38 protein-coding genes and 2 pseudogenes are annotated in these 49,079 nt (G+C 72.3%); 15 read left to right on the top strand and 25 right to left on the bottom strand.

Features of this window, described 5'->3' with window-relative positions; translation table 11 throughout:
* Positions 1–312: 312 nt before the first annotated feature.
* A complete protein-coding gene (locus ACY0I8_RS04240) occupies positions 313–2,427 on the bottom strand; it encodes a lytic transglycosylase domain-containing protein (RefSeq protein WP_461393720.1) in 2,115 nt (704 codons plus the stop codon).
* 54 nt (positions 2,428–2,481) lie between these two features.
* Here ACY0I8_RS04240 and ACY0I8_RS04235 point away from each other — a divergent pair, with 54 nt between their 5' ends.
* A complete protein-coding gene (locus ACY0I8_RS04235) occupies positions 2,482–3,669 on the top strand; it encodes a nickel pincer cofactor-dependent isomerase, group 22 (RefSeq protein ID WP_461393719.1) in 1,188 nt (395 codons plus the stop codon).
* A 218-nt stretch (positions 3,670–3,887) separates the two neighbouring features.
* Here the strand turns inward: ACY0I8_RS04235 and tgt are convergent, their stop codons facing one another.
* The gene (gene tgt, locus ACY0I8_RS04230) at positions 3,888–5,036 is read right to left on the bottom strand and encodes a tRNA guanosine(34) transglycosylase Tgt (RefSeq protein WP_461393718.1); all 1,149 of its coding nucleotides are present in this window, start codon (positions 5,034–5,036) and stop codon (positions 3,888–3,890) included.
* Positions 5,033–6,529 (bottom strand): sigma 54-interacting transcriptional regulator, encoded by a 1,497-nt coding sequence (locus ACY0I8_RS04225; RefSeq protein ID WP_461393717.1) that lies wholly within the window; start codon positions 6,527–6,529, stop codon positions 5,033–5,035. The genes tgt and ACY0I8_RS04225 overlap by 4 nt, the downstream gene beginning before the upstream one ends.
* Before the next feature lie 219 nt (positions 6,530–6,748).
* Here ACY0I8_RS04225 and ACY0I8_RS04220 point away from each other — a divergent pair, with 219 nt between their 5' ends.
* The 8 genes and pseudogenes from ACY0I8_RS04220 (at position 6,749) to ACY0I8_RS04185 (ending at position 14,758) form a co-directional block, all read left to right on the top strand.
* Entirely contained in the window at positions 6,749–7,870 is a 1,122-nt protein-coding gene (locus tag ACY0I8_RS04220) for an ABC transporter substrate-binding protein (RefSeq protein WP_461393716.1), read from the top strand.
* Between the two features lie 213 nt (positions 7,871–8,083).
* On the top strand, positions 8,084–8,980 hold the full coding sequence (locus tag ACY0I8_RS04215) for a branched-chain amino acid ABC transporter permease (protein ID WP_461393723.1): 897 nt from the start codon (positions 8,084–8,086) through the stop codon (positions 8,978–8,980).
* A 10-nt stretch (positions 8,981–8,990) separates the two neighbouring features.
* Positions 8,991–10,103, top strand: a complete 1,113-nt coding sequence (locus ACY0I8_RS04210) for a branched-chain amino acid ABC transporter permease (RefSeq protein WP_461393715.1) — start codon at positions 8,991–8,993, stop codon at positions 10,101–10,103.
* Positions 10,104–10,109: 6 nt separating this feature from the next.
* Positions 10,110–10,334 (top strand): annotated as a pseudogene (locus tag ACY0I8_RS04205) (ATP-binding cassette domain-containing protein); the annotation flags it as partial.
* A 414-nt stretch (positions 10,335–10,748) separates the two neighbouring features.
* Positions 10,749–11,309, top strand: a pseudogene (locus ACY0I8_RS04200) (ABC transporter ATP-binding protein); the annotation flags it as partial.
* A 10-nt stretch (positions 11,310–11,319) separates the two neighbouring features.
* On the top strand, positions 11,320–12,027 hold the full coding sequence (locus tag ACY0I8_RS04195; RefSeq protein ID WP_461393722.1) for an ABC transporter ATP-binding protein: 708 nt from the start codon (positions 11,320–11,322) through the stop codon (positions 12,025–12,027).
* A 171-nt stretch (positions 12,028–12,198) separates the two neighbouring features.
* A complete protein-coding gene (locus ACY0I8_RS04190) occupies positions 12,199–12,648 on the top strand; it encodes a universal stress protein (protein ID WP_461393714.1) in 450 nt (149 codons plus the stop codon).
* 22 nt (positions 12,649–12,670) lie between these two features.
* Complete coding sequence (locus ACY0I8_RS04185) at positions 12,671–14,758, top strand: hybrid sensor histidine kinase/response regulator (protein ID WP_461393713.1); 2,088 nt, start codon at positions 12,671–12,673, stop codon at positions 14,756–14,758.
* On the opposite strand, the gene ACY0I8_RS04180 is transcribed toward ACY0I8_RS04185, so the two are convergent.
* Complete coding sequence (locus ACY0I8_RS04180; protein WP_461393712.1) at positions 14,739–15,005, bottom strand: hypothetical protein; 267 nt, start codon at positions 15,003–15,005, stop codon at positions 14,739–14,741. The genes ACY0I8_RS04185 and ACY0I8_RS04180 overlap by 20 nt on opposite strands.
* Before the next feature lie 100 nt (positions 15,006–15,105).
* Between ACY0I8_RS04180 and ACY0I8_RS04175 the strand changes: the two genes are divergently transcribed.
* Positions 15,106–15,717, top strand: a complete 612-nt coding sequence (locus ACY0I8_RS04175) for an NUDIX hydrolase (RefSeq protein WP_461393711.1) — start codon at positions 15,106–15,108, stop codon at positions 15,715–15,717.
* A 34-nt stretch (positions 15,718–15,751) separates the two neighbouring features.
* Entirely contained in the window at positions 15,752–16,615 is an 864-nt protein-coding gene (gene dapF, locus ACY0I8_RS04170; RefSeq protein WP_461393721.1) for a diaminopimelate epimerase, read from the top strand.
* A gap of 280 nt (positions 16,616–16,895) precedes the next feature.
* Here the strand turns inward: dapF and ACY0I8_RS04165 are convergent, their stop codons facing one another.
* Complete coding sequence (locus tag ACY0I8_RS04165; protein WP_461393710.1) at positions 16,896–18,218, bottom strand: M48 family metalloprotease; 1,323 nt, start codon at positions 18,216–18,218, stop codon at positions 16,896–16,898.
* Here ACY0I8_RS04165 and ACY0I8_RS04160 point away from each other — a divergent pair.
* The 3 genes from ACY0I8_RS04160 to ACY0I8_RS04150 all read left to right on the top strand — a co-directional run bounded on the left by ACY0I8_RS04160 (position 18,206) and on the right by ACY0I8_RS04150 (position 22,105).
* Entirely contained in the window at positions 18,206–18,781 is a 576-nt protein-coding gene (locus ACY0I8_RS04160) for a hypothetical protein (protein ID WP_461393709.1), read from the top strand. The two genes, ACY0I8_RS04165 and ACY0I8_RS04160, sit on opposite strands and share 13 nt — an antisense overlap.
* 13 nt (positions 18,782–18,794) lie before the next feature.
* Positions 18,795–21,398 carry an NAD(P)-dependent malic enzyme gene (locus ACY0I8_RS04155; protein ID WP_461393708.1) on the top strand — a complete coding sequence of 868 codons (2,604 nt, stop codon included), beginning with the start codon at positions 18,795–18,797 and terminating at the stop codon, positions 21,396–21,398.
* 101 nt (positions 21,399–21,499) lie between these two features.
* Positions 21,500–22,105: a hypothetical protein gene (locus ACY0I8_RS04150; RefSeq protein WP_461393707.1), complete on the top strand. Its 606-nt coding sequence runs from the start codon at positions 21,500–21,502 to the stop codon at positions 22,103–22,105.
* 87 nt (positions 22,106–22,192) lie between these two features.
* Here ACY0I8_RS04150 and ACY0I8_RS04145 read toward each other — a convergent pair whose 3' ends face one another.
* From ACY0I8_RS04145 to ACY0I8_RS04120, 6 genes are all read right to left on the bottom strand, one after another.
* A complete protein-coding gene (locus ACY0I8_RS04145; protein ID WP_461393706.1) occupies positions 22,193–23,236 on the bottom strand; it encodes a transglutaminase-like domain-containing protein in 1,044 nt (347 codons plus the stop codon).
* A 367-nt stretch (positions 23,237–23,603) separates the two neighbouring features.
* Positions 23,604–24,227, bottom strand: coding sequence for a hypothetical protein (locus ACY0I8_RS04140; protein WP_461393705.1), 624 nt, complete (start codon positions 24,225–24,227; stop codon positions 23,604–23,606).
* Positions 24,228–24,233: 6 nt separating this feature from the next.
* Entirely contained in the window at positions 24,234–25,238 is a 1,005-nt protein-coding gene (locus ACY0I8_RS04135; RefSeq protein WP_461393704.1) for a carboxypeptidase-like regulatory domain-containing protein, read from the bottom strand.
* Between the two features lie 296 nt (positions 25,239–25,534).
* On the bottom strand, positions 25,535–29,098 hold the full coding sequence (gene recB / locus ACY0I8_RS04130) for an exodeoxyribonuclease V subunit beta (protein WP_461393703.1): 3,564 nt from the start codon (positions 29,096–29,098) through the stop codon (positions 25,535–25,537).
* Between the two features lie 363 nt (positions 29,099–29,461).
* Positions 29,462–32,683, bottom strand: a complete 3,222-nt coding sequence (gene recC, locus ACY0I8_RS04125; RefSeq protein WP_461393702.1) for an exodeoxyribonuclease V subunit gamma — start codon at positions 32,681–32,683, stop codon at positions 29,462–29,464.
* Positions 32,680–32,940, bottom strand: coding sequence for a putative signal transducing protein (locus ACY0I8_RS04120; protein ID WP_461393701.1), 261 nt, complete (start codon positions 32,938–32,940; stop codon positions 32,680–32,682). The genes recC and ACY0I8_RS04120 overlap by 4 nt, the downstream gene beginning before the upstream one ends.
* Before the next feature lie 81 nt (positions 32,941–33,021).
* On the opposite strand from ACY0I8_RS04120, the gene ACY0I8_RS04115 reads away from it, so the two are divergent.
* On the top strand, positions 33,022–33,444 hold the full coding sequence (locus ACY0I8_RS04115; protein ID WP_461393700.1) for a hypothetical protein: 423 nt from the start codon (positions 33,022–33,024) through the stop codon (positions 33,442–33,444).
* Positions 33,445–33,597: 153 nt separating this feature from the next.
* Here ACY0I8_RS04115 and argC read toward each other — a convergent pair whose 3' ends face one another.
* The 14 genes from argC to bamA form a co-directional block, all read right to left on the bottom strand.
* A complete protein-coding gene (gene argC, locus ACY0I8_RS04110) occupies positions 33,598–34,629 on the bottom strand; it encodes an N-acetyl-gamma-glutamyl-phosphate reductase (protein WP_461393699.1) in 1,032 nt (343 codons plus the stop codon).
* 57 nt (positions 34,630–34,686) lie between these two features.
* On the bottom strand, positions 34,687–35,895 hold the full coding sequence (locus ACY0I8_RS04105; protein WP_461393698.1) for a M20 metallopeptidase family protein: 1,209 nt from the start codon (positions 35,893–35,895) through the stop codon (positions 34,687–34,689).
* Positions 35,892–36,341: a PaaI family thioesterase gene (locus ACY0I8_RS04100; protein WP_461393697.1), complete on the bottom strand. Its 450-nt coding sequence runs from the start codon at positions 36,339–36,341 to the stop codon at positions 35,892–35,894. The genes ACY0I8_RS04105 and ACY0I8_RS04100 overlap by 4 nt, the downstream gene beginning before the upstream one ends.
* A gap of 93 nt (positions 36,342–36,434) precedes the next feature.
* Positions 36,435–37,556 (bottom strand): tetraacyldisaccharide 4'-kinase, encoded by a 1,122-nt coding sequence (lpxK, locus tag ACY0I8_RS04095; RefSeq protein WP_461393696.1) that lies wholly within the window; start codon positions 37,554–37,556, stop codon positions 36,435–36,437.
* 374 nt (positions 37,557–37,930) lie between these two features.
* On the bottom strand, positions 37,931–39,244 hold the full coding sequence (locus tag ACY0I8_RS04090) for a 3-deoxy-D-manno-octulosonic acid transferase (RefSeq protein ID WP_461393695.1): 1,314 nt from the start codon (positions 39,242–39,244) through the stop codon (positions 37,931–37,933).
* A complete protein-coding gene (locus ACY0I8_RS04085) occupies positions 39,241–39,885 on the bottom strand; it encodes a lysophospholipid acyltransferase family protein (protein ID WP_461393694.1) in 645 nt (214 codons plus the stop codon). Before ACY0I8_RS04085 ends, ACY0I8_RS04090 begins: the two co-directional genes overlap by 4 nt.
* On the bottom strand, positions 39,882–41,672 hold the full coding sequence (locus tag ACY0I8_RS04080; RefSeq protein WP_461393693.1) for an ABC transporter ATP-binding protein: 1,791 nt from the start codon (positions 41,670–41,672) through the stop codon (positions 39,882–39,884). The genes ACY0I8_RS04085 and ACY0I8_RS04080 overlap by 4 nt, the downstream gene beginning before the upstream one ends.
* On the bottom strand, positions 41,669–42,757 hold the full coding sequence (gene lpxB, locus ACY0I8_RS04075; protein WP_461393692.1) for a lipid-A-disaccharide synthase: 1,089 nt from the start codon (positions 42,755–42,757) through the stop codon (positions 41,669–41,671). The genes ACY0I8_RS04080 and lpxB overlap by 4 nt, the downstream gene beginning before the upstream one ends.
* Positions 42,747–43,553 carry an LpxI family protein gene (locus ACY0I8_RS04070; RefSeq protein ID WP_461393691.1) on the bottom strand — a complete coding sequence of 269 codons (807 nt, stop codon included), beginning with the start codon at positions 43,551–43,553 and terminating at the stop codon, positions 42,747–42,749. Before ACY0I8_RS04070 ends, lpxB begins: the two co-directional genes overlap by 11 nt.
* Positions 43,550–44,326 (bottom strand): acyl-ACP--UDP-N-acetylglucosamine O-acyltransferase, encoded by a 777-nt coding sequence (gene lpxA / locus ACY0I8_RS04065; RefSeq protein WP_461393690.1) that lies wholly within the window; start codon positions 44,324–44,326, stop codon positions 43,550–43,552. Before lpxA ends, ACY0I8_RS04070 begins: the two co-directional genes overlap by 4 nt.
* Before the next feature lie 244 nt (positions 44,327–44,570).
* Complete coding sequence (gene fabZ / locus ACY0I8_RS04060; protein ID WP_459942457.1) at positions 44,571–45,014, bottom strand: 3-hydroxyacyl-ACP dehydratase FabZ; 444 nt, start codon at positions 45,012–45,014, stop codon at positions 44,571–44,573.
* 42 nt (positions 45,015–45,056) lie between these two features.
* On the bottom strand, positions 45,057–46,091 hold the full coding sequence (lpxD, locus tag ACY0I8_RS04055; protein WP_461393689.1) for a UDP-3-O-(3-hydroxymyristoyl)glucosamine N-acyltransferase: 1,035 nt from the start codon (positions 46,089–46,091) through the stop codon (positions 45,057–45,059).
* 16 nt (positions 46,092–46,107) lie between these two features.
* The gene (locus tag ACY0I8_RS04050; protein WP_461393688.1) at positions 46,108–46,638 is read right to left on the bottom strand and encodes an OmpH/Skp family outer membrane protein; all 531 of its coding nucleotides are present in this window, start codon (positions 46,636–46,638) and stop codon (positions 46,108–46,110) included.
* Between the two features lie 165 nt (positions 46,639–46,803).
* On the bottom strand, positions 46,804–49,053 hold the full coding sequence (gene bamA / locus ACY0I8_RS04045) for an outer membrane protein assembly factor BamA (RefSeq protein WP_461393687.1): 2,250 nt from the start codon (positions 49,051–49,053) through the stop codon (positions 46,804–46,806).
* Between the last annotated feature and the right edge of the window lie 26 nt (positions 49,054–49,079).

The raw sequence follows: 49,079 nt of genomic DNA, 5'->3' as shown, positions 1-49,079 counted from the left end.
GGGGCCTGGATCACCATGCGGTGCACCGTGGGTGCCAGGGTCTGCTTTTCCACGATGGTAAACAAGCCTCTTCCTCCCGCCGAAAAACACGGCTTCTGCCAGGGTTGCGAAAGTTCCCGCGCGCACATATAGAAGACCGCCCCCTCCGGTGTCAACCCGGGTCGGAAAACGTACCCCAGAAGACAGACTTCAGACCCGGACGGCACCTCGGCCGAACCCTCCCGTGGGCGGAGAACGGCGCCACGCCCCGTCCGGGTGACACCGAAGCCCCGCGGCCGACCGACGCCCGGGGATCGAGGTCGGCGACCGGGCTCAGGGCGACGGCCCGCCCGATGAGATCTGGGGCCTGCCCAGAAGCGCCCGTTCCGGGTCCAACCGGTCGTAGGCGTCCAGGGCCGTGAGAACCTTTTTCACGTAGCGCCGGGTCTCCCGGTACGGGATCGACTCCACGAACACATCCAGGGGCTCCCCGGCCCACCGCTTCCGCCAGCGCTCCACGGCCGCGGCGCCCGCGTTATAGGCGGCCACCGCCGCCACCAGGTCGCCCCCGAACCGGTCCAGGAGGTCCCGGAGATGACGGGCCCCGAACCGGAGCGCCAGGGCCGGGTCGAAGAGGTCTTCGGGCTCGAAGGGGTCCACCCCGAGCCGCCGGGCCACGACCCCGGCGGTGGAGGGGATGAACTGGGTGAGTCCCCGGGCCTCCCAAGGGGAATAGGCCTTGGGGTCGAAATGGCTCTCGGTGTGGGCCAGGGCCAGGAGGAGGTGGGGGTGGATCCCGGCCTCGGCCGCGGCCCCGGCCGCCTCCTCCGGAAACGCCACCGGAAACGCGAGGCCCTCGGCCGACAGGGGGTCCGGCTCCCCCGTGGGGGGCCAGTCGGCCCAACCGCGGGAGGCGGCCCGGACCGCCCCGGCGTAGTCCCCGGCCCAGTAGCGCAGCCGGGCCGCCGCCTCGCCCCGGGCCGGGGCCCTCGCAAGGAGGCGCCGGGCGGCTTCGTCGAGTCCGAGGCGCAGGTACATGCCCGGCCGGCCGGCGGCCTGCAGGTCCTCCAGGGCCGGGGGCCAGTAGGGCAGGGCGCCCGACACCGGGCGTCGGGGATCGGGGAGGGCCCAGCCTTCCGGGCTCCCCGTGTCCTCCCAGTGGGCGGCGAGAAGGGCATAGTACCCCAGGGGGTGCTCGTCGACGAGGATTTTTCGCGCGGCCGCGGCTGCCGGCCCGTCGCCGGCCGCTTCCAGGGCCCGGGCCTGCCAGTACAGGCCCCGGGCCCGCTGCCACCCGGGGGCCGCCCCCCGGGCCGAGGCCGCGAACGCCCGGGCCGCCTCGTCGAACCGGCCCTGGCGGAACGCATCCCAGCCCAGGTTGAACCGGGCGTCCCGGGCCTCGGCGCTCCCGGGGTAGGCCGCGAGCAGCCGGCCCCGGGCCCGGGCGGCCTCGTCCCACAGGCGGCGGCCCTCGAACACCCGGTAGGCCTGATAGAGATAGAGGGGCGCCCGGCGGCTCCGGGGGTACCGCTCGGCGAGCCGCACCAGGTCCGGGGCCCCCTCGTCGCCCCGGTCCAGACCGAACAGACATCGCGCCCGGTAGAACCGGGCCTCCTCCTCGGTCCTGGGATCCCGGGCCGCCCGGCCCAGCGGCTCCAGGGCCTCGTCATACCGCCGCAGGAAGTAGAGCGCCTTCCCCAGGGTCAGGTCCAGCTCGGGCTCGATCCGGCTCCCCGGGATGAGCCGGCGGCGGAGCTCCCTTAGGGTGGCCACGGCCTCGTCCCGCCGGCCCCGATCGAGCAACAGCGTTCCTCGGGCGAAGATCCGCTCCCCGGCCACCGGCTTGAACGGATCGCCCCGGCCGGCCGCGGCAAGGACCGGCTCGGCCTGCCGGCTCTCGGGCCGGTGGGCGAACTCGACCCACAGCCGCTCGGCCACCCGGAGGGCTTCCGCCCGCCGCCCGGCGGAGCCGAGCGCGGCGAGCTGCCCCACGAGGGCCCGTACCTCCCAATCCTCGTCGGGGGCCACCTCCTCTAGGCGCGCGTAGTGCGCTGCCGCCTCCGCGTGGCGGCCCTCCGCCGCGGCCGCCTCGGCGAGGAACGCCAAGGCCTCGGGGAGAAACGGGCTCGGGGGGCTCGCCTCGGCCACCGCCCTCCAGTGGGGCGCCCCCTCGTCCGGCGGGAGGAGTCGTCCGAGGGCCGCGTGGGCGGCGTCGGCCGGCTCGAACCCCGCAGCCAGGAGTTCCCGGTAGATCGCCACGGCCGCCCCGGGATCCCCCGCCTCCAGGCCCCGGGCCTCCCGGAACCGGGCCTCCGCGGCAGAAGCCGTGGGGAACCGCTCCCACACGGCCGCCCGGGCGACAATTGCCGCCGCCCACGTTACAATGGCGACCAGCAGGAAGCGGGCCGCGAGCCGCGCGGGGCCGCTTCGTTGCATCCGACCGTTCACGCTGCCTCCTCGGGCCGGGGACCGGCCCGGTCCGGGGTGGGGAGGGAACCCGCCATGTGCCCGACCTCGCCCGGCCCCATCCGCTGGATCCCGGTTCGACAGGACCTGCCTTCCCCCCGCCTTCCCGACCCCGCGGCGGCGCTCCGGCACGCGCTCGAATGCGCCCCCCGGCCGCCCCGGGGCCGTGTCGCCGTTCCCGTGGGAAGCCGGCACATCCCCGGCCTCCCGGAGCTGGTGCGGGAACTGGTGGGGTGGCTCCGGGCCGAAGGCGCCGACCCGTTTGTGGTGCCCGCCATGGGAACCCACGGGGGCGGCACCCCGGCCGGGCAGAGGGACACCCTTGCACGGCTGGGGATCACCGAGGAGACCGTCGGGGCGCCGGTGGTCTCCGGCGGCGAGGTGGTGCGCCTGGGCGAGGCCGCGCCGGGCCTTCCGGTGTGGTGCGACCGGGCCGCGGCCGAGGCCGCGGCCGTGGTGCCCTTGCACCGGGTCAAGCCCCACACCGCGTTCCGAGGGGTTCTCGAAAGCGGGCCCACGAAGCTTCTGGCCGTGGGGCTCGGGAAGGCCGAGAGCGCCCGGGCGGTGCACCGGTACGGCCCGGCCGACGCCCTGCCCCAGGTCCTTTCGTTCTGGCTCGCCTCGGGGCGGCTCCCCTTCGGGATCGGGCTCGTGCCCAACGGCCGGGGCGAGGTGGCCCACCTGGAGCTCCTGGAGCCCCGGACCTGGCTCGATGCCGAGCACCGGCTCCTGGAGCGGGCCCGGGAGTTCATGCCCCGGCTTCCCTGGGACGACCTCGATCTGCTGGTCGTGGACCGGATCGGCAAGGACGTCTCGGGTACCGGCATGGATCTCCACGTGATCGGGCTCGAGCGGCGGTTTCCCGGATGCGGGGCCACGCCCCGCGTCCGCAGGGTCGTGGCCCTCGAGCTCACGCCGGCCTCCGGCGGGAACGCCAACGGCGTGGGCTACGCCGACGTGGTCACCCGCCGGCTCGCCGACGCGATAGACTGGGGCGCCACCTACGCCAACGCCCGGGCCACCGGGTTTCTCGAGGCCGCCCGGCTGCCCTACGTGGCCGCCGACGCGGACGAGGCCGTCACCGTGGCCCTCGACGCGCTCGGGTCCGATGCCGAAACCGTCCGGGCGGTGCGGATCCCCGACACCGGCCATCTGGAGCGGTTCTGGGTCAGCCCCGTCCTCGCCGGCGAACTTCCCCCGGGTGTCCACAGGGACTGTGGATAACCTGTGGATGGGCCTGTGGACGACCCGCCAGAACCCCGTGGTTTCGGCCCCTCCTCCGGGGTGCACTCTTTTTGTGCGACCCCGAAGAAAATTACAGAAAACAAAATCTTTTCAGAATGTTACAACCAGGACGAGCCCGGGGGGCCGGCACGACCGAACCCCGTCGGCGCCGAACCCGCCGGTCGGCCTGGAAGTTTTCCACATGCCCCCGCCGATGCCTAGCCGTCCGAACCTCCCGGCCGTTTCCGCCGGTCGAGGTAGTCCGCGTAGAACGCCCGCTTGAAGGAAACAAATCGGTCCTCCAGAATCGCCTCCCGGGCCCGGGCCATGAGTTGGGTGTAGAAGAAGATGTTGTGCACCGTGGCCAGGGCCTTCCCCAGGGGCTCGTCCACCGCGAACAGGTGGTGGAGGTACGCCCGGGAGAACCGCTGGCAGGTGGGGCACCCGCAGGAGGTGTCCACCGGGTAGCGGTCCTTGCGGTACTGGGGCCGCTGGATCCGCATCTTCCCGGTCCAGGTGAACAGGGTCCCCCCGCGGGCGAACCGGGCCGGGATGATGCAGTCGAACATGTCCATGCCCCGCTCCACGGCCTCGAGGATGTCCTCGGGCTTTCCCACCCCCATGAGGTACCGGGGCTTGTCCTCCGGCAGGAACGGCTCCGACATCTCCACGGCCCGCTTCATGAGCTCGTGGCCCTCCCCCACGCTCACCCCACCCACCGCGTACCCCGGAAAGTCCATCGCCGCGAGGGCCCGGGCGCACCTCTCCCGCAGGTCGGGATACACGGAGCCCTGGACGATGCCGAAGAGCGCCTGCTCCCCCGGCCGGCGATGGGCCTCGAGGGAGCGCCGGGCCCAGCGCAGGGTCCGCTCCACCGACGCGGCGGCGTAGGCGTGCTCGGCCGGGAAGGGGATGCATTCGTCGAAGGCCATGATGATGTCGGCCCCCAGATCGTTCTGGGTGCGGATCGACTCCTCCGGGGTCAGGAGCAGGGTCTGGCTCCCCTCCTTGTCCAGGGGAAACCGCACCCCCTCCTCCTCGATGACCCTACCGGGCAGGCTGAACACCTGGAACCCCCCGGAGTCGGTGAGGATCGGGCCCGACCACCCCATGAACCCGTGGAGTCCCCCGCACCGGCGCACCACGGCCGGCCCCGGCTGGAGCAGGAGGTGGTAGGTGTTGGCGAGCACGATCCGGCCGCCGGCCCGGGCCACGAACTCCGGGTCCACAATCTTCACCGCCGCCTGCGTGCCCACGGGCATGAACACCGGGGTCTCCACCGCGCCGTGGGGGGTGAGGAGCACCCCCGCCCGGGCCCGGGTCCCGCGGTCCCGGTGCACGAGTTCGTATCGGACGGGTTGGCTCACGTTCGGTTCATCCGGTCGAGTTTGGCGTAGAGGGTGTTCCGGTTGATTCCCAGAAGTTCGGCCGCCCGGATCCGAACCCCCCCGGCCCGGTTCAACGCCCGGGCCACGGCGATCCGGTCGAGGCGGTCCACCAGCGCCCGGTACACCCCCTCCGGGGGCGGCCGGTCCAGGAGCTCCTCCACCCACCGGCCGAGCACCTCCTCGGCGCTTCCCGCCGGCACGGCGTCCCGGCCCGGCCCGTCCACGTGTTCGGCACCGACCTCGCCCCCGCCGGCCCGGGCCGCGGCCTCCCGCACCACCCCCTCGAGCTCTGCCACGTTCCCCGGCCAGGCCCGGCTCCGCAGGGCGGCCTCGGCCTCCTCGGAGAACCGGGCCCCCGGGCCCGCCACCCGCGCCAGAAGGGCCCGGGCCAGGGGCACCACATCGGCCTTGGCCTCGGCGAGCGACGGCAGATGGATCGGCAGGGCGGCCAGCCGGCGATACAGATCGTCGCGAAACGCCCCCCGCCGCACGGCCTCGGCGAGTTCCGGCCCGGCCGAGGCCACGACCCGCGGATTGCCGGCTCGCAGGAGCCGGAGGAGCACGGCCTGGAGGTCGGCCGGCAGGCTCTCCACATCCTTGAGATACAGGGTGCCGCCCGCGGCCTGCTCGGCGGCCCCGCCGGGCCCGAACAGGGCCCGCTCCAGGTCCCCGGGCTCCCTTCTAGCGCAGGGGACCTCCACGAACGGACCCGGAAGGGCGGAGGCGGCATGGATCGCGCGGGCCACGAATCCCCGGCCCGTGCCGGGTGCGCCTGTGATCAAGGCGGGGGAACGGCCCCGGGCCGCGAACCTCACCTGGTCCCACACGGCAGCCCGGGCCGGGCTCTCGCCCACCCAGGCCGGGGGGCCGTAGCGCTCCTGGAACGCCTCCCGGAGCCGCCGGTTCTCCTCCTCCAGGGCCCGCCGGTCGCTCCGCAGCCGCTGCTGGGTTCGCACGGCCTGGGCCACCAACGCCGCCACCACCTGGAGCACCCGCAGATCGTCCTCGAGCTCGTCCCCGACGGCGGGCAGCCGGTCGGCCGAGAGCACCCCCACGGTTTCGCCGGCCACCTTGACCGGCACGCACAAGAACGCCACCCGGGAGCGGTCGAGCCCGGCCCGGGCCCCCGTGCGGTCGAGGAACAACGGTTCCGCCCCGATGCTCGGGATCACCATCGGCTCGCCCCGTTCGAGCACCCGCCCCATGACCCCCTCGCCCACCCGGTATCGGCCCCGCCGGATCTCGGCCGGGGTGAGCCCGTGGGCCACCTCGATCACGAGTTCCCCGGTGCCCGGCTCCACGAGCGCCAGTGTGCCCCGCTGCATGCCGAGCTCCTCGGCCAGGATCCGGAGCACGGGTTCCACGGCCTCGGTGAGTTCCAGCGACGCACCCACGGCCTGGCTGATCCGGTACAGGGCCCGGAGCTCCTTGACGGTGCGGGGCAGGGGGCGGGGTGTCGCGGACTCGGTCATGGGCGGCCTCGGGGCGGTAGGGGAAGGGATCCGAGTATAGGAGGCGCCAGCCGGGGGGTCAAAACCCCGGCCGGTTTGGCCTCCCCAAAACCAAATCCCACGGTTTCACACCCCGTTTTAGGTTCTTGACACCCCTAGGGTCCTTCACTAAGATGCGCGCCACCCCGGATCTGGGCCGGGGGGCGGACCGTTTCGTTTTGCCAAAAAGGAGGTCGACCCATGCGTAAGAAGCTTCTTCTCACCGCGGCGGTGGCGTGCCTGGTCGGATCGGCGGCCTGGGCCGCCGACACCATCAAGATCCCCGTGGCCTCGCCGTTCACCGGGCCCCTGGCCTCCTTCGGCGAGGGGGTAAAGAACGGCGCCCTGCTCAAGGCCGAGGAGATCAACGCCGCCGGCGGCATCAACGGCAAGAAGGTGGAGATCCTCCTGGAAGACGAGCTGTGCGACCCCAAGGAGGCCGCCAACGTGGCCACCAAGCTCGCCGGCGACAAGGAGATCGCGATCGTGGTGGGGCACCTGTGCTCCTCGGCGAGCCTCGCGGCCGCGCCCATCTACAAGGACGCGAAGCTCCCGGCCATCTCGCCGGCCTCCACCAACCCGAACCTGTGTAAGTCGAGCCCCTACTATTTCCGGAATGTGTACAAAGACGACTTCCAGGGCGCGTTCCTGGCCCGGTACGTGGACGAGGCCCTGGGCTGGAAGAAGATCGCCATCTTCTACGAGACCAACGACTACTCGATCGGCTTGAAGGACGCCTTCGTGGCCGAGGCCAAGAAGCGGGGCATCCAGATCGTGGGCACCGAGGCCTACACCTCCGACACCACCGACTTCACGCCCCAGCTCTCCAAGTTCAAGATGATGAAACCCGACGCCATCTTCATCCCCGGCTACGCCCCCCAGGGCACCCTGATCGTGAGCCAGGCCGCCAAGCTCGGCATGAAGGTGGGCTTCTTCGGCGCCGACGGCCTCGATGACGACGTGATGCTCAAGAACCCCGACGCTGAGGGGCTCTTCGTGACCACGCCGTTCCTGCCCGACGCGGCCGGCCCCGAGGCCCAGGGCTTCATCAAGGCGTACAAGGAGAAGTACGGGATCGAGCCCAACTGGTTCGCGGCCAACACCTACGACGCCGTGGGCCTGGCGGCCGAGGCCATCGCCAAGGTGGGCCTCGACCGGGAGAAGATCCGGGACTACCTGGCGAGCCTGAACTCCCCCGAGAAGGCCTATAAGGGCGTGACCGGCGCCACCTATTTCGACGAGAACGGCGACTGCCTCAAGTCGGCTTTCATCAAGGAGATCCGGGGCGGCAAGTGGGTGAGCGCCAAGAAGCAGATCCAGTAAGCCCGATCTGAGTCGGGGCGATCCGGGAACAGGTAGGCGGGGAGCCTACCTGTTCCCGCGTTTGGGCCCCGCGTTTTCGGGCGGGGTGGGTCTTTCAGTCTCCCACCCGCCCCGATCGGAACCACCGGAACCCCCATCGGGGTTCCCCCTGACCCGCTTGGCTGCGAGGCGGCCGAGGAGGACCCGGCGGTGGACTGGCAAAACCTGTTCGACATGTCGTCGCTCTTCCTGCAGCAGCTCGTGAACGGGCTCACGGTGGGCGGGGTGTACGCCCTGATCGCCGTGGGGTACACCATGGTGTACGGGGTGATCGAGCTCATCAACTTCGCCCACGGCGAGATCTACATGTTCGGGGCGTTCATCGCCTACCATCTGGTCACGGTGTACAAGGTGCCGTTCTTCGTCGCGGGCCTCGTGGCCGTGGCCACCTGCGCGGTGATCGGGATCCTCCTGGACATCGTCGCCTACCGCCCCCTGCGCAACGCCCCCCGCCTTGCAGCGCTGATCACGGCCATCGGGATGAGCATCTTTTTCCAGAACGTCGCCCTCATCAAATGGGGCGCCATGATCAAGAGCTACCCGCTCGAGGCGCTGCCCGCGTTCTTCTCGGACGTGGCGGTGCAGATCGGCGACGTGCAGGTCACCTGGCTCCAGGTGTTCATCCTGGCCACGACCCTGGTGCTCATGTATACCCTGCACACCATCATCCACCGCACCAAGGTGGGCACGGCCATGCGGGCCATCGCCCAGGACAAGCGCGCCGCGGCGCTCATGGGCATCAACGTGAACCGGGTGATCTCGTTCACCTTTGCCCTGGGCTCGTCGCTGGGGGCCGTGGCCGGGATCCTGGTGGGGGTGTTCTACAACGCGATCTGGCCCACCATGGGCTACATCGCCGGCATCAAGGCCTTTGCCGCCGCGGTGCTCGGGGGGATCGGGTCGGTTCCGGGGGCGATGCTCGGCGGGGTGGTGCTGGGGGTGGCCGAGGTGTTCGGGGCGGGCTACCTCTCGTCCCAGTACCGCGACGGCATCGCCTACGCCGTGATGATCCTGGTGATCGTGTTCAAACCCTCGGGCCTTCTCGGCAAGGCCATGATCCAGAAGGTGTGAGGAGGGCACCATGGGCAACGGCATGCGCCTTCGGGCCTATCTGGAAGATCATCCCCGGGCCACCGTGGCCGGGATCCTCCTGTTCGCCCTGGTGCTCCCCTGGTTGCCCCTGGGCGAGGCCTCGGGGTACGTGACCCGGGTTGCGACGCTGACCATGGTGTACATGGGCCTCGCGCTGGGGCTCAACATCGTGCCCGGGTTCACGGGGCTCCTGGACCTGGGGTACGTGGGGTTTTACGGCATCGGCGCCTACACGGCCGGGCTCCTCACCATCCACTACGGGCTCTCCTACTGGGTGATTCTTCCCCTCGCAGCATTGAACGGCGCCCTGTGGGGCATCCTGCTGGGGGCCCCGACCCTCAGGCTCACCGGCGACTACTTCGCCATTGTGACCTTCGGGTTTGCCGAACTCGTGGGGCTCGTGATCCGAAACGAGCTGTGGCTCACCCGGGGCCCCATGGGCATCCCCGGCATCGCCGCCCCCTCGATCTTCGGCCACGTCCTGAGCAAGGAGTGGGAGTTCTTCTACCTGATGCTCGTGCTCCTCGCCTTTGTGGTGATCCTGGTCCGGCGGGTCGAGGACTCCCGGCTGGGCCGAGCCTGGTTCGCGATCCGGGAGGACGAGATCGCGGCCGAGGCCTGCGGCGTGAACATCATCCGGTACAAGATCCTCGCCTTCGCGGTGAGCGCGGCCATCGGCGCCCTGGTGGGGTCGTTCTACGCTCGGTGGTTCCGGTTCATCCACCCCGACATGTTCAAGTTTTGGGAGTCGATCCTGGTGCTGTGTCTGGTCGTGCTCGGGGGCATGGGATCGGTCGTGGGGGTGATGCTGGGGGCCCTCGTGATGATCCCCATGACCGAGATCCTCCGGGTGGGCCTGGGCGCCTTCGTGGACTGGGCCGGACGGGCCGAAATCACCTGGATCAGCCCCGATCTCGTGAACGCCCGGTACCTCATCTTCGGCCTCATCCTCGTGCTCATGATGCGGTTCCGGCCCGAGGGACTCTTCCCCGAGGTCCGGGTCCGGGGCGAGATGCACCCCGGCTCCGACAAGGAGCGGGAGGCCGAGGACGAGAGCTTCTACGAGGTCGCCACCGACCACGACAAGAACTCCCTGGGGTAGCCGACGATGATTCTCGAAGCCAAGGGTGTGACCAAGGTGTTCGGGGGCCTGACCGCGGTTTCCGACGTGGACGTCTCGGTGGGCGAGGGGGAGATCGTGGGCCTGATCGGGCCGAACGGCGCCGGAAAGACCACGCTTTTTAACTGCCTGACGGGGGTGACCCGGCCCACCAAGGGGACGATCCTCTTCCGGGGCACCGACATCGTACCGCCGGTGGAGGAGTCGGCCCGGCACACCGTGGAGCGGGCGAGCGCGCTCACCCTTCTGCTTTCGCTTCTCTGGATCCCGGTGTTCGCTTCGGCCGTGCTACCCCACGTGTTCTTCCAGGTGGAGACCTTCCTGGCCGTGTTCGGGCTGGGGGTACTGCGGGCCTACACGGCCCGGCGCATGCGCACCGGTATCGAGTGGACCCGGGGACTCACCTTCCTCTTTGCGGGCATCGACTTCTGCACAGGCCTGTGGTGGCTCACCCGGCTTGGCCACTACGGTGACCTTCGGTTTTTCCCGGTGCCCGAAGCGTTCCAGTTCATGCCCCTCAAGCCCGTGCTCGCGGCGGCCTCGGTGGTGTACCTGGGGTACGCCCCCTGGATCGTCGTGACGCTCCTTCGGCCGAAGGTCCGGGCCGTGTTCGGCATCTTCATGCGGCCCGACACCGTGAACGTGCTGGGCATGGCCCGCACGTTCCAGAACATCCGGCTCTTCGGGAACCTGTCGGTGATCGACAACGTGAAGATCGGGCTCCACGGCCGCACCCGGGTGGGATTCCTCGGCGCGGCCCTCCGGACCCGGGCGTTCAAGAAAGAAGAGGCCGAGATCACCCGCAAGGCGCTGGAGGCCCTGCGGTTTGTCGGCCTGGAACACCGGGCCGGGACCTTGGCCCGGAACCTCCCCTACGGCGAGCAGCGGCTCCTGGAGATCGCCCGGGCCATGGCGAGCGAACCCGCGCTGCTCCTGCTGGACGAACCCGCCGCGGGCATGAACCCCCAGGAGACCGCGAGCCTCGTCCATCTGATCGACCGGATCCGTAAGCAGGGCATTGCGATCCTGGTGATCGAACACGACATGAAGGTCATCATGCGCATCTGCGACCGGATCGTGGTGCTCGACCATGGCGTCAAGATCGCCGAGGGCACCCCGGCCGAGATCCGCACGAACCCCAAGGTCATCGAGGCCTACCTGGGACGGGAGGCCGCCGCCCATGCCTAACGCCCAGCCGATGCTCAAGCTCGAGAACGTCCACACCTATTACGGCAACATCCACGCCCTCAAAGGGGTGAGCTTCGAACTCCAGGAGGGCCAGATCGGCTGCCTGATCGGTGCCAACGGGGCCGGCAAATCCACCACGCTCATGACCATCTCGGGGATCGAGCGCTGCCGGGAAGGCACGATCGAGTTCCTGGGCAAACCCATCCACCGCACGCCGCCCGACGAGATCGTGCGCATGGGGATCTGCCAGGTACCCGAGGGCCGCCGGATCTTCCCCCGGCTCACGGTGCGGGAGAACCTGCTGCTGGGGGCGTACATCCGCAAGGACAAGGCGGGCATCCAAAAGGACCTGGACCGGGTGTTGGGCTATTTTCCCCGGCTCGCCGAACGGCTCAACCAGGACGGGGGCACCCTATCGGGCGGCGAGCAGCAGATGCTCGCCATCGGGCGGGCGCTCATGAGCCGGCCCCGGCTGCTCCTCCTGGACGAACCGAGCCTGGGGCTCGCCCCGCTTGTGGTGGAGACAATCTTCGAGATCATCGCCGAGATCGCCAAGGAGAAGATCACCGTGCTCCTGGTGGAGCAAAACGCCAACGCCGCCCTTCAGCTCGCCGATTACGGCTGGGTGCTGGAGACCGGCCGGATCGTGCTCCAGGACGAGGCCAAGGCGCTGCTCGCGAACCCCAAGGTCCGAGAGGCCTATCTGGGGGAGGGATAGGGGCTCGCTTGCCCCGCCCGCGGGGCGTTGTCCGCGCGCCGCGCCGCCGCGCCCTTCGGGGCGCGGCGTTTCTGTGCCCGCGCCGTGCTCGCCGGGCGGCCGGATGCGTGGTAGATTCGGCGATACCGATAGGCCTCCGTGCCGTTTCACCCCATCGATGGGAGGAGTGTCATGAGCGCAAGCCCGATCCGTCAGATCCTGGTGGCCGTGGACCTTTCCGACGACGGCTCGAGCGTGTGCACCTTCGCCAAGACCCTCGCCACCACCATCGGGGCCGACCTCACCGCGCTGTACGTGGTGGAGTCGCTCCCCGAGGGGCTGATGGGGCTCGATCTCCCGGCCCTCCGGTCCGAGGATGCCGTTCCCGAGCTTGAGCAGGAGGCGCTGCGGGTCCTCCGGGATCACGCGCTGACGAACCTGGGGGAGGGGGTGGGGCTCCACGTCACCGCCGGGGACCCGGCCGAGGAGATCCTCCGGGTGGCCTCGGAGCGCAACGCCGACCTCGTGGTCCTGGGGAACCACGGCCGCAGGGGGCTCGCCCGGGCCCTCTACGGCTCCACGGTGCAGCGGGTGGTCGAGGCGGCCCGGTTCCCGGTACTGGCCGTCCCCCTGCCCGCCTGACCCCCCAGCCGACCCGAGCACCGTGGGAGTTCCGGACCCGCTCTCCCTCTGGCCCGACCCCGAGCGGCTCGCCGAGGATCCGGCCGCCGAACTGGGCCGGCTCGCCCATCTCACCGGGGCAGCCGCCGCGGCCCTCTGGCACGCCGAGCGACCGGCCGCATGTCTGGCCTGGCCGGAAGGGGCGGTCGCGCTCTGCGATTGGCTCGGGGCGGACACCCCCGCCCCTCCTCCGCCGTTCGGCGCCGCACGGCGGATCCCCCTGCCCGGCGAACCGGCCCGGCTCGGGCTCTTCTGGAAGGCCGACGCGCCGTCCCCCCTCCCCGGCCTGGACGGGGCCGCGGCCCGGCTCGGGCCGGCCCTGCGGCTGGCCCGCCGGTGCCGGGAGGTGGCGGAGCTGGAGGCCCGGTACCGCCGGATCTTCCACGAGATCCCGGTGTCGATCTGGGAGGAGGACTTCTCGGCCCTGAAGGAGGAGCTCGACCGGCTCAAGGCCAAGGGGGTCACCGACGTCGAGGCGCACCTCGCGGCCCACCCCGAGTTCGCCGTGCGGGCGGCCCGGTTGGTCCGGATCCTGGACGTCAACGACTACACCCTGCGGCTGTTTCGGGCCCGCTCGCGGGAGGAACTCCTCGGTTCGCTGGACAAGATCTTCACCCCCGAGTCGTTCCCGGTGTTCGCCAAGGAGGTGGCGGCCCTCGCCCGGGGCGAGCGGTTTTTCGAGTGCGAGGGGCAAAACCGCACCGTGGACGGCGAGCCCCTCGAGGTGCTCATGCGGGTGGAGTTCCCCCCGGAGAAATCCGACCTCTCCCGGGTCACCGTGAGCATCACCGACATCACCCGGCGCAAGCGGGCCGAGGAGGCGCTCCGCCAGGCCCGGGAGGAGCTGGAGGCCCGGGTCCAGGCCCGCACGGCCGAACTGGAGGAGGCGAAGCGGCGGCTCGAGGAGGACATCCAAGCCCGGGAGCGGGCCGAGGCCGAGCGGGAGCGGTTCCGGAAGGAACTCGAGCGAAGCCGCCTCTTCGAGGCCGTGGGGCAACTCGCGGGCGGGGTAGCCCACGATTTCAACAACCTCCTCGGAAGCATCCTGGGGTGCCTCTACGGGCTGCGGCTGCGGCTGGAGGGCGATCCCGAGGCCCTGGCCGAGCTCGACCGGATCCGGGACCTGTGCAAGCAGGGCGGGGAGCTCACCCGGCAACTCCTGGCCATCGCCCGGCGCCAGGGCGGCCGGGACGAGGCGGTGGCCGTGGGCCGGCTCGTCCAGGAGGCCGCCGCGCTCCTCCAGCGGACCGTGCCCCGCACCATCCGGCTCGCCCTGGAGGTGGAGCCGGACCTTCCGTCGGTGCGGGGCGACCGGTCGCTCCTAACCGCCGCGCTCCTGAACCTCGGCGTGAACGCCCGGGACGCCATGCCCCGGGGCGGGGAGATCCGCCTCGGGGCCCGGCCGACGGGGGACGGGTGGGTCCGGATCTGGGTGGAGGATACCGGGGTGGGCATTCCCCCCGACGTCCAGGACCGGGTGTTCGAGCCGTTCTTCACCACGAAGCCCGTGGGCCAGGGCACGGGGCTCGGGCTCTCCATGGTGTACGCCACCGTGACCGAGGCCGGGGGGCGGGTGTCGCTCCGGTCCGAGCCGGGCCGGGGCACTCGGATCGAGCTCGCGCTGCCGGCCGTGGAGGCGCCGGGCCGTCCGGCGGCCGCGGGGGACCGTCGGCCGTCGTCCCACCCCCTGTGCTCGGCCACGGTGCTCGTGGTGGAGGACGAACCCCCGGTGGCCCGATTGGTGGAACGCGCGCTCCAAGGTGCAGGGTACCGGACCCGCTGGGCCCGGGACGGCATCGAGGGGCTCGAGGCCGTGCGGGACCTGGGGGCCGACCTGGGGGCGGTGCTCCTCGACCTCGTGCTCCCCCGGACCGACGGAAGCGCCGTGTACCGGGTGCTCCGGGAGCTCGCCCCCGAGGTCCCCGTGCTCTTCATCACGGGCCGAGAAGACCTCGCCCGCAACCTGGCCCCTGGAGTTCCCGTGCTCTCGAAGCCCTTCGATGGGGCGGACGTATTGGCGGCGGTCTCCGAAGTCCTGGCCGGGCCCCCGTTCACCAGATGCGGCTCTTGATCTTCCCGAACGGTTTGAGCAGGAAATCCACCAGGGCTTTCTCGTAGTACCCCCGGGGCCAGAGGTCTTGGGATACCCGCTCCTCGTAGTGACGCCGGCCTTCCGCAATGGCCGACTCCATGATCTCGAAGAGCCGGTCCTCCACGATTCCCCGTTCCACTTCGCTTTTGTGGTAGGCGGCCAGGTCGCTTACAATCGTCCGAGCGAGTCGCCGGGCCTCTTCCTCGTCGCGGATCGGTTCGTCCATGCTCTCCATCCCCGGTGGGCCGAAGGCCGCTTTTTCAGCCATGGCGCGACGATAGCACCCGCTCCTTACGCCCGGCAAGCGCAGGCTCCGAGGAGGAAACGTGACCACGCTGGATGAGGTGGCCGAGCGCCTTTCCCGGTACCGCCCCCCGTCGGGAAGAACCGTGGCCCCGGTGCGGGCCGCGGTGGCCCTGTGTCTGCAGGAGCGCCCGGAGGGACTCGAGGTGCTGTTCATCGAGCGGGCCCGGTGCGACGGGGACCCCTGGTCCGGGCATCTGGCATTCCCGGGCGGGCGGATCGACCCAGGCGACGCCGACCCCCGGGCCGCGGCCGAGCGGGAGACCCTGGAGGAGGTGGGGCTCGACCTCGCCCGGGCGCGCTACCTCGGCACCCTGGGCTCCCACCACGCCGAGCGGCTCCCGGTGGTGGTGTCGTGCTTCGTGTATGGCCTCGGCGGGGACCCCGTGCTGCGCCCCAACCACGAGGTGGCCTCCGCATTCTGGGTTCCCCTGGCCCACCTCGTGGACCCGGCACGGCACCTGGTGAAAACGTTCCGGTTCGGGGGCAAAGACTGGGCCCACCCGGCCATCCAACTCCTGGGGCCCGGCCGGCCGGTACTCTGGGGCATCACCTACCGGCTCGTGGAGCGGTTCTGCCGGGCCATGGGCCTGGCGTTTCCCGCCGCCCGATCCGAAGGCGCCGCGGCGCCCTGAACCGGCGTTGGCCCCGAGGAGGAATCCGGTGGAGATCCCCTTCGTTAAGATGCACGGGCTCGGAAACGACTTCGTGGTGGTGGACTGCCGCGACACCGACTGGGGGGACTGGTCGCACCTGGCCCCGGCCCTGGCCCACCGCCGGTTCGGGGTGGGCTGCGACCAGGTGCTCCTGGTGCGGCGCTCGGACCGGGCCGATCTGCGGATGGACATCTACAACGCCGACGGCTCCCGGGCCGAGATGTGCGGCAACGGCATCCGGTGCTTCGCCCGGTACGCGCGCGACCGCCTGGGCTGGCGCGGCGAACGCCTTCAAGTCGAGACGCTGGCGGGGGTGGTGGTGCCCCGGTTCGTGGGCGAGCTCGTCGAGGTGGACATGGGGGAGCCCGCGTTCGACCCAGCCCGGATCCCCGTGGAGGCCGAGGCGCCGGTGCGGGAGGCGCCGCTGCCCATGGACGGGCCCGACGTCAAGGTGACCTGCGTGTCCATGGGAAACCCCCACGCCGTGGTGTTCGTGGACGACGCGAAAACCTACCCGGTGGAAGAGATGGGCCCCCGGATCGAACGCCATCCATGGTTCCCCCGCCGCACCAACGTGGAGTTTGTTGAGGTGCTCGGGCCCGACCGGATCCGGATGCGGGTGTGGGAGCGCGGGGCCGGGGTGACCCTGGCCTGCGGCACGGGGGCCTCGGCCGCGGCCGTGGCGGCCCACTGGACCGGACGGACCGGCCCGGAGGTCACGGTGGCCATGGACGGCGGGGAACTCGAGATCCGCTGGGACCGCGCCTCGGGTCGGGTGTTCATGACCGGCCCGGCCGTCGAGGTGTTCGAGGGCGTTTACCTCGCAACTTCCCGCTCGGACGCTGGGAGGCTGGGAAGCTATTCCTCCGGCGGCTAAATAGAGACGGTCGGGGGCATGGGGCCTGCTGGAGCGCCGGGCGTGGCTCCTACAGTGGCCGGATGCCGCACTCACGCACGGCCGGAAGCAGGCCCCATGCCCTCGCGGTCTCCTTGCGCGCCTGTATTGGCGTCGGGTTAATAGGACGCCAAAAGCCTTTGTGATTCCAGCGCCAGCGAGTGTCCCAGCCTGTGGGAGCGGCTTTCAAGCCGCGACACGATCCCTTCGGGCCTTGGGCCCGGATCGCGGCGGGGCGAACCCCTTGCAGGCCCCGCCCGCCTCACCCCCTCGTCCGGATGTATCCCCACTCCGAGAGCCGGCGAAAACAGTACTCCGCCATCGGCCCCTTGCGGACCTTCTGGAGGACGGCGGCGTACTCCTTGGCCGCGGCCTCCCGGTTTCCCTGGGCCTCGTAGTTCCGGCCCCGGAAGAACGCCACCGTGGGCTGCCCCGGCACGAGCTTTTCGGCGGCGGCCAGGTGCTCCAGGCTCCTGCCGTGCCGGCCCGCCTCGAAGGCCAGCACGCCGGCCGTGAACCGCGCCCGGAAGAGCTTCGGGGCCAGGGTGGCCGCCCGTTCGGCCGACCGGAGGGCCTCGTCGAGCTTTTCGGCCTTGGCCTCGGCGGCCGCCCGGAGTGCCCAGATCAGGGCGTGCCCCGGCGCCAGCTCGGTGGCCTCCCGCAGCAGACGGAGGGCCTCGTCCACCTTTCCCTTGGCCAGGGCCTTTCGGCCCTCGTCCATTTTGGCGTAGGCCGGAGCGACCTTCCGAAGACCCGCCGTGGCCTTCCGGAACGGCTCGGCCCGAAGCCGCTCCGGGGTCTTGAGTCGCGCCGGCTGCAGCTCGGCCATCTCCCGGGCCCGGGCCAGGCGCTCCGAGGTCAGGGGATGGCTCAGGAAGAGCGACTCCACGGCCGAAGGCTCCCGGTCGTGGCTCGCCTTCAGGATCTCCATCACCTGGACCATGCCCTCGGGGTTGTAGCCGGCCGCCGTCATGTACTCCATGCCGAGCTCGTCCGCCTGGCGCTCCTGGTCGCGGCTATACTTCATGAGCACCAGGTTCGTGGCCAAAAGTCCCCCCTGCGCGAGGAGCTCGCCGCCCTGGACCCGGGCGGTTTCCAGGGCCACGAGCCCGACGGTGGTCAAGACGCCCGCGAGCACCTGCCGGGTGTAGCCCGCGGCCTGGTGGCGGGCCGCCACGTGTCCGATCTCGTGGCCCAGCACAGCCGCGAGCTGCGCCTCGTTCTCCATGCGCGTCAAAAGCCCCCGGGTGATCGAGATCTTCCCCCCGGGCAGGGCGTAGGCGTTGATCTCGGAGGCGTTCACCACGTTGAACTCGTAGGGAAGCCCCGGCCGGTGGCTCAGGGCCGCGAGCCTTCGGCCGACCTGGGCCACGTAGGCCTGGAGGGCCGGATCGGGAAACTCCCCCTCGGAGATCTGGGTGTAGACCGGATACGCCTCCTCGCCCATGCGCAGCTCCTGCTCCTCGCCCATGAGCACGAACTCCTGGCGCCCGGTCACCGGGTTGACGGCGCACCCGGCGAGGAGGAGCATGAGTGCGGCGCCGAACCCCAGAGCTCCCCCAAAGCGCATCGATGATCGCCTCATCGTTGGAGCCCTCCTTTCCCGCGCTCGCCGCCGCCCGGGCCTACGCGGCCTTGGAGGCGGCCGTGCGCGACCGGATCGACCGGCTCACGGCCCGGGTGTGCCCCTGCTGCGCTTCGCCGTGCTGCCGGTCGTGCTACTGCCGCAGAACCTTCGAGAACCCCTGGTACCGGTGGGTCAACCGGGTGGCGGCTCCGCTCGCCCCGCCCCCCGACTGGCGCAGGACCCGGCACCCCTTCGGCCTGGGCCCCCGGGGTTGCGAGATCCGCGCCGGGCGGTATGTGTTTTGCTACAGCTACAACTGCCGCCGGCTCCTCGGGGCCCTCGAGACCCGGGAGGCCCGCCGGGCGTTCCAGGCCCTGTCGGACCTCCTTCTCCACCCGAACCGGCTTCCCGACGGCCGGCTACTGCACGAACTGGGCCCCGGGGCCCGGCTTTCGGGCAGCGATGTGGAGGAAATCGGCCGCCGGGTGGCCGAGGCCCGCCGGGCCCTCTCGGCCCTCGGGGCTTCCGGCATGCTAGCGCCGACCGGCCGATGCCTCAACCCGACTTCCCGTACCCCCTGATCGGAGACCTTCCATGCCCGAACGCTTCTACGACCGGCCGCCGAGCCTCTACTACCGCCAGAAGTACCACGGCCTCATCGGCATCCAGTCCAAGGTGCCGATCCGCGACACCTCGGTGCTCTCGCGCCTCTACACCCCGGGCGTCGGGGCATGCTGCCTCACGGTAGCCGACGACGAGGACGCGTCGTTCGAGCTCACCTGCCGGGGCGACAGCGTGGCCGTGGTCACCGACGCCTCGGCCCTCTACGGCATCGGCCGGGTGCCCCCCGAGGCCGCGCTCCCCATGCTGGAGGCCCGGGCCGTTTCGTTCAAGACCTTCGCCAACATCGACGCCTTCCCCTTCGCGGTGCGGGCCGCCAACCCCGACGACCTCACCGAGATCGTCCGGCTCCTCACCCCCACCTTCGGCGGGGTGGTGCTCGACGATATCCGGGCCCCGGACTGTTTTGCGGTGGAGTACCGGCTGCGGCGGGCTCTGCCGATCCCGGTGTTCGACTCGGACCAGCACGCCACCGGGATCGTGGTGGCCGCGGCCCTCCGAAACGCCCTGAAAGTGGTGGGAAAGCGCCTGGAGGACGTGAAGATCGTGATCGCCGGGGCCGGGGCCTCGGGTGCCGGGACGACCCGCCGGCTCCTTCGCCTGGGGGCCCGGAACATCGTCTTGTGCGACACCCGGGGCGCCCTCTACCCGAGCCGGCTCGAACACATGAACTGGGCCAAGATGCTCCTGGCCCGGCGCACCAATCCCGAGGGGCTCCGGGGCCCGCTGGAAGAGGTGATCCGGGGGGCCGACGTGTTCATCGGCCTTTCCTCGGGCGGGGTGCTCACGGCCGACATGGTCCGGTCCATGGGCGAGCGGCCCATCGTGTTCGCCCTGGCCCTGCCCGAGCCCGAGATCGGCCCCGAGGAGGCCGAGGCCGGCGGTGCGGCCGTGTACGCCTCGGGCACCAGCGTGTTCCCGGTGCAGATCCGCTCGTCCACGGTAACCCCGGGCTTCCTGCGGGGCTGTCTGGACGTGCGGTGCGCCGACATCAACACGGCCATGCTCAACGCCGCCGTGGACGCGATGGCTGGCCTCGTGCCCGAGCGCAGGCTCTCGGCCCACCACATCCTGCCCGATCCCCTGGATCTCCTGGTGGGACCCGCCATCGCCGAGGCGGTGGCCCGGGCCGCCGTGGACTCCGGCATGGCCAAGACGGCTCCCCCGCCCGGGGCCGTGGCCGAGCGGCTGCGCACCTTCCTCTACGAAGGCGACCGGGCCTGGTACGAGATGGGTCCCCACGCCCGGGTGCCGCGGGGAGCCGGGGTCGAGGAGGAAGCCCTGGCCCTCCACCGCAAGTACCACGGGTGCGTCGAGGTGACCCCGAAGATCCCGATCCGCGACGAGCACATCTTCGTGGATCTCTACTCCCCCAAGGCCGCCGTGGAGCCGGCCCGGGAGATCATGGCTGACCTGGAGCGGGTCTACGACTACACGGCCAAGGCGAACCTGGTGGCCGTGGTGTCCGACGGCTCGGCCGTGCTGGGGTTCGGGAACATCGGGCCCTGGGCCGCGCTGCCCGTGATGGAGGGGAAGGCGATCCTGTTCAAGACCTTCGGCGGGGTGGAGGCCTTCCCCCTGTGCCTCGCGACCCAGGAGGTGGACGAGATCGTGCGGGCCGTGGAGGCCCTGTCCCCCGCCTTCGGGGGCGTGAACCTGGAGGACATCTCGGCCCCCCGGTGCTTCGAGGTGGAGGCGAGGCTCCGGGAACGGCTCGACATCCCGGTGTTCCACGACGACCAGCACGGCACCGCGGTGGTGGTGCTGGCCGGGCTCCTCAACGCCCTGGAGATCGTGGACAAGCCCCTCGACGGGGTGAAAATCGTGGTGAACGGCGCCGGCGCGGCCGCCCTTGCGGTGACGCGCCTTCTTCTGGACGCCGGGGCCCGGAACGTGATCGTGTGCGACCGGACCGGGGCCCTTTACGCCGGGCGGAAGAAGGGCATGAACCCCTACAAGGAGGAGATCGCCCGCCGGACGAACCCCGACGGGCTGAAGGGCGGCCTCGTCGAGGCCCTCCGGGGGGCCGACGTGGCCATCGGGCTCTCGGCGGCCGGGGCGTTCACCCCGGAGATGGTCCGGTCCATGAACCCCGGGGCCGTGGTGTTCGCCTTGGCGAACCCGGTGCCCGAGATCCTGCCCGACGAGGCCCGGAGGGCCGGGGCCGCGGTGGTCGCCACGGGCCGGAGCGATTTCCCCAATCAGGTGAACAACTGCCTGGCGTTCCCGGGCATCTTCCGCGGGGCCCTGGACGTCCGGGCCCGGGAGATCAACGAGGCCATGAAGATCGCGGCGGCCCACGCCATCGCCCAGGCCGTGCCGGCCTCCCAGAAGGGGCCCGACCGGATCATCCCCGACGCCATGGACTTCACGGTGCCCCCCCGGGTGGCCGAGGCCGTGGCCCGGGCCGCCCGGGAGACCGGGGTGGCCCGCCTCGACCTCGACCCGGCCGAGGTGGGCCGCCGGCTCACCGAGTACATCTACGAGGAGCAGATGATCGGCGCCGAGGAAAAGATCGCCGACCAGACCGCCTGCATCCTGCCGGGTGGCCCGGAGGTCGACGACCCCCCGGCCTAGGCCTCACCAACGCGTCGCCGGGGATCCGGCAAGGCTTCCGTCGGCAGGTGTAAGGAACCCTCCGGCCCCGGGACCCAAGGGAGGGGGGAAGGAGGCGTGCCATGGGAAGAAAGCGTTGGCTCACGGCCGCGGGCGTCGCCCTCGGCGCGGCGGCCCTCTGGGCCTGCACGGCGGCCCGCCCCGGCCCCCGGACCCTGCCGCACTGGGTTGAACTCCGGGTCGAGGTGGCCGACCCCTACCCCGTGCTGGTGGGCCCGATCGAAACCTATCAGTATCTTCCCGTCGGGGCGGACCTCCGGGCCTCCCTGGGGGAGTGGGCGCGGGCGGTGAACCCTCCGGCCGGGGCGCGGCTCACGGTCACCGTGCAAGACCTCTCGGCCGGCTACGACGAGGTGGGGGCCGGGCCCCCGGCCGAGCCCCTCCGGCTCGCCTCGCTTTGCCTCGCGGACCTCGAACTCGACGGCGCGGACCTCAGCATCCCCGAAGAGATCCGAAAGAGCCTGCGGCTCGTGGCCGGGATCCGGTTCTCCGCCCCGGGCGGGCCGCCCCTGGAGCGGACCGAGACGATCGAGGTCACCCGGGTGGTCCGGTGGGAGGAGTACGACGGGTGGGCCTACGACTATCGTCCCGTGTGGGGGCAGGCCCTCCGGGACCTCGTGACCCGCCTCGGCCGGATGGCGGAGGAGGCCGGCTGGACCCGCGACTAAGGCCTGCAAACGGTCTGCCGGACGCCGGCGGCGATCCGGCTCCGGCCGGGTGCCCGACCGGCACCGGATCGCCCCCTCTTCTCGCCCTTAGTGCCGCTGGTACCGGATTTCATAGCGGAAGGCCCGGGGGTCGAGCCAGTCCAGGGGCTTTCCGACCACCTCGGCGTAGGGGTACATGAGGTAGTTCACCGGGCCGGCCTTCTGGGGCGGGTTCAGGGTGAGGTCCCGGCCCACGGCGAGCTTCACCCGGTAGGGGTCCGCCCCGGCCCAGTAGAACTCCATTAGGTCGGCCGGCACCGGATCGGTGCGGCCGAGGCCCCGCTTGAGCATCATCTTTCGCACGTCGGCCGGGTCCACGAGCACCCAGCCGTACCCCGGCAGGTAGAACTCGGCCCAGCAGTGCTGCCAGGTGGTCACCTCCTGCCCGTCCTCCTTGCCGAGCCGGATCCCCAGCACGTGCCGGGCCGGCACCCCCGCGGCCCGGGCCAGGGCCACGAACACCGACGAGATGTCCCCGCACTTCCCGCCCGGGTCCTCCTCCAACAGCCGGCACACGTCCCCGGCGCCGCACCCGCGGGTCTCGGGGTTCCGGTAGGTGTTCCGGCACACCCACTCGTACACGGCCCGGGCTTTCTCGAGCACGGTCGTCTTTCCGGCCACGATCTTCCGGGCCGTCTCCTCCACGATGCCGCCGGTGGCCACGAGCTTCGAGGGCCGGAGCCAGAGCTCGAAGTCCTTGGGATTCCACGGCGCGTCGGGGGCGTCCGGCGCGGGGAGATCCCTCTGGCGCACGGCCGTTCGCTCGACCCGGAACGAAAACCCGAGGCGCCGGCTCCCGGCCCCCGCCGGCCAGACGGCGTGGAGCATGGGGGTGGAGTAGGTCCGGTCGGTCACCACCTCGGCGTTGGCGTAGTCGCCCTCGATCCGCACCTCGGTGACCCACTGCCGGCCATCCGACACCGGATACGGCACCCAGAGGTGGGTCTCCCCGGCCGGGTGGGCCGAGAGGTCGAAGCTCCACACGAGCCGGCCGGCCACCGTCTCCGGCGTGTCCCCCGCCCAGGCCATGGCGGCCACACCGACGAGAACCCCGGCGATCCAGCCCGCCCCCCGCAGTCCGCTCCTGCCCATGGTCGTCCCTCCGCGCAACGAGATTCGGTCTGCGTCCACCGTGCGCGAAAAGGACTAACATCCCGGGGCGGGCGAACACCAATCGGTTCTTCCGACGGGGGAAGACGAAACCATGGGGAGAGGGAATGTCAGATCCCAGGCGTTGCAACGGAAACCCGCGGGTGGGGGGCTGGTGGAGAGCCGGGTGCGGCCCCTTACCTCGCCGCGCCATCACCACGCCCGAATCGCTTTGTAAAGATCCGGAACGTCCGCCACCGCCGCCCCGCCCTGCCGAGCCGACAACGGCATGGAAAGGCGCGGCGAAAAGGGTGCCGCACTCGCGCCCGGCCGGAACCAGTCCCCCACCCGCCCCCGGCAATACTTCGTATCAGGGCCCGCCGGCCGCCTCGCGCCAGCGGGCCAGGAGGGCCTCGACCAGGGTTTCCAGAGCCTCGACCCGGGTCCGGCCTTGGGCCGGCCCCAGCGATCCCGCCCCCTGGAACACGGTCCGGCCGTCGGCCGTGCGCACACAGGTGAGACGCACGCCCACCCGCACCACCACGGACTCCTCGGGAGGGAGATCCACCCAAGCCCCGCCGGGGACCGGAGCGACCACCCGGGGACGGGACCGCTCGGTTCGCTCCCAGTCCGTGAGGGCCGCATCGCAGGCGAGGTCCGCCGAGGCGGAGCGGCCGAGAGCCGGGAGATCCCCGGATGCCCCGGGCCGGATCGGAGCCACCGGCCCAAACCCGCTCGCTACGAACGCCCTTCGAACGGCCGGCTCGGCCCCGGCCCCGGTTCCCTCCCGCCCGGGTGCGTCGGCGACCGATGCGAGGACCACCGAGGCCCCGCGGGGGAACGGCCCGTAGGCGTAGACCGACACCCGGGGCGTTTCGGCCGGGGGCGGGGCGGCCACGGCCGCGTGCGCGGTCCCTACCCCGGCGGCCACGAGGGCCGCCGTCCCGAGCGCCGCGAGCCGGCGCCCCCGACCGGAGCTACCGTGCGGCGCCACCGGGCCTCAGTAGGAGCCCAACTCGGTCGTGGCGCCGGTGCCGTGGGCCCGCAGCCGGCTCTCCCAGGCCACGGTCCCCCCCTCCTCCACCAACTGCACCTGCACCACCCTGCCCGGCACCGCGTCCACCCGCCACAGCCGCACCGCGTCGCCCGCGCCCATGGCGGCGAACTCCATCAGGTCGGCCCGGAACGTGCCGGCCGGCACCCTGACCGTGACGCCCCGCTGTTTGACCGCGCCCTCGATGGACTCGGGGGTGAGCTCCACCGGCTCGTGGTACCAGCCCTCGGCCACCGGCACCTCCTGGGGCTCCCCCCCTCCCACCTTCTGGCGCATCCGCCGGAGGCTGCCGCGGTCGGGGCTGAAGAGGACCTCCAGCACCAGGTTGTCCTCGGGGGTCTCGCCCGTGAGCTTGAGCTGCCACCACTCCTGCCCGTTGGGGAGCCGGGTCAGGAACGCCTTTCGCAGGACCAGGGGCTCGTCGTCGCCGCCGTAGCGCATCTCCCACTCGGTCCACTGTCCGGGCGCGTACGCCCCCAGGTCCATGCTGTACCCGTAGACCGCGAACATCGACTGGAACAGCACCGGGTAAAGCTGGGCGCCCATGAGGCCCCCGAAAAACCCGCCCCCGCCCCCGACGACGATGCCGGCCCCGACCTCCACCGGCTTCCCCAGCCGGGCCACCAGGGTCTTGCCCCGGTCCATCGGCATGCTCACGGAAAGGGTCGTGGGCGCCCGGCCCTCGGCGGCCACCGTGATCGTGTGGACCCCGAGGGTCCCGAACTTGAGGATGGCGAGCCCCTCGGCGTCGGTGACGGTCTGCTGCCCGTCGGAGGCCTCCACCCGGGCCCCGGCAATCGGCCGGTCGCCCTCGTCCAACGCCTTCACCGTGACGGACAAGAAGGGAATCTTCAGCAGCGTGTCCGTGGTGCCCCCGCACCCCGCAACGGCCACCACGCAGAGAACCCAAAGCCCCACCACCCACCCCACGGGAACATCGCGACGAGCCATGTTGCGTTCTCCTTTTCCGACGGGAGTCCGATGGGCCCTCTGTACCCCGGAGTTCCTCCTTGTCAAGCCGGTTCTCCATCCTCCGGCGGCCACGCGCACCAACGGAGCGATCATCAGATTTTCCTCGCGGTGTTATACCAAGTTGCGTTCAGAGCTGCCGTTTCCTGATTCGACCCAGGGATGGGTGTCTGTTTGAACGCAACTTGGTATTGCGGGAGGCCGGAGGGTTGGAGGCCGCCTCCGTCCCCCACCCACGTCCGGCAATGCTTTCGAAGAGATTCGGAGCAGGGCCCGCTTCACCCTCCCTGCGCCCCCCCGGTGGGTCCCAGACACGCCACGAGGCGTTCCAGGCGGGCGGGGGGGATCGGGTCGGTGAAGACCCCCTGGCCCGGGCGGGCGGGGTCGAGGCCCCGGAGGAACACGTAGTGGACCCCGCCCAGGTGCCGGGCCGGGTCGTAACCGGGGAGCCGGGCCCGGAGGTGGAGGTGCAGGGCCACGGCGTAGAGGTGGTACTGGAGCACGTAGTGGTCCCGGGCCATGGCCGCGGCCAGGGCCTCGGGGCCGTAGTCCTCGGCCCGGGGGCCCAGGTGGTTCGTCTTCCAATCCACGAGGTGGTAGCGCTCCCCGACCCGGACCACGAGGTCCATGACGCCCCGGAGGAACCCCCGCACCGGGGAAAACTGGAGCCGGCCCAGGGCCCCGTCGAGGGCCGGACCAAACCGCTCGGCCAGGTCCGGCGCCCGGAGCGCCCAGGCGAGCTCCCGGGCCGTCAGCGCCGCGTCCTGCCGGGCCCGCAGGGGGAAGGTGAAGGCCACCTCGTGGAGCCGGTCGTGGGGCGGCACCTCGCGAAACGGCACCCCGTCGAAGGCGACTTCCCCCACCCGGTCGAGCACCCGGGTCACGGCCGGGGCCCACTCCGGCCCGAACCCGTGGGCCCGCAGGAGGCGGGCCGCAAAGGCCCGGCGCTCCTCCGGGGTGGGGCCGGCCTCGTCCCAGCGTTCGAGCATCTCGTGGAGGCACAGCCCGGTGCGGGCGCCGCGGGGGAACCCCAGGAACTCTTCGGCCTCCCCCTCGGGCTCCTCGGCCGGCTCGGCCCAGTCGTAATCGGCCTCCTCGGCCTCGGCCCCGGAGGCCAGGGCGGTGAAGCTCGTGACCCGCCAGTCGGCCCGGATCGTGCCCCCGAACTCCAGGGCCCGGAGCTCCTCGGGTGCCGCAGCCTCGGGCCGGAGCCGGGGCGGGTCGGCGAACCCGGGCTCCTCCACGGCGGCGCCGGGCCCCTCCACCCGGCCCAGGACCGCCCGGAGCTCGGCATCGTCGGGCTTGCGCTCGGCCAGACGCCCCACCGGGTCATCGCCCTCGGCCCCGCCCAGCAGGAGGTATCCCGGCGGGGTCCGGCCGACGTCCCGGAACCCGCCCCAGGCGAAGGCCACCCGGTTCTTGGCCCGGGTCAGGGCCACGTAGAAGAGCCGCAGCTCCTCGGAGAGCCCCTCGGCCCGGGCCCGGGGGAGGTTTGCCTCGATCTCGGCCGGATCGAAGGTCAGCACCATGGCGCCGTCGTCGGCGTGATAGAGAAGCCCGCGCTCCCCGTCGATGTCGGGGGTGGCGAGCGACGCAAAGGGCACCAGGACCACCGGGAACTCTAGGCCCTTCGACCGGTGCACCGTGAGGATCTTCACGGCCCGCTCGTCGCTTTCGAGCCGCAGTTCGTGGGCCTCGTCATTTGCCCCCCGCCCGCCCAGCCGGTCCTCGAGCCAGCGCACGAGGCCGGCCGGCCCGGCCCCGCCCTGGCGGGCGGCGGCGTCGAGCACCTCGCCCAGATGGACCACGTTCGTAACCCGGCGCTCGCCGTCGGCGAACCGAAGGAGGTGCTCCCGCACCCGGGCCTGGCCCAGGAGGTCCCGGTAGGCCGCCAGGAACCCCCGGTCGTGCCACAGGCCGTGCCACTCCCGGAACCGCTCGAGCCACCCGGCCCAGGCGGCCTCGTCCTCCAGAACCCGGTGGAGCCCCGCCGCGTCGAACCCGAACCAGTCCAGGGCCAGGGCCGCACGCACGAGCCCCTCGTTCCCCGGCTCGGCCAGGGCCCGCACCGCGGTCAACACCTCGGCGGCTTCCCGGGTCTCGAACAGGCTCCGGGTGGTGTAGAGGACCCCCGGCACCCCGGCCCGCCGGAGGGCCTCCTGCACGGCCTCGGCCTGGCGGTTCGACCGCACCAGGATCGCGAGGTCGCCGGCCCCGAGATCCCGATCGCCGATTTTGGCCCGGCCGGAGCGGCCGAGGTCCAGGAGCCGCACCACCTCGGCGGCCACGGCACGGGGCAGGTGTTCTTCGGCCCAGCCCCTGTTGATGACGCCGCCCCGGCCCGTGCGCTCCTCGGTGCGGGGCACGAACCAGACCCGCAGCGCGGGCTCGGCCCGGCCGTCCAGGGTGAGCCGGGGCTTTTCCCGGGGGGAGGGCCGGACCTTGGGAAACCCGATGTCGGGCAGCAGAAACGGCCGGTCCACGGCGAACACCCGGCCCACGGCCTCGAGGAGCTCGGGCTCGGAGCGCCAGTTGAACCCCAAGGTGTGGCGGTTCTCGGCCTCGCGGGCCGCCCGGAGGTAGGCGAACACGTCTGCCCCCCGGAACCCGTAGATGGCCTGCTTCGGGTCACCGATCAGGTACAGGGTGCCGCCGCCGAACACCCGGGAGAAGATCTCGTACTGGAGCGGATCGGTGTCCTGGAACTCGTCGATCAGGGCCGCCGCGTAGCGCTCCCGCAGCGCGGCCGCGAGCGCCTCGCCCCCCGGCCCCGTGAGCCCCCGGTGGACCCGCACGAGGAGATCCGAGAAGAAGAGGAGGTCGTTTCGCACCTTCTCCCGGTCGAGGGTCTCGAGCACCGCGGCCAGGGCCCCGGGCAGAAACGCGCGGCGGAACCGGGCGATCCCGTCGGCCAGGGCGCCCGCGGCGGCGAGCGCCGGGTGGGCCGGGGGCTCGGCCCCGGGCTTGGTGCCCTCGGCGAGCTTTTCCGGCGAAAGCTGGTCCAGGGCCCCCAGAAACCCGGTCCCGAACGTCCCGGACCCGACCGCCCGGGTGAGCTCGTCGCACACGGCCCCGAGGAACTCGGGCCGCCACTCCTTCCTCCTTCGGTTCAGGGCGGGGGAGGTGGCGAGGAGCTCCCGGACCTCCTCGGCCCGGGCCCTCCAGGCCTCCTCGAACGCCTCCAACGCCTCCCCAACCGACCGGATCAGGGCCGCGAGGTCGTCGGGGGTGACCCGGGGCCGGAGCTCCAGGGCCGGGTGGGCGAGGAACGGGGTCAGGGTCCGCCGGAGCTCGGAAGGCCCCAGGCCCTTCCGGGCGAGGTCCGCGGCCAGGATCGGGGGGGCCGAGACGGCAAAGCGCCGCCACACGTCCCGCACGGCCTCGGCCACCACGGCCTCGGGGTCGGGCACCACCTCCGGGTCCAGCGGCCCGGCGCTCTCGAACCCCAGGTCTTGGAGCAGCCGCTGGCAGAACCCGTGGATCGTGTGGATCGGGGCCCGGTCGAACTCGGCCAGGGCCAGGGTCAGGTCGTCCCGGGCCCGGGCCCGGTCCGGCACGGCCTGGAGGAGGTGCCGGAGCAGGTCGTCGCCGCCGGCATCCCCGGTCTCGAAGGCCCGCAGCGCCCCGGCCAGCCGGTCCCGGATCCGGGCCCGCAGCTCCTCGGTGGCCGCCACCGTGAAGGTGACCACCAGGATCCGGTCCACGGGGAGGCGCCGCTCCACCACGAGCCGGAGCACCAGGCCGGCGAGCGCGTAGGTCTTGCCCGTGCCGGCGCTGGCCTCGATGAGATGGGTGCCCGTGAGCGGGGCGGTTTGGATCTCGAACATCCGGGGCGTCGTCATCCCGTGCGGTATCCCCTCGGTTCTTGTTCCACCGGCCGAAGAGGCTCCCCGTTCCCCCTTCGGGCCTCTACTGCCGCCGGATGGGTCCGAACACCAACGGAAGTGCTGTCAGATCCTCGTGGTTGCTACAGAAACCAGCGGGTGGGGGGCTGGTGGAGAGCCGGGTGCGGCCCCTCACGTCGCCGCGCCCCACCGGGCCTGGATTGCCTGGAAGATCCGGAACTTCCGCCGCCGGCGTCCTGACCTGGCGAGCCGGCAACGGCATGCGAAGGCGCGGCGAAAAGGGTGCCGCACTCGCGCCCGGCCGGAACCAGTCCCCCACCCGCCGCCGGCAGTATGTTTGAAGGCATTCGCAGATTCCGATCACAGGTCTTCGGCCACGGCGAACGTGGGCCCGAACACCGCCTCGGCCGTCTCCGCGAAACCCGGCACGAAGGGCCCCCCGTCGCCGAAGCAGTGGAGAAGCGCCGGGTCCCGGCACTCCCCCGGGGCGAACTCCGACCCGATCCAGGCCGACCGGGCCCTGGCGAGGGCCTCGCGCTCCCCCTTCCCCTTGCCGTACCGGGCCTCCCCGTAGCCCCAGGAGGTCTCGGGGGCAAACGGGAGCGGCTGGCGAAGCCCCCGTTCGTAGAGCTCCAGGAGCCCGGCCAGGAGCCCCAAGGGATCGTCCACCGGCCCGAAGGCCCAGCCCTTGGCGTCCTTGCCCACGACCCGGGTTACGGGGTCCACCCCCGGGGGGGCGAGGGCGCACAGGGCCAGGTGTCGCACCCAGGCCCGCACCCGGTCCTTGCCCTTGGGCGCGGCCGGCCGAAACAGCACGAGCCCGCCGGGCCGCACGCCCCCGAGGGCCACCCGCAGCCGGAAGCGGCCGAGCTCGAGCTCCCGGGGCTCCACCTCCACCGGCGGCTCGGCCACGAAGGCCCCGGCCGCCTCCCAGACCCCCCGGGCCAGGCCCTCCGCGTCGGAAAACGCCACGGCCCCGGCCTCCCCCGGGGGCAGCCGGCCCTGGGCCCGGGCGAGCTCCAGGGCCCCGTCCACCGCATCGCCCGCGGCCAGGAGGTCCAGGATCTCCTGGGCCAGGCCGTAGCGGGACAGGGTGTCGGGCTCCAGGGGTTCGGCCTCCTCGATCCCCTCGGCCGGCCCCTCGAGCCGCACCCCCAGCCGGACCCGCAGGAAGTAGGCGGCCGGGTTCCGGAAGAACCGCTCCAGGTCCTGGAGGGTGAGGGTCCGCAGTTCCTCCGGGGGCTCGGGGAGCGGCCGGGGGGCCCACGGACCCCGCTCCTCCCGCTCGGCCGCCGCGGCGAGCCGCCGGGCCGTGTCGGCGTCGGCCCGGGAGTAGCTTCCGGGGTCCGCCCCGGGCCGGAAGTAGGCCGGGCTGAAGGGGTGGAGCCGGTGGCGCACCCGCACCCGCTCCGAGGGCGGCGGGGTGTCCTCGGGCACGGCGAAGGTCCGGTCCAGGGCGTCGAGGAGCTCGCTCACCAGCACCGAGGGAGGAATCTCGGCGTTGTCCCGGGCGCTCTGGCCCGTGTAGCTGAGGTACAGGTGCTCCCGGGCCGAGAGGAGCGCCTCCAGGAAGAGGTACCGGTCCTCGTGCCGGAGCGACCGGTCGCCCCGCCGGGGCTCCCGGGCGATGCCGTCAAACCCCGGCGGCCGGTCGGTGCGGGGGAAGGCCCCGTCGTTGAGGCCCACGAGGCAGACCACCCGAAACGGCACGCTGCGCATGGGCAGAAGGGCGCACACCGTGACCCCGCCCGACAGGAACCCGCCCTCGGCCCGGACCCGGCCCAGGGCCGAGGCCAGGTGCTCGGCCACCGCCTCGAAGGCCACCTCGGGCCCGTCGCCGGCGTCGGCGAGCCGGGCCAGGGCCCGGCGGAACTCCCCGGCCTCCCGCTCCTCGGCCCCCTCCACCCGGAAAAACCGGTCGAACCACGCCGCCAGGTCCGCGGCCCAGGCCGCCGGCGGGCGGGGCCGGCCGAGGTCGTCGGCCAGGGCGAAGAGCGCCCGGCAAAACCGCACGAGCCCCTCCAGGGCCGCGGCGTCCCCGCCGCCCTCCACGTCGGGGAACGGGTGGACCCCCCGCCAGAGCTCCCGGCCCGGGGCCATGGCCCGTCCGATCACCAACCGGTCGAGCCCGAACCGCCAGGAATGCTCCCCGTAGGTCCCGAGGCCCAGGGCCTCGCGGTGGGCGGCGTCACGGCCCCACCGGACGCCGGCCTCGGCCACCCAGGTGCGCACCCGCTCCACGGCCTCGCCGTCCCACCCGAACCGCCGCCGGATCCCCTGCCACTCCAGGAGGTCCAGAACCTCGGGGGCCCGGAGCCGACCCCGGGCCACCTCCAGAAGCCGCAGGAACCCGGCCGCCGGTCCGCCCCCGGCCGGGCCGGCCCGGTCCGACAGGGTGTGGGGGATCGTGGGCTCCTCGTCCCCGCCCCGGAACACGGCCGAGATCAAGGGGCCGTAGGTCTCGAGGTCGGGGGTCATGACCACCACGTCCTCGGGGCGCAGATCGGGCCGGGTCTCGAACAGGCGCAGGAGGTGGTCCCGCAGGGCCTCGGCCTCCCGCAGGGGGCCGTGGCACGAGGCCACCCGGATCGAGCCGTCCCCGGGCCAGGGGAGGCGGTCCCCCGGTTCCCGGTCGACGAGGTCCAGCACGTCGGCCTGGAGCCGGCCCAGGGCGGTGGAGCCGTCGGGGGGCTCGAACCGGTCGTCCTCCGCCGGCTCGGCCCGGTCCCACAGGAGCTCCAGGAACTCCCGGCCGGCCCGGCCCAGGGTGGCCAGGAGCCGGTTCCCCACCGTGAGGTACTCCCGGATCTCCGGGGCGTTCCGGGCCCTTCGGGCCTTCTCGGCCGGTGACACGATGTCGGCCCACCACTCCCGGCAGGGGTCGAGGGCAAACACCGCGACCGGCCGGTACCGGGCCACGGCGGCGAGCACCTCCACGTAGAAGGGCGGAAGGGCCGACAGCCCGAACACCACCACCCGGTGGGGGAGCCGCCCGGCGGCCTCGCCGTCGAGGGCGGCGAAGAACCTCTCCCTCCGGCGGGCGCGGTGGTTGCCGCCGATCCGCTCGACGAGGGCCCTCCAGGCCTCGGCCTGCCACCCAAGCCCCTCGGGAGCCGGCCCGCCGGCCTCCCAGGCGAGCACCCAGTCGGGGCGGTACACGGTGTAACGGTCGAAGAGGTCGGCGAGCCGGGCCGCGAACCGGTACGCGCGGCCGGGCCGGGGGTCGGCCTCGAGGAACCGGCGCACCGACCCGAAGGAGGGCCGTTCGAGAAGGCCGGGCAGCACCTCCAGCACCCGCCACACGAGGAGGTCCGGGTCCCAGGGCCGCCGGGGATCGCCGGGGCCCAGGACGGCGTCGAACCACTCGTCCACGGCCGCCGCCGGAAACGGGAACCGGGCGTTCATCCACACCCCGAACCGCCGGGCGAGCTCCTGGGTGAGCCAGCGCTCGAGCCCCCGGTTCTGGACCACCACCACCTCGGCGGCGAGCGGGTCGGGCAGGGGCTCGGCCAGAAGCTCGGCCAGGGCCTCCACGAGCCGCTCCATCCGGTTCGAGCGCACGAGCCGGAACCCCGGGGTCATGCCTCGTCTTCCTCCTGCACCAGGGCCCCGGGGCGCAGGTACCCGTCCCGGGCCGCCTGCCGCAGGACCCGCCGGGCCTCCTCGGCCCGGTCGGCCGGCACCTCGATGCGCTTTTCCCCCAGCGGCCCGATGGACACGGGGTACGGGGTGACCCCCATGTCCCGCACCCGCACCTCGAGGCCGGCCGAGGCGAGAAGCCCCGTGACCGCCGAGGCCTCCACCGCATCCAAGGCCACGTACACCTCGGCCCAGCTCACGGCTTGAGGTCCGTCGGGGAGTGTGCTACCAAGGCTCCGGCCGCCCGCGGGGCGGCGGGATCCGCATCCGGGAGGAGTGCCATGACGACGCGTCGGGGTTTCATCTGGCTCCTTTGTCTCGCGGCCCTGCCGCTTCTCACCGCCATGGGCGGCGGGGGCGCCGGGCCGGTTTCCGACACGATTCCCCGGCCCAAGGAGAACCACCGGGCCGAACTGGTGGACCGCCAGGGGGTGGTGACCCGGGTGGAGCTCCTGGCCTGCAACGGGAAGACGTTTCTCCCCCTGGAGCGGGGCGAGGGCACCCTGATGGTGCCGTTCGCCAAGGTGCGGAAGGTAACCCTGGGGGAGGAAAACGGCTCCCGGCTCGCGGCCCGGGTGGAGGTGGAGGGCGCCGACGCCCTGGAGGGCCGGCTCGCCCGGACGCTTCTTTTCACCGGGGTCACCGACTACGGCAACTACCGCATCGAGGCCCGGGGCCTGGCGGAGATCCGGATGGTCCGGTAACGGCCGGGAAGCTGGGAGGTTAGGAGGCTGGGAAGCCCGGAACCCCATTCCTCCCCGGCTTCGTGGGCCGCTCCGGACCGCGGGAGCGGCTTTCCCCTCGGCGGCGCCCGGGGGGGGTGCCTGCCCTCCGCCCCCTGCCTTCTGCCCCCCCGATTACGGGAACAGCGCCTCCTGGGGCAGCCCCAGGGTCTCGTCCCACCCCATCATGCGGTTTAGGTTCTGCACGGCCTGGCCGCTCGCCCCCTTCACCAGGTTGTCGATCACGCTCACGATCACGAGCCGCCCCGCGCCGTGGTCGGCCACGGCCATGGCGCAGGCGTTCGTGCCCCGCACGTCGGCCGTGCTGGGCCACCGGCCCTCGTCCAGGACCCGCACGAACGGCGCCCCCCGGTAGAACGCCCGCCACACCTCCCGGACCCGGGCCGCGTCGGCCCCGTCGGCCGGCAGGGCGTAGATGGTCGACAGGATCCCCCGGTCCATGGGCACGAGGTGGGGGGTGAACACCACCGGCACCTCGCACCCGGCCGCGAGCTCGAGCTCCTTTCGGATCTCGGGCTCGTGGCGGTGGGAGGCCACCTTGTACGCCTTGAACCCCTCGTTCACCTCGCAAAAGAGGGTTCCCTGGCTCGGCTCGCGGCCCGCCCCGCTCACCCCGGACTTGGAGTCGGCCACGATGCCCTCGGGCCGGATCACCCGCTCGAGCAGGAGCGGCACCAGGGGCAGGAGCACGCTGGTGGGGTAGCACCCGGGATTGCCCACGAGCCGGGCACGCTCCACGGCCGCGCCGTGGACCTCGGTGAGCCCGTACACGGCCTCGGCCAGGAACTCGGGGCAGGCGTGGGGGCCGTAGTGGGCCTCGTACAGGGTGGGGTCGGCGAACCGGAAGTCGGCCGAGAGGTCGATGACCTTCCGGCCGGCCTCGAGGAGGGCCTTGACCACCGGCATGCTGGCCTTGTGGGGCAGGGCCGTGAAGAACACCTCGGCCCGGTCGAACAGGCCCGGCTCCTCGTGGGAGACGAAGGTGAGGTCCAGGTGGCCCAGGCTCGGGAAGCAGTCCCCCAGGGGCCGGCCCGCGTACTTGCGCGACGTGATCGCGGTGATCCGGACCTCGGGGTGGCGACACAGGAGCCGCACGAGCTCGGCCCCGGTGTACCCGCTTGCGCCGATGATGCCCACGTCGGTCATGGCACTCCTCGGAAGACTGCGGTCCACAGTCTGCGGTCTACGGTCTACGGTCTCGGGTCACCCGGAGGGGTTCTCCGGGGCGCCCGGCTCCAGCAGCGCCCGGGCGGCCGCGAGCAGCACCGCCGTGCCCACGAGCAGGCAGCCCTCGTCCAGGTCGAACCGGGGGCTGTGGAGGGGCTCGGCCCGGGAGGGATCGGCCGCGGCCCCGAGCTGGAGGTAGCACCCGGGGACCCGCTCCAGCACGAATCCCATGTCCTCGGCCCCCATGGTGCGCTGGGCCGGCCGCACGGCCTCCTCGCCCAGAAGCGCCGCCAGGGCCTCCCGGACCCGCCCGGTGGCGGCCGGGTCGTTGCGGGTGACCGGATACCCCTCGCCCCGCTCCACCTCGAACCCGCCGCCGTGGGTCGCGGCCACCCCCCGGCCGATCCTCTCCACGCCGGCGAGGAGCTTCTCCCGCACGGCCGGGTCGAAGGCCCGCACGGTGGCCAGGAGCTCCGCCTCGTCGGGCACGATGTTCTCGGCCGTGCCGGCCCGGATCGCCCCCACGGTGAGCACCGCGGGTTCCAGCGGGTCGGTCTCCCGGCTCACCAGGGTCTGGAGGGCGAGCACGGCCTCGGCCGCCATGACCACCGGGTCCACGGTGAGGTGGGGCAGGGCCCCGTGGCCGCCCCGGCCCCGGAACACGAGCCGGATCCGGTCCATGCTGGCCATCACGGGCCCGGGGGAGACGCCCACGGTTCCCGTGGGAAGACCCGGCCAGACGTGGAGGGCCAGGGCCCCGTCCACGGGGTGGCGCTCCAAGAGCCCGTCCTCGAGCATCCGGCGGCCCCCGCCGCCCCCCTCCTCCGCGGGCTGGAACACGAGCACCGCCCGGCCCGGGAGCTCCACCTCGCCCGAGGCGAGACAGTCGGCCGCGGCGAGGAGCATGGCCGCGTGGGCGTCGTGGCCGCAGGCGTGCATGAGGCCCGGGTGCTCCGAGGCGAAGGGAAGCCCCGTGGCCTCCTCGATCCGCAGGGCGTCGAGATCGGCCCGCAGGAGCACGGCCCGGGCCCCCTCGCCCCAGACCGCCACGCCCCCGGTGCCCCCGGGGAACCGCTCGAACGGAAGGCCCCGGTCCCGCAGGAACGCCTCGACGAACCCCGTGGTCCTCTCCTCCCGATATCCGGGCTCCGGGATACGGTGGAGGGCCCGCCGAAGCTCCACCAGGAGGCCGGCCCGGGCCGCGGCGGCCCGCCCCACGTCGCCGGGGAGGGGAACCGGCTTCATGGATGGGGCGTGCGCAGGAACACCATCTCGGTGACCCGGAGGATTTCCAGGTCGTCCTGCTTCACCTCCACCACCACCCGGGCGATCCGGCCCTGGGTGTCCACCACGTGGGCCGAGGCCACGGTGTCCCGGGAGGGATCGGCGCCCTTCACGAAATGGATCTCGCAGTTCAGGGGGAGCCCCACGAACCCCAGGGTGTTGGCCGCGGCCGCCATGACCTGCTCGGCCAGGGCGAACAGGGCTCCGGTGTGGGCGAACCCGAGGAAGTTGGGGAGAAGATCCCCCGCCGGTAGCCGGGCCCGGGCCCGGCCGGGCTCCAGGCTCTCGTACGCGATGCCCAGGGCCTGGGCCAGGGGGGAGCCTTCCAGGGCCGTGCGCAGGGCGTCGAGGTCCTCGGCGGCGATCGCCTCGAGCACGGGTTCGGGGAGCGCGAGTTTCGCGGTCATGCCCACCTCCTTCGGCCGGGGTCGGAAACGAAACGAGACCCCATGATGCCCCGGCCGGTCGGCGGCCGCAAGATCCGGCCTGGCACTCCGCCCTCACGCGCCGGGGGGATCCCCCGCCGCGGCCGCGACCCGTTCCAGTTCCGCGACCAGCGGCCCCGGGTCGTCCACCCGCAGCTCGATGGCGAGGGCCAGGGTCGGCGCGCCGCAGGGGATCGGCCCCTCGAGCCGCACCCCGTCCTTTTCGGTGGTTACCAGGGCCTCGGCGTTCACGAGCCCGGCCCAGCGGGCGAGCTGATCCCGGTCGCCGTCGGTATAGGCGTGGTGGTCGGGGAACGGCACGGCCTCGACCACCCGAAGCCCCAGGGTCTCCAGGTCCCGGAAGAAGGCCTCGGGCTTCCCGATGCCGGCGAAGGCGAGCACCTTCTTTCCCCGGAGGGCCTCGAGGGGAAGGGGGTCGCCGCCGCCAAGGGGCACCCAGAAAGCCGGCTCGTGGGACGTGGCGAGCACCGGGGCCTCGGGGGCGTACCGGGACACGAGGGCCCGGGCCCGCTCGACCCGGTCCGGGGGCACCCCCTTCGTGCGGGTCAGGAGAACCACGTCGGCGTCGGCCAGGGCCCGGGGCGGCTCCCGCAAGAGGCCCCGGGGCAGGCACCAGCCGTTCCCGAAGGGGTTCTGCACGTCCACGGTGACGATGTCGAGGTCGCGCCGGAGCCGCAGGTGCTGGAACCCGTCGTCCAGCACGAGCACCCGGGCCCCCAGTTCCACGGCCTTTCGGGCCGTGAGCCGCCGGTCGGGCCCCACGACCACGGGCACCCCCGGGAGCCGCCGGGCCAGGAGCACCGGCTCGTCCCCCGCCTCGCGCCAGCCGGCCACCCGGCCCCGACCGTCGGACACCACGGTCACCGGCCCCTCGGCCTCGCCCCCGTACCCGCGGCTCAGGACCGCCGGCCGGATCCCGCGGTCCAGGAACCACCGGCACACCCACTCCACGCAGGGGGTCTTGCCGGTGCCCCCCACCGCCACGTTGCCGACCGACACGACGGGAACGCCGGGGTCCGAAGAGGGCAGCAGCCCCCGGCGGTACCCCCAGCGCCGGGCCGCCTGCACCTGGGCGTATAGCCACCCGGCAACGGCCAGGGGCGCCAGGAGCAGCTTGGAGCCCAGCCCCAGGGCCGGGCGGGAGAGGAGGTCTTTGATCCAAAAGTAGAGGGACACGGGGTTCTTCCGCTGGAAGGCTCGAAAGCTAGGAAGCTGGGAAGCTGGGAGGCCGGGAAGCCTCTGTGTCGCCATCGCCGATCGCGGCTCCCCCACTCCGGGAGGGTTTGCCGGCAGCACCGCGCCGGGTTACTAACACCAACGGAAGTATTGTCAGGTCCCCGTCGTTGCTACGGAAACCCGCGGGTAGGGGGCTGGTGGAGAGCCGGGTGCGGCCCCTCACCTTGCCGCGCCTCACCGGGCTTGGATTGCTTTGGAAGTTCCGGAACTTCCGCTGCCGACGCTCCGACTTGCCGACCCTGCAACGGCATGCGAGGGCGCGGCGAAAAGGGGTGCCGCACTCGCACCCGGCCGGAACCAGTCCCCCACCCGCCTCAGGCAATACTCTTGAAGGCATTCGTACGCTCACCCATCGCCTCCAGCACCGCCTCCAAGGCGCGGGCCGTGGCGCCGCGGTTTCGGGCAAAGAGCGCCCGGGCCGCCTCGCGCACCCGGGCGGCCCCGTCCGCGTCCGCCAAAAGCCTCGCCAAAGCCCCCCCGAGCCCCGCCGGGCCGTCCACCTCGGCGCAGAGCCCTTCGGGCCGGAGCTCGGCCAGGAGATCCCGGATGTTCCCGGTATGGGGCCCCACGATCACCGGAACGCCCCACACCAGGGCCTCCAGGGGGTTGTGGCCGCCGACCGGCACGAGGGTCCCACCCACGAACGCGGCCGAGGCGCCCCCGTAGAGGTGGGAGAGCCACCCCATCCGGTCCACCACCAGGGCCTCCCCCGCGGCGAACGCGTCGGCCGCGGGCCGGCCCGAGGCCTCAAAGGCGGCCCACCGGACCGGCCGGAACCCGGCGGCCCGGAGATCCTCCTCGGCCGCGGCGATCCGCTCGAGGTGCCGGGGAGCCACCACGAACCCGGGCCGGAGCCCCCCCTCGCCCAGGGCCGCGACGGCCCGGGCCAAGGGCCCCACCTCCCCCGGGTGGGTGGAGCCGGCCACCACCACGGCCCAGCCGGCCTCTCGGGCGCCCAGCAGCGCCCGGGTTCCCGGATGGTCCGGGTCGGGCTCGGCCAGGTCGAACTTGAGATTTCCCCCCACCTCGAGCCGGTCGGCCGGGGCCCCCAGCGCGGCGAACCGCCGGGCGTGCTCGGCCGACTGGGCCTGGATCCGGCCGAACCACCCGAGCACGGGCCGCAGAAAAGGCCGCGCCAGCCGGTACCGGGGAAACGCCCGATCCGAGAGCCGGGCGTTCACGAGCAGAACCGGAACGCCCCGGCCACGGGCCGCGTGGAGGAGCCCGGGCCAGAGCTCGGTCTCCACGAGCACCAGGGCCCGGGGCCGCAGCCGGGCCACCCACGCCCCGAGCCAGGGCAAGGGGTCCAGGGGCAGGAGCCGCCCCGCGCCCCGGCCGGCCGCGAGCTCCCGAGCCACCTGGGCCCCGGCCGGGCTCGTGGCCGTGACGAGGAGCCGCAGCCCCCGCTCCCCCAGGGCCCGCACCAGGGGCGCCGCGGCCCGGAGCTCCCCCACGCTCGCGCCGTGGACCCACACGGCCCTGCGGGGCGCATCGCCCCGGAGGGCCAGCCGCTCCCCCCAGCCCGTGCGGAACCGGGGGTCGCGGCGGGCCTTGAGGGCGAGCACCGGCGCGGCGGCCGCTAGCCCGGCCGTGCCGAGCCCCCGGTACAGCCACACCCACCCGGTCACGGCGGCACCCACCCCACCCGGGCGTCGGCCCGGGCCGTGACCCGGTCGAGCGTCCGGCGGATCGCCTCGCACACCTCGCCCGGGTCGTCGCCCCGGCCGAACCGCAGGGGCTCCCCCATCACGATCTCCGTCCGGCCGAAGGGCAGGGGCACCTGGAACCGGTCCCAGGAGGGAGCCACCCACCGCCTCGAGAACGCGGCGCCCACCGGCACCAGGGGCGCCCCCGAGCGCATGGCGGCCGCGGCCGCCCCCGGCTGCACCCGGTACCGGGGCCCCCGGGGCCCGTCGGGCGTGAGGGCCACGTCCCGGCCCGAGGCCAGGTGCCGGAGCACGCCCCGTAGCGCCGCCGAGCCCCCTCGGGACGACGACCCCCGGATCGGCACGTACCCGAACCGCTCCACGATCCGGCTGATCAGCTCGCCGTCGGAACTCCGGCTGATCACCACCCCTATGGCCTGGCCCGCGTAGGGCACCAGCGGGCCCAGGAGCCGGTTGTGCCAGAAGGCCCACACCACCGGGCCCTCCCGCCGGAGCCGCTCCACCTCCTCGAACCCGGTGATCCGGTACCGGCCGGTCCGTCCCACGAGCCCGAGGTACGCCGTGCCGGCCGCCACGGCCCAGCGCAGGGCCCGGGGGGTCACCCCGCCTCCCCCCCGAACTGGAGCCGGCACAGCCGGGCATACTCGCCCCCCCGGGCCAGGAGTTCGTCGTGGGTGCCCCGCTCCACCACCTCGCCGTCCCGGAGCACCAGAATGAGATCGGCGTGGCGCACCGTGGAGAGCCGGTGGGCGATCACGAACGTGGTGCGGTTGGCCATGAGGGCCTCCATGGCCGCCTGGACCTCGGCCTCCGACTCGGAATCCAACGCGCTCGTGGCCTCGTCGAGGATGAGGATCGGGGCGTCCTTCAGGATGGCCCGGGCGATGGCGAGTCGCTGCTTCTGGCCCCCGCTCAAAAGATCGCCCCGCTCCCCCACCACGGTGTCGTAGCCCTGGGGCAGGGCCTGGATGAACTCGTGGGCGTGGGCGGCCCGGGCCGCGGCCTCCACCTCGTCGTCGGTCGCGGTGGGCCGGCCCACCAGGAGGTTCTGGCGCACCGTGTCGTTGAACAGGAACGTGTTCTGGGTGACCACGGCGATGGCCCGGCGCAGGCTTTCGATCTGGAACTCCCGGATGTCTCGGCCGTTGATCCGGATCGCGCCGGCCGTGGGGTCGTAGAACCGCGGCAGGAGCTTCAGGAGCGTGGATTTCCCGGATCCGCTCGCCCCCACCAGGGCCACCACCTGGCCCCGCCGGGCCCGGAAGCTCACCCCCCGGATCACCTCGCCCTTGGCCGGGTCGTAGGCGAACCGCACGCCATCGTACTCCACCTCCTCCACCGGAGGCTCCAGCTCCACGTCCCCGCCGCGCTCGCAGGGCGGCAGGGGCTCGGCCATCACGCCGAACACCCGCTCGGCCGCGGCGAGCGCCGTCTGGACCGAGTTGTTGAGCTTTCCGGCCCGCTTCAGGGGATCGTAGAGCATGAAGAGCGCCGTGAGGAAGCTGAAGAACTCCCCCGGGGTGGAGGCCCCGGCCAGCACCCGGCTCCCGCCGTACCAGATGATGGCCGCGGCCGCCACCGCCCCCAGGAACTCCAGAAGCGGCGCCGTGGCCTCGTTGAGCCGCGCCCGCTTGAGGCTCACCCGCCGGAGCCGCTCGCCCTCGTGGTGAAACCGGTCGATCTGGCGCTCCTCGCACCCGAACGTTTTGACCACCTCGATCCCGGCAAACGACTCCTGGAGCACGTTGGAGAGATCCCCCACCCGCTCCTGGCCCTTTCGGGTGTAGCGGCGCACCAGGTGACTGATGCGCTTCATGGGCAGGGCCGCGAGCGGGGCCACCACCAGGGCGATCGATGCCAGCCAGGGATCCCGGGTGAACAGCACCACCACCAGGCCCGCGGCGGTCACCGCCTCCCGTAGGAGCTGGATCAGGTCGGGGATGGCCCGCTGCATGAGCCCCACGTCGCTCGTGACCCGGGCGATCAGGGCGCCGGTGGGATTTTTCTCGTGGAACGCGAACTCCCGGTACTGGAGGTGGGTGAGCATGTCGTCGCGCATGGCGAGGATCACGGTTTCCCCCACCCAGCGCATGGTGTAGGACTGGAGATACCGGCACACCCCCTTCACGGCGTAGAGGGCGAGCACGGCGATCGGCAGGATCTTGAGCTTGAAGGCGTCGTGGTGGATGAAGATGTCGTCGAGGACCGGTTTCACGAGCCACGCCGTGGCCCCGGCCGACGCCCCCACCACGGCCATGCACGCGAACGAAAAGGCGATCCGGTGCCAGTGGGGCCGGAAGTACCGGCCCAGGGCCTTGAGGAGCCGCCAGGATCGAAGGTCGTCGGGTCCGCGAAGGCCCTTCGGGGGTTCGAGGGGTCGGCGGCTCACGGCCGCTCCTCCAGGAACCGGGCGATTCGGTCGGCGGCCCGGCCGGCCGCGCCGGGCGCGCCCACGGCCGACCGCACCTCGTCGAAGCCCCGGAGCATCGCCTCCCGGGCCTCCCGATTCCCCAGGAGACGCAGGGCCGCCCCGGCCACCTCGGCGGCCGGCCGCTGGATGAACTCGGGCACCACCTCGCGGCCCGCGATCAGGTTGGGAAGGGACACGTGGGGCACCCGCACGAGGAGCCTCCCCAGGAGGTAGGTCAAAGGGTTCACGCGGTACACCACCACCGTGGGCACCCCCACCAGGGCGCATTCCAGGGCAGCCGTCCCCGAGGCCGCCACCACCAGCTCGCTTCGCTCCATCACCGAGAGGGCGTCGCCGGTGAACTCCACGCCGTCGGCCCCGCCGAACCAGGCCCGGTCCACCCCGGGCGCGAGCGGCACCTCGAACCGGAGCGGCCGCTCCCCCCGGAGCCGCTCCGCCACCTCCCGAAGGAGCGGCCAGATCCGGACGATCTCGCCCCGCCGGCTCCCGGGCAGGAGCCCCACCCGGCCCGGTTCGGGCCGCCAACGCCGGCCGGCCACGTGGTCGGCCACGGGCGACCCCACGTAGGTGGCCCGCACGCCCCGCTCGGCCAGGTAGCGCTCCTCGAAGGGAAGGATCACCAGGGCCTCGTCCACCCTCTCACGGAGCTTTCGCACCCGCCACCCGCCCCAGGCCCAGACCTTGGGGGGGATGTAGTAGAGCACCGGGATCCCCAGGGCCCGAGCCTCGGCGGCCAGGGCCAGGTTGAACCCGCCGAAGTCCACCGGAACGAAGAGGTCCGGGCGGTCGGTGCGCAGCCGCTCTCGCAGGACCCGGCGGGCCCGCGAGAGGGCCGGGAGCTTCCCCGCCGCCTCCAGGAGCCCCATGGCCGAGACGGCCTCGAAGGGCACCACCACCTCGGCCCCGGCCTGGGCGAGCCGCGGCCCGCCCAGGGCCCAGGCCCGCACCGGCAACCGTTCCCGCAGGGCCGCGAGCAGGTTCCCCGCGTGGAGATCCCCCGAGGCCTCCCCGGCCGAGAGGGCGAGAACCGGCTCAGAACGCAACGATCGTCAACTGGTGGCGGTCGGCCAGGGCGACCGCCTCGTCCCGCTGGAAGAAGAAGGTCTTGCCCCCCTCGATCGCGAGCACCCGGGCCCGGGCGTCGAGGCAGGCGTACACGGTTTCGAGCCCCACCGCCGGCACGTCGAACCGAAGGTCCTGGTCGGGCTTGGCCACCTTGACCACCACCACGTCCCCGTTCCCGAGGCTCCCGCCCCGGCGGATCGCCTGGTCGGTGCCCTCGATGGCCTCCACCGCCAGGACGGCCCCCCGCTTCACCACCACGGTCTGGCCGATGTCGAGCCCCCCCATGGCCCGGGCGATCTCGGCCCCGAACCGGATGTCCTCGCGTTCCTCGGCGGTGGGCTCGCGCTTCGTGAACACCCCCGGCCCCGGCAGGTACTCCTCCATGAAGGTGGTCTGGGGGATGAGCTCGATCCCCTCGGCCGCGAGCACCTCGGCCACCTTCTCCATGATGGTGTCGTCCTTGCGGTCCCGAAGCCCCCACAGCAGCGTCAGGGCCTTCACATCGGGGCGGAAGTCCTTGAAGATCCGGGTCTTGTGAACCTTCCCGGCCACCACGGCCCGGGTGACCTTCTCCCGGGCCAGGAGCCGCAGGAGCTTGCCCACCTTCCCGAGGGGCATCCAGTGGACCTCGTCCACGTCGGCCTCGATGGCCGGGTCGGCCTCCTCCTTGAGGGCCACCACCACCGGCTCCACCCCGCGCTTTTGGGCCTCCCGCACGAACAGCCGGGGGAACTCCCCCGCCCCCGCGATCAGCGCGATGCGTTCCGTGCTCACCGCGTCACTCCCCGTTCGGACCGTTCCAGGAACTCCACGAACTGCCGAACCTCGGGCACCCCGAAGTCGTCCCCGGACCGGATCTCAGCCAGTGCCTTCTCCAGGGTGAGGTTCGACTGGAACACGGTCCGGTAGGCCCGGCGCAGGGCCTTGAGGCTCGCGTCCGAAAACCCCCGGCGCTTGAGCCCGGTGAGGTTCAAGCCGAAGAGCTTGGCCCGGTTCCCGGCCGCCGAGACGAACGGCGGCACGTCGAGAGTCACGGCCGAGCACCCGCCGATGAAGGCGTGGGCCCCGATCCGCACGAACTGGTGCACGGCCGAGAGCCCGCCGATGATCGCCCAGTCCTCCACGGTCACGTGCCCGGCCAGGTTGACCGAGTTCGCAAGGATCACGTGGTCGCCGAGCTGGCAATCGTGGGCCACGTGGCTATAGGCCATCAGGAGGCAGTCCGAGCCGATCCGGGTCACCCCGCCCCCGCCGGCCGTGCCAATGTTCAAGGTGGTGAACTCCCGAATCACGGTGCGGTCTCCGATCTCGAGCCGGGCTTCCTCGCCCGCGTATTTGAGGTCCTGGGGGACCGTGCCCACCGAGGCGAAGGGGAACACGCGGCAGCCCTCGCCGATCGTGGTCCAGCCGTCCACCACGGCGTGGGCCCCGACGGTGGTGCCCCTGCCGATCCGCACGTTGGGCCCGATCACGGCAAACGGGCCGATCTCCACCCCCTCGGCGATCTGGGCCCCCTCGGCCACCACGGCCCTCGGGTCGATGTTCATGTGGACCTCCTCACGGAACAGCGGGGAAGCCGAAAAGCTGGAAGGCTAGGAAGCTGGGAGGCTCACCCCCCGTGGATCCCGGCTTCCCCGCGGAATCCTTTGAAAACAAACCTCTTGTCGGGAACCGGAATCGGAGCCCCGGGTTCCGGTCTGGGCGTCGCTGCGTGGCTGGGCGACGAAAGCGCTCCGCCTCGTGGCTTCCTAGCTTCCTAGCTTCCTGGCCTCCCAGCCTCCCAGCCCCCGATCACTCCCCCTTCTCCTCGGTGATCACGGCCGAGAGGTGGGCCTCGGTGGCCACCTCTCCGTCCACCCGGGCCTCGGCCTCGAAGCTCCAAAACCCGCGGCGCTGCTTTTCCACCCGCACGTGGAGCCGGAGTTGGTCCCCCGGTGTCACGGGCCGCCGGAACCGCACCCGGTCGATGCCCCGGAACAGCATGAGCTTGCCCTCGGTGCACTCCCGGGTCGTGTGGAGGGCGAGGATCCCGCCGGCCTGGGCCAGGGCCTCGACGATCAGGACCCCCGGCATGATCGGCCGGCCCGGAAAGTGGCCCGGGAAAAACGGCTCGTTCACGGTGACGTTCTTGAGCGCCTCGATCCGCTCCCCCGGCACGAGCTCCACCACCCGGTCCACGAGAAGGAACGGATACCGGTGGGGCAGGCAGGTCAGAATCCTTTGGATGTCGATCATGGCGTCTCCCCGACCAACGGCCCCCGAGGGGGCGAATGACCCTTACGTCCCGTTGTCGCCGAGCCGGGCCTCCAGCTCGGCCAACCGCCGCTCCAGCGCCTTGAGCTCCCGGCGCATCTCCGGCAACCGCTTCACCACGGCCTGGGCCCGGAGCCACTCCCCGTGGGGGATGGCGGGGCTTCCGGACACCACGGCCCCCGGGGGCACGTCGGAGCCGATGCCCGACTGGGCGCCCACCATGGCCCCGTCGCCCACGGTCAGGTGGCCGGCCACCCCCACCTGCCCCGCCAGCACCACCCGGTTCCCGATCCGGGTCGAGCCGCTCACCCCCACCTGGGCCACAATGAGGCAGTCCTCCCCCACCCGCACGTTGTGGCCGATCTGGACCAGGTTGTCGATCTTGGTGCCCCGTCCAACCCGGGTCTCCCCGAGGGCGGCCCGGTCGATCGTGGTGTTGGCCCCCACCTCCACGTCGTCCTCGAGGACCACGATGCCCACCTGGGGGATCGGCACGTGGCGGTGTCCGTCCCGGGCGTACCCGTACCCGTCGGAGCCCACCACGGCCCCCGGCTGGAGCACCACCCGGTCGCCCAGGACGCAGTCCTCACGGACCACGGCGTTGGGGTACAGCGTGCAGTCGCGGCCCACCAGCGCCCCCCGGCCCACGTAGACGCCGGGGTAGAGCACGGTGCCGTCCCCCACCTCGGCCCCGGCGTCCACGTAGGCCCCCGCCATCACGGCCACCCCCTCGCCCAGCCGGGCCTCGGGGTGGACGAAGGCCCCGGGCTCCACCCCGGCCGCCGGCCGGTGCCGGGGGTGCAAAAGCGCCACGGCCCGGGCAAAGGCCAGGTAGGGGTTCTCGGTGACCAGGAGGGCCGGCCCCTCCACCGCGTCGTTCGGGCCCACGATCACGGCCGTGGCCCGGGTGGACGCGAGAAGCGGCCGGTACTTGGGGTTGGAGAGGAACGTGACCTCCCCCGGCCCGGCCCGGTCGAGGGTGGAGACCCGCAGGACCTCGGCCCCGGGGTCGCCCCGGAGCTCGGCCCCGATTTTTTCCGCCAACTCGGAGAGCTTCATGCCTTCCGCCCCGTCCCTACTCGGCCGGCACGCCGGCGTCGTACCGGCGGATCACCTCGTCGGTGATGTCGATGGCCTTCGGGGCGAAGAGAACGCCGGCCTCCTGGCGCTCGAGGATCAGGGTGTACCCCGCGGGCTCCCCGAGCTTGCGCACGACCTCCTGGAGATCCTTGAGGATCCGGCGGGTGAGCTCCTGGTCCTTTCGCTGGAGGGCCTGCTGGCTCTCCTGGAACTTGGCCTTGAACGCCTCGAGCCGCTCCTTGTACTCGCGCTCTTTCTCGGCCCGGGCGGTCTCGGAGAGGACGAGGCCCTGCTTTTCGAGTTCCTCCCTGAGGGCCTTCAAGTCCGCCTCTTCCTTCTCGAGTTCGGCCTTGCGGCGGTCGGCCTCGGCCGTGAACTCGGCCTTGTACTTCTTGCCCATGCGCGACTCGTTCAGGCAGCGCTGCAGGTCCACCACCGCCACCTTGGCGGGCTCGGCCGCCCGGACGGGCAGGGCCAGGAAAAACGCCGCCAGAAACAGGCCTCCGATCGCAACGCAACGTCTCATCGGTTCCTCCTTTTCATGCTGGAAGGCTGGGAAGCTCGGAAGCTGGGAGGCCCTGTTCGCCCCCGTCGGAACCGATGCCCCGCCCTCCTCAGGTACCCGAACCCCCTCTCCAGAATCTCCGTGTTCTCCGTGCCCCCCGTGGTGCCCCAAACGCGGTCCCCGGGCTCAGAAGAACCCGCCGATGGTGAACTCCCACTGGGCGTTGTCCTCGCCGGGTTTTCGGTCGAGCACGTAGCCCCACTCGAGCCGCAGGGGGCCCATGGGGCTGAACCACCGGACCCCGGCCCCGGCCGACTGGCGGAGCCCGGTCTCGAAGAACGCCTCCCCTTCGTCCCAGGCGTTTCCGGCGTCGTAGAAGATCACCCCCCGGAGCTTCGCCTCCTCGATCAGGGGGAAGAGGTACTCCACGTTGAAGAGCACCTCCTTGTCGCCCCCGATCACGTCGCCGGTCTCCGGGTCGCGGGGGCCGATGCTGCGGCTGTCGAACCCCCGGAGGCTATTAATGCCCCCCAGGTAGTAGCGCTCGTAGACCGGGATGTCGCGGCCGAGAAGGGAGTGCACGAACCCGGCCCGGCCGTGCACGTGGAACACGTGGTTCCACCACAGGGGCTGGTAGTGGGACGTGTCGAACCCGTATTTGAGGTAGGCGGCGTCCCCGCCCAGGAGCCCGCCGGCCCACTCCACGCTCCACTCGGCCCGGGTGCCCGAGTGGGGCTCCCAGGGGTTGTCCACCGTGTCGTAGATCAGAAGCCCCGTGAGCGACGAGGTCACCGTGGTGCCGATCTGGTCCCGGATGGTGCTCGAGGCCGTGTCGCTCACGTTTTTCACCTCGGCCTCCTCGAGCCGGTAGATACCCCGGAGCTTCCATTCCTCGGTGAGGCTCGTGCCCAGCTTGAGATCCCCGCCCAGGGAGTACTTGTCGTAGTCGGTGTACGACCGGATCGACTTGTACGCATCGAACCCGAAGTACCACTCGGTGTCGAACACCCGGGGGTTGTTGAACGTGAAGCTGTAGGTCTCCCGGGTCGAGCCGAAGTTGGCCTGAAGGGCGAGCTGGTACCCCAGCCCGAGGAAGTTCCGCTGGCTCACGTTGGCCATGCCGATGATCTTGTCCACCGAGGAGTACCCCGCCCCGAAGCTAAAGGCCCCGGTGGGCTTCTCCTCGACCTCGACCGTGACGTCCACCCGGTCGGTGCCGGGCCGGCGCTGGGTCGCGAGGTGCACCTTCTCGAAGAACCCGAGCCGCTGGATCGCCCGCTCGCTTTTACGGAGCGCCGTGGCGTTGTAGAGATCCCCCTCCGCGAGCCGCATCTCCCGGCGCACCACCCGGTCGCGGGTCTTCGTGTTCCCCTTGACCTCGATCCGGCCGATCCGGACCCGGTCGCCCTTGTGGATTTGGAACTCCACGTGCACCTTCCGGCCCTCCGGGTCCACCCGGGTCCGGGGGTTCACGTCGGCGAACGCGTAGCCCAGATCGGCGTAGAGGTCGGTGAGCCGCTGGTAGGCCCGCCGCAGGTCCTCGCTGCGGAAGAGGCCCCCCTCCTCAATGCCGGCCGAGCGCGCGAGCTCCTCCTCCGGGAACTCCAGATCCCCCGAGAAGGTGATCTCACCGAACGTGTACGTCTCCCCCTCCCGCACCGGCACGTCCACCACGATCCACCGCCGGTCCGGGGTTAGGCTGACCAGGGGATCCAGAACCTCGGCCTCGGCGAACCCGTGGTTCAGGTAGTAGGCCCGGATCATCTCCCGGTCCCGCTCCAGGTCGGTCTCTTGGAACGTGCCCGAGCCCGTGAGCCACGACCAGGCCCCGGCCGGCCGGAGGGTGAGGTACTTGCGCAGGTCCTCCTCGTCAGCCTTCGCGACCCCAGCCAGGTTCAGCCGCTTGAGCTTGACTTTCTCTCCCTCCCGGACCCGGAGCACCAGGTCCACGTGGTTTTTGCCGTCGTCCACGGGCACGATCTCGTGGGTCACCTCGGCCAGGTAGTACCCCTTTTCCCGGTACAGGGCACGAAGGGCCTCCTCGGCCCGGGCCACGTCGGCGTCCAGAAGGATCGCCCGGGGCCGTAGGGTGATCTTCTCCTTCCAGTCCTCGGGGTCGAGGTGCTCGGCGCCCTCCACCTTCCACTCCCGCAGCGCCGGCCGCTCCCGAACGAGGAAGGCGAGCACCCCGTCCTCGAACTCGGCCACCACGTCCTCGAAGTACCCTAGGCCGTAGATGGCCCGGACGTCCTCGCCCACCTGGTCGGGGTCCAGAGGGGCGCCGGCCCGGCTCCCGACCCGCTGGAGGATCAGTCCCTCCTCGATCCGCAGGTTCCCCCGGACCCGCACCTCCCGCACCTCCTCGGCCGCCCGGGCCCCGGAGGCGAAGAGCGCGGCCCACAGGATTACGGCCGCCAGCCACACCCGGGGCCTCACGGTCCGTTCCTTTCCACCGAGGCGAT

The sequence above is a fragment of the Deferrisoma sp. genome (assembly GCF_054681715.1).
This window is presented reverse-complemented; position numbering and strand designations above follow the sequence as displayed.

What these genes read in the sequence shown, in the direction of transcription:
- ACY0I8_RS04235 (WP_461393719.1), top strand. Translation starts at nt 2,482, where the DNA reads ATGTGCCCGACCTCGCCCGGCCCCATCCGCTGGATCCCGGTTCGACAG.
- ACY0I8_RS04225 (WP_461393717.1), bottom strand. Translation starts at nt 6,529, where the DNA reads ATGACCGAGTCCGCGACACCCCGCCCCCTGCCCCGCACCGTCAAGGAG.
- ACY0I8_RS04220 (WP_461393716.1), top strand. Translation starts at nt 6,749, where the DNA reads ATGCGTAAGAAGCTTCTTCTCACCGCGGCGGTGGCGTGCCTGGTCGGA.
- ACY0I8_RS04215 (WP_461393723.1), top strand. Translation starts at nt 8,084, where the DNA reads ATGTCGTCGCTCTTCCTGCAGCAGCTCGTGAACGGGCTCACGGTGGGC.
- ACY0I8_RS04210 (WP_461393715.1), top strand. Translation starts at nt 8,991, where the DNA reads ATGGGCAACGGCATGCGCCTTCGGGCCTATCTGGAAGATCATCCCCGG.
- ACY0I8_RS04195 (WP_461393722.1), top strand. Translation starts at nt 11,320, where the DNA reads ATGCTCAAGCTCGAGAACGTCCACACCTATTACGGCAACATCCACGCC.
- ACY0I8_RS04190 (WP_461393714.1), top strand. Translation starts at nt 12,199, where the DNA reads ATGAGCGCAAGCCCGATCCGTCAGATCCTGGTGGCCGTGGACCTTTCC.
- ACY0I8_RS04180 (WP_461393712.1), bottom strand. Translation starts at nt 15,005, where the DNA reads ATGGACGAACCGATCCGCGACGAGGAAGAGGCCCGGCGACTCGCTCGG.
- ACY0I8_RS04160 (WP_461393709.1), top strand. Translation starts at nt 18,206, where the DNA reads ATGATCGCCTCATCGTTGGAGCCCTCCTTTCCCGCGCTCGCCGCCGCC.
- ACY0I8_RS04165 (WP_461393710.1), bottom strand. Translation starts at nt 18,218, where the DNA reads ATGAGGCGATCATCGATGCGCTTTGGGGGAGCTCTGGGGTTCGGCGCC.
- ACY0I8_RS04155 (WP_461393708.1), top strand. Translation starts at nt 18,795, where the DNA reads ATGCCCGAACGCTTCTACGACCGGCCGCCGAGCCTCTACTACCGCCAG.
- ACY0I8_RS04150 (WP_461393707.1), top strand. Translation starts at nt 21,500, where the DNA reads ATGGGAAGAAAGCGTTGGCTCACGGCCGCGGGCGTCGCCCTCGGCGCG.
- ACY0I8_RS04145 (WP_461393706.1), bottom strand. Translation starts at nt 23,236, where the DNA reads ATGGGCAGGAGCGGACTGCGGGGGGCGGGCTGGATCGCCGGGGTTCTC.
- ACY0I8_RS04135 (WP_461393704.1), bottom strand. Translation starts at nt 25,238, where the DNA reads ATGGCTCGTCGCGATGTTCCCGTGGGGTGGGTGGTGGGGCTTTGGGTT.
- recB (WP_461393703.1), bottom strand. Translation starts at nt 29,098, where the DNA reads ATGACGACGCCCCGGATGTTCGAGATCCAAACCGCCCCGCTCACGGGC.
- recC (WP_461393702.1), bottom strand. Translation starts at nt 32,683, where the DNA reads ATGACCCCGGGGTTCCGGCTCGTGCGCTCGAACCGGATGGAGCGGCTC.
- ACY0I8_RS04115 (WP_461393700.1), top strand. Translation starts at nt 33,022, where the DNA reads ATGACGACGCGTCGGGGTTTCATCTGGCTCCTTTGTCTCGCGGCCCTG.
- argC (WP_461393699.1), bottom strand. Translation starts at nt 34,629, where the DNA reads ATGACCGACGTGGGCATCATCGGCGCAAGCGGGTACACCGGGGCCGAG.
- ACY0I8_RS04105 (WP_461393698.1), bottom strand. Translation starts at nt 35,895, where the DNA reads ATGAAGCCGGTTCCCCTCCCCGGCGACGTGGGGCGGGCCGCCGCGGCC.
- ACY0I8_RS04100 (WP_461393697.1), bottom strand. Translation starts at nt 36,341, where the DNA reads ATGACCGCGAAACTCGCGCTCCCCGAACCCGTGCTCGAGGCGATCGCC.
- lpxA (WP_461393690.1), bottom strand. Translation starts at nt 44,326, where the DNA reads ATGAACATCGACCCGAGGGCCGTGGTGGCCGAGGGGGCCCAGATCGCC.
- fabZ (WP_459942457.1), bottom strand. Translation starts at nt 45,014, where the DNA reads ATGATCGACATCCAAAGGATTCTGACCTGCCTGCCCCACCGGTATCCG.
- lpxD (WP_461393689.1), bottom strand. Translation starts at nt 46,091, where the DNA reads ATGAAGCTCTCCGAGTTGGCGGAAAAAATCGGGGCCGAGCTCCGGGGC.
- ACY0I8_RS04050 (WP_461393688.1), bottom strand. Translation starts at nt 46,638, where the DNA reads ATGAGACGTTGCGTTGCGATCGGAGGCCTGTTTCTGGCGGCGTTTTTC.